This is a genomic window from Micromonospora sp. NPDC000207 (genome assembly GCF_040300925.1).
Classification (GTDB): domain Bacteria; phylum Actinomycetota; class Actinomycetes; order Mycobacteriales; family Micromonosporaceae; genus Micromonospora.
On record NZ_JBEPEQ010000026.1, the window covers coordinates 1 to 56,777 of the forward strand.

The 56,777-nt window shown below is 71.9% G+C and carries 54 protein-coding genes, 2 tRNA genes and 3 pseudogenes (1 of these 59 running past the window's edge); 22 read left to right on the top strand and 37 right to left on the bottom strand.

Going from position 1 to position 56,777, the window contains the following annotated elements; genetic code table 11:
* Both smc and ABT336_RS09050 read right to left on the bottom strand, forming a co-directional pair.
* The coding region (gene smc / locus ABT336_RS09045; protein WP_350895979.1) for a chromosome segregation protein SMC at positions 1-2,488 on the bottom strand (2,488 nt) is incomplete at its 3' end.
* A 274-nt stretch (positions 2,489-2,762) separates the two neighbouring features.
* Positions 2,763-2,957 (bottom strand): hypothetical protein, encoded by a 195-nt coding sequence (locus ABT336_RS09050; protein WP_350895980.1) that lies wholly within the window; start codon positions 2,955-2,957, stop codon positions 2,763-2,765.
* Between the two features lie 368 nt (positions 2,958-3,325).
* On the opposite strand from ABT336_RS09050, the gene ABT336_RS09055 reads away from it, so the two are divergent.
* Positions 3,326-4,402 carry a CAP domain-containing protein gene (locus tag ABT336_RS09055; protein ID WP_350895981.1) on the top strand — a complete coding sequence of 359 codons (1,077 nt, stop codon included), beginning with the start codon at positions 3,326-3,328 and terminating at the stop codon, positions 4,400-4,402.
* Between the two features lie 128 nt (positions 4,403-4,530).
* Positions 4,531-5,361 carry an endo alpha-1,4 polygalactosaminidase gene (locus tag ABT336_RS09060; RefSeq protein ID WP_350895982.1) on the top strand — a complete coding sequence of 277 codons (831 nt, stop codon included), beginning with the start codon at positions 4,531-4,533 and terminating at the stop codon, positions 5,359-5,361.
* Between the two features lie 51 nt (positions 5,362-5,412).
* On the opposite strand, the gene mutM is transcribed toward ABT336_RS09060, so the two are convergent.
* The 8 genes and pseudogenes from mutM to rsmD all read right to left on the bottom strand — a co-directional run bounded on the left by mutM (position 5,413) and on the right by rsmD (position 10,881).
* Positions 5,413-6,273 carry a bifunctional DNA-formamidopyrimidine glycosylase/DNA-(apurinic or apyrimidinic site) lyase gene (gene mutM / locus ABT336_RS09065; protein WP_350895983.1) on the bottom strand — a complete coding sequence of 287 codons (861 nt, stop codon included), beginning with the start codon at positions 6,271-6,273 and terminating at the stop codon, positions 5,413-5,415.
* A 187-nt stretch (positions 6,274-6,460) separates the two neighbouring features.
* Positions 6,461-7,213: pseudogene (rnc, locus tag ABT336_RS09070) on the bottom strand (ribonuclease III); the annotation flags it as partial.
* Complete coding sequence (locus ABT336_RS09075; RefSeq protein WP_350896030.1) at positions 7,210-8,196, bottom strand: phosphate acyltransferase PlsX; 987 nt, start codon at positions 8,194-8,196, stop codon at positions 7,210-7,212. The pseudogene rnc and the gene ABT336_RS09075, both read right to left, overlap by 4 nt.
* Before the next feature lie 114 nt (positions 8,197-8,310).
* Positions 8,311-8,484, bottom strand: a complete 174-nt coding sequence (gene rpmF, locus ABT336_RS09080) for a 50S ribosomal protein L32 (protein ID WP_350895984.1) — start codon at positions 8,482-8,484, stop codon at positions 8,311-8,313.
* Between the two features lie 5 nt (positions 8,485-8,489).
* Positions 8,490-9,053, bottom strand: coding sequence for a YceD family protein (locus ABT336_RS09085; protein ID WP_350895985.1), 564 nt, complete (start codon positions 9,051-9,053; stop codon positions 8,490-8,492).
* Positions 9,054-9,163: 110 nt separating this feature from the next.
* Complete coding sequence (locus tag ABT336_RS09090) at positions 9,164-9,661, bottom strand: SPFH domain-containing protein (RefSeq protein ID WP_350895986.1); 498 nt, start codon at positions 9,659-9,661, stop codon at positions 9,164-9,166.
* A gap of 171 nt (positions 9,662-9,832) precedes the next feature.
* On the bottom strand, positions 9,833-10,321 hold the full coding sequence (coaD, locus tag ABT336_RS09095) for a pantetheine-phosphate adenylyltransferase (RefSeq protein ID WP_350895987.1): 489 nt from the start codon (positions 10,319-10,321) through the stop codon (positions 9,833-9,835).
* The gene (rsmD, locus tag ABT336_RS09100; RefSeq protein WP_350895988.1) at positions 10,318-10,881 is read right to left on the bottom strand and encodes a 16S rRNA (guanine(966)-N(2))-methyltransferase RsmD; all 564 of its coding nucleotides are present in this window, start codon (positions 10,879-10,881) and stop codon (positions 10,318-10,320) included. The genes coaD and rsmD overlap by 4 nt, the downstream gene beginning before the upstream one ends.
* 343 nt (positions 10,882-11,224) lie before the next feature.
* Here rsmD and ABT336_RS09105 point away from each other — a divergent pair, with 343 nt between their 5' ends.
* Positions 11,225-12,499, top strand: coding sequence for a hypothetical protein (locus ABT336_RS09105; RefSeq protein WP_350895989.1), 1,275 nt, complete (start codon positions 11,225-11,227; stop codon positions 12,497-12,499).
* Positions 12,500-12,938: 439 nt separating this feature from the next.
* On the top strand, positions 12,939-13,973 hold the full coding sequence (locus tag ABT336_RS09110) for a cell wall anchor protein (protein WP_350895990.1): 1,035 nt from the start codon (positions 12,939-12,941) through the stop codon (positions 13,971-13,973).
* A 241-nt stretch (positions 13,974-14,214) separates the two neighbouring features.
* On the opposite strand, the gene recG is transcribed toward ABT336_RS09110, so the two are convergent.
* Together recG and ABT336_RS09120 are read right to left on the bottom strand one after the other, a co-directional pair.
* A complete protein-coding gene (gene recG, locus ABT336_RS09115; RefSeq protein ID WP_350895991.1) occupies positions 14,215-16,419 on the bottom strand; it encodes an ATP-dependent DNA helicase RecG in 2,205 nt (734 codons plus the stop codon).
* The gene (locus tag ABT336_RS09120; RefSeq protein ID WP_350895992.1) at positions 16,416-18,131 is read right to left on the bottom strand and encodes a DAK2 domain-containing protein; all 1,716 of its coding nucleotides are present in this window, start codon (positions 18,129-18,131) and stop codon (positions 16,416-16,418) included. Before ABT336_RS09120 ends, recG begins: the two co-directional genes overlap by 4 nt.
* A gap of 193 nt (positions 18,132-18,324) precedes the next feature.
* Between ABT336_RS09120 and rpmB the strand changes: the two genes are divergently transcribed.
* Positions 18,325-18,516, top strand: a complete 192-nt coding sequence (gene rpmB / locus ABT336_RS09125; protein WP_350895993.1) for a 50S ribosomal protein L28 — start codon at positions 18,325-18,327, stop codon at positions 18,514-18,516.
* 170 nt (positions 18,517-18,686) lie between these two features.
* On the opposite strand, the gene ABT336_RS09130 is transcribed toward rpmB, so the two are convergent.
* On the bottom strand, positions 18,687-18,887 hold the full coding sequence (locus ABT336_RS09130) for a DUF397 domain-containing protein (RefSeq protein WP_350895994.1): 201 nt from the start codon (positions 18,885-18,887) through the stop codon (positions 18,687-18,689).
* Positions 18,878-19,183, bottom strand: a pseudogene (locus tag ABT336_RS09135) (Scr1 family TA system antitoxin-like transcriptional regulator); the annotation flags it as partial. The gene ABT336_RS09130 and the pseudogene ABT336_RS09135, both read right to left, overlap by 10 nt.
* A gap of 188 nt (positions 19,184-19,371) precedes the next feature.
* On the opposite strand from ABT336_RS09135, the gene ABT336_RS09140 reads away from it, so the two are divergent.
* On the top strand, positions 19,372-19,860 hold the full coding sequence (locus ABT336_RS09140) for a glycine-rich domain-containing protein (protein WP_350895995.1): 489 nt from the start codon (positions 19,372-19,374) through the stop codon (positions 19,858-19,860).
* A gap of 15 nt (positions 19,861-19,875) precedes the next feature.
* Positions 19,876-20,652: a phosphotransferase gene (locus ABT336_RS09145; RefSeq protein ID WP_350895996.1), complete on the top strand. Its 777-nt coding sequence runs from the start codon at positions 19,876-19,878 to the stop codon at positions 20,650-20,652.
* 12 nt (positions 20,653-20,664) lie between these two features.
* Here the strand turns inward: ABT336_RS09145 and ABT336_RS09150 are convergent, their stop codons facing one another.
* Both ABT336_RS09150 and ABT336_RS09155 read right to left on the bottom strand, forming a co-directional pair.
* Positions 20,665-21,132 (bottom strand): GNAT family N-acetyltransferase, encoded by a 468-nt coding sequence (locus ABT336_RS09150; protein WP_350895997.1) that lies wholly within the window; start codon positions 21,130-21,132, stop codon positions 20,665-20,667.
* 20 nt (positions 21,133-21,152) lie between these two features.
* Positions 21,153-22,091, bottom strand: coding sequence for a thiamine-phosphate kinase (locus ABT336_RS09155; protein WP_350895998.1), 939 nt, complete (start codon positions 22,089-22,091; stop codon positions 21,153-21,155).
* A 127-nt stretch (positions 22,092-22,218) separates the two neighbouring features.
* On the opposite strand from ABT336_RS09155, the gene ABT336_RS09160 reads away from it, so the two are divergent.
* Together ABT336_RS09160 and ABT336_RS09165 are read left to right on the top strand one after the other, a co-directional pair.
* The gene (locus tag ABT336_RS09160; RefSeq protein WP_350895999.1) at positions 22,219-22,452 is read left to right on the top strand and encodes an Lrp/AsnC ligand binding domain-containing protein; all 234 of its coding nucleotides are present in this window, start codon (positions 22,219-22,221) and stop codon (positions 22,450-22,452) included.
* A complete protein-coding gene (locus ABT336_RS09165) occupies positions 22,453-23,058 on the top strand; it encodes a DUF3515 domain-containing protein (protein ID WP_350896000.1) in 606 nt (201 codons plus the stop codon).
* A gap of 48 nt (positions 23,059-23,106) precedes the next feature.
* On the opposite strand, the gene ABT336_RS09170 is transcribed toward ABT336_RS09165, so the two are convergent.
* A complete protein-coding gene (locus tag ABT336_RS09170; protein WP_350896001.1) occupies positions 23,107-24,213 on the bottom strand; it encodes a D-alanine--D-alanine ligase family protein in 1,107 nt (368 codons plus the stop codon).
* A 229-nt stretch (positions 24,214-24,442) separates the two neighbouring features.
* Here ABT336_RS09170 and ABT336_RS09175 point away from each other — a divergent pair, with 229 nt between their 5' ends.
* The gene (locus ABT336_RS09175; protein ID WP_350896003.1) at positions 24,443-25,759 is read left to right on the top strand and encodes an ATP-binding protein; all 1,317 of its coding nucleotides are present in this window, start codon (positions 24,443-24,445) and stop codon (positions 25,757-25,759) included.
* Between the two features lie 8 nt (positions 25,760-25,767).
* On the opposite strand, the gene ABT336_RS09180 is transcribed toward ABT336_RS09175, so the two are convergent.
* Entirely contained in the window at positions 25,768-26,028 is a 261-nt protein-coding gene (locus ABT336_RS09180) for a hypothetical protein (RefSeq protein WP_350896004.1), read from the bottom strand.
* A 467-nt stretch (positions 26,029-26,495) separates the two neighbouring features.
* Between ABT336_RS09180 and ABT336_RS09185 the strand changes: the two genes are divergently transcribed.
* Entirely contained in the window at positions 26,496-27,350 is an 855-nt protein-coding gene (locus tag ABT336_RS09185) for a helix-turn-helix domain-containing protein (RefSeq protein WP_350896005.1), read from the top strand.
* The gene (locus tag ABT336_RS09190; RefSeq protein ID WP_350896006.1) at positions 27,347-27,559 is read left to right on the top strand and encodes a DUF397 domain-containing protein; all 213 of its coding nucleotides are present in this window, start codon (positions 27,347-27,349) and stop codon (positions 27,557-27,559) included. Before ABT336_RS09185 ends, ABT336_RS09190 begins: the two co-directional genes overlap by 4 nt.
* 90 nt (positions 27,560-27,649) lie before the next feature.
* On the opposite strand, the gene ABT336_RS09195 is transcribed toward ABT336_RS09190, so the two are convergent.
* The 4 genes from ABT336_RS09195 to ABT336_RS09210 all read right to left on the bottom strand — a co-directional run bounded on the left by ABT336_RS09195 (position 27,650) and on the right by ABT336_RS09210 (position 31,476).
* Positions 27,650-28,429 carry a putative protein N(5)-glutamine methyltransferase gene (locus ABT336_RS09195; protein WP_350896007.1) on the bottom strand — a complete coding sequence of 260 codons (780 nt, stop codon included), beginning with the start codon at positions 28,427-28,429 and terminating at the stop codon, positions 27,650-27,652.
* A gap of 25 nt (positions 28,430-28,454) precedes the next feature.
* Positions 28,455-29,591, bottom strand: coding sequence for a cystathionine gamma-lyase (locus tag ABT336_RS09200; protein WP_350896008.1), 1,137 nt, complete (start codon positions 29,589-29,591; stop codon positions 28,455-28,457).
* Positions 29,592-29,597: 6 nt separating this feature from the next.
* On the bottom strand, positions 29,598-30,602 hold the full coding sequence (locus ABT336_RS09205) for an NAD(P)H-dependent glycerol-3-phosphate dehydrogenase (protein ID WP_350896009.1): 1,005 nt from the start codon (positions 30,600-30,602) through the stop codon (positions 29,598-29,600).
* A gap of 133 nt (positions 30,603-30,735) precedes the next feature.
* Entirely contained in the window at positions 30,736-31,476 is a 741-nt protein-coding gene (locus tag ABT336_RS09210) for a lysophospholipid acyltransferase family protein (protein ID WP_350896010.1), read from the bottom strand.
* Between the two features lie 125 nt (positions 31,477-31,601).
* Here ABT336_RS09210 and cofC point away from each other — a divergent pair.
* From cofC to ABT336_RS09235, 4 genes and pseudogenes are all read left to right on the top strand, one after another.
* A pseudogene (gene cofC, locus ABT336_RS09215) lies at positions 31,602-32,219 on the top strand (2-phospho-L-lactate guanylyltransferase); the annotation flags it as partial.
* 268 nt (positions 32,220-32,487) lie between these two features.
* A complete protein-coding gene (locus ABT336_RS09225) occupies positions 32,488-34,920 on the top strand; it encodes an RNA degradosome polyphosphate kinase (protein WP_502891142.1) in 2,433 nt (810 codons plus the stop codon).
* Positions 34,921-34,947: 27 nt separating this feature from the next.
* Positions 34,948-36,510 carry a CYTH and CHAD domain-containing protein gene (locus ABT336_RS09230; protein ID WP_350896011.1) on the top strand — a complete coding sequence of 521 codons (1,563 nt, stop codon included), beginning with the start codon at positions 34,948-34,950 and terminating at the stop codon, positions 36,508-36,510.
* Entirely contained in the window at positions 36,507-37,376 is an 870-nt protein-coding gene (locus tag ABT336_RS09235; protein ID WP_350896012.1) for an NUDIX domain-containing protein, read from the top strand. Before ABT336_RS09230 ends, ABT336_RS09235 begins: the two co-directional genes overlap by 4 nt.
* A 217-nt stretch (positions 37,377-37,593) precedes the next feature.
* Here the strand turns inward: ABT336_RS09235 and ABT336_RS09240 are convergent, their stop codons facing one another.
* The 3 genes from ABT336_RS09240 to leuC form a co-directional block, all read right to left on the bottom strand.
* Positions 37,594-38,235 (bottom strand): HU family DNA-binding protein, encoded by a 642-nt coding sequence (locus ABT336_RS09240; protein WP_350896013.1) that lies wholly within the window; start codon positions 38,233-38,235, stop codon positions 37,594-37,596.
* 173 nt (positions 38,236-38,408) lie between these two features.
* Positions 38,409-38,996: a 3-isopropylmalate dehydratase small subunit gene (gene leuD, locus ABT336_RS09245; protein WP_350896014.1), complete on the bottom strand. Its 588-nt coding sequence runs from the start codon at positions 38,994-38,996 to the stop codon at positions 38,409-38,411.
* A gap of 16 nt (positions 38,997-39,012) precedes the next feature.
* Positions 39,013-40,455, bottom strand: a complete 1,443-nt coding sequence (gene leuC, locus ABT336_RS09250; protein ID WP_350896015.1) for a 3-isopropylmalate dehydratase large subunit — start codon at positions 40,453-40,455, stop codon at positions 39,013-39,015.
* 49 nt (positions 40,456-40,504) lie between these two features.
* Between leuC and ABT336_RS09255 the strand changes: the two genes are divergently transcribed.
* Complete coding sequence (locus ABT336_RS09255) at positions 40,505-41,191, top strand: IclR family transcriptional regulator (RefSeq protein WP_350896016.1); 687 nt, start codon at positions 40,505-40,507, stop codon at positions 41,189-41,191.
* A 188-nt stretch (positions 41,192-41,379) separates the two neighbouring features.
* Here the strand turns inward: ABT336_RS09255 and ABT336_RS09260 are convergent.
* The 3 genes from ABT336_RS09260 to ABT336_RS09270 form a co-directional block, all read right to left on the bottom strand.
* Positions 41,380-41,452, bottom strand: a tRNA-Glu gene (locus ABT336_RS09260).
* Positions 41,453-41,591: 139 nt separating this feature from the next.
* Positions 41,592-41,663, bottom strand: a tRNA-Gln gene (locus tag ABT336_RS09265).
* A 107-nt stretch (positions 41,664-41,770) separates the two neighbouring features.
* Positions 41,771-42,574, bottom strand: coding sequence for a fumarylacetoacetate hydrolase family protein (locus ABT336_RS09270; RefSeq protein ID WP_350896017.1), 804 nt, complete (start codon positions 42,572-42,574; stop codon positions 41,771-41,773).
* A gap of 157 nt (positions 42,575-42,731) precedes the next feature.
* On the opposite strand from ABT336_RS09270, the gene ABT336_RS09275 reads away from it, so the two are divergent.
* Positions 42,732-44,219, top strand: a complete 1,488-nt coding sequence (locus ABT336_RS09275; protein ID WP_350896018.1) for a hypothetical protein — start codon at positions 42,732-42,734, stop codon at positions 44,217-44,219.
* 36 nt (positions 44,220-44,255) lie between these two features.
* Positions 44,256-45,182, top strand: coding sequence for a 3-methyladenine DNA glycosylase (locus ABT336_RS09280; protein WP_350896019.1), 927 nt, complete (start codon positions 44,256-44,258; stop codon positions 45,180-45,182).
* 33 nt (positions 45,183-45,215) lie between these two features.
* Here the strand turns inward: ABT336_RS09280 and arfB are convergent, their stop codons facing one another.
* From arfB to cimA, 7 genes are all read right to left on the bottom strand, one after another.
* Positions 45,216-45,641: an alternative ribosome rescue aminoacyl-tRNA hydrolase ArfB gene (gene arfB, locus ABT336_RS09285; protein WP_350896020.1), complete on the bottom strand. Its 426-nt coding sequence runs from the start codon at positions 45,639-45,641 to the stop codon at positions 45,216-45,218.
* A 100-nt stretch (positions 45,642-45,741) separates the two neighbouring features.
* Positions 45,742-46,599, bottom strand: a complete 858-nt coding sequence (locus ABT336_RS09290; protein WP_350896021.1) for a S1C family serine protease — start codon at positions 46,597-46,599, stop codon at positions 45,742-45,744.
* A gap of 94 nt (positions 46,600-46,693) precedes the next feature.
* Positions 46,694-47,653 (bottom strand): VWA domain-containing protein, encoded by a 960-nt coding sequence (locus tag ABT336_RS09295; protein WP_350896022.1) that lies wholly within the window; start codon positions 47,651-47,653, stop codon positions 46,694-46,696.
* Complete coding sequence (locus ABT336_RS09300) at positions 47,650-48,774, bottom strand: DUF58 domain-containing protein (protein WP_502891143.1); 1,125 nt, start codon at positions 48,772-48,774, stop codon at positions 47,650-47,652. The genes ABT336_RS09295 and ABT336_RS09300 overlap by 4 nt, the downstream gene beginning before the upstream one ends.
* A gap of 50 nt (positions 48,775-48,824) precedes the next feature.
* Positions 48,825-49,904, bottom strand: a complete 1,080-nt coding sequence (locus tag ABT336_RS09305; protein ID WP_350896024.1) for an AAA family ATPase — start codon at positions 49,902-49,904, stop codon at positions 48,825-48,827.
* 183 nt (positions 49,905-50,087) lie between these two features.
* The gene (locus ABT336_RS09310; RefSeq protein ID WP_350896025.1) at positions 50,088-50,621 is read right to left on the bottom strand and encodes a hypothetical protein; all 534 of its coding nucleotides are present in this window, start codon (positions 50,619-50,621) and stop codon (positions 50,088-50,090) included.
* 533 nt (positions 50,622-51,154) lie between these two features.
* Positions 51,155-52,738, bottom strand: a complete 1,584-nt coding sequence (gene cimA, locus ABT336_RS09315) for a citramalate synthase (protein WP_350896026.1) — start codon at positions 52,736-52,738, stop codon at positions 51,155-51,157.
* A 346-nt stretch (positions 52,739-53,084) separates the two neighbouring features.
* Here cimA and ABT336_RS09320 point away from each other — a divergent pair, with 346 nt between their 5' ends.
* The 3 genes from ABT336_RS09320 (at position 53,085) to ABT336_RS09330 (ending at position 54,951) form a co-directional block, all read left to right on the top strand.
* Positions 53,085-53,645 (top strand): peroxiredoxin, encoded by a 561-nt coding sequence (locus ABT336_RS09320; protein ID WP_350896027.1) that lies wholly within the window; start codon positions 53,085-53,087, stop codon positions 53,643-53,645.
* 1 nt (position 53,646) lies between these two features.
* On the top strand, positions 53,647-54,177 hold the full coding sequence (ahpD, locus tag ABT336_RS09325) for an alkylhydroperoxidase, AhpD family (RefSeq protein WP_350896028.1): 531 nt from the start codon (positions 53,647-53,649) through the stop codon (positions 54,175-54,177).
* A gap of 231 nt (positions 54,178-54,408) precedes the next feature.
* Complete coding sequence (locus tag ABT336_RS09330; RefSeq protein ID WP_502891144.1) at positions 54,409-54,951, top strand: PRC-barrel domain-containing protein; 543 nt, start codon at positions 54,409-54,411, stop codon at positions 54,949-54,951.
* Between the two features lie 125 nt (positions 54,952-55,076).
* On the opposite strand, the gene ABT336_RS09335 is transcribed toward ABT336_RS09330, so the two are convergent.
* Together ABT336_RS09335 and ABT336_RS09340 are read right to left on the bottom strand one after the other, a co-directional pair.
* A complete protein-coding gene (locus ABT336_RS09335; protein ID WP_350896029.1) occupies positions 55,077-56,174 on the bottom strand; it encodes a branched-chain amino acid aminotransferase in 1,098 nt (365 codons plus the stop codon).
* 264 nt (positions 56,175-56,438) lie between these two features.
* Positions 56,439-56,777 carry the final stretch of a 3-isopropylmalate dehydrogenase gene (locus tag ABT336_RS09340; protein WP_350896034.1) on the bottom strand. It continues 693 nt past the right edge of the window, so only the last 339 of its 1,032 coding nucleotides appear in the window; its start codon lies off the right edge, out of view — the gene reads right to left on this strand; its stop codon occupies positions 56,439-56,441.

Below are 56,777 nucleotides of genomic sequence, written 5' to 3' on the forward strand. Positions count from 1 at the left end.
CCCGTTCGGCGGTGGCCTGCCGACGCAGCGAGTCGGCCCGACCGGCGATCGACGAGACCCGCTCCTCGGCGGTCCGGACCGCCAGCCGGACCTCCATCTCGTTCTGTCGGGCCTGCGGCACCAGGGCGGCGAGCTGGTCACGCTCCGCACTGGACGGCTCGGCGTCGAACGGGGTGGCCTCGGCCAGGCGCAGCCGCTCCACCAGCTCGGCCAGGGCGGTGAGGTCCCGTTCCCGGGCGGCCTCGGCACGGGACCGGGACTCACCGAGCCGGTCCGTCTCCGCCTTCGCCGACCTGGCCGCCGCCCCCAACTCGGCCAACCGCCTGGCGGCGGCGTTGCGGTGACTCTCCGCCTCCCGACGGGCGGCGGCGGCGTGCTGCACCGCCTCCTTGGCCACCGCCACCTCGGCCCGTGCCTCGACCAGTCGCTCCCGCAGCCCGGTGGCGGTCTCCTCGGCGGCGAGCCGGTTCGTCCGGGCCTCCTCAACGGCGGCTGTCACCTCGATGAAGCTGGGGGCCTTGGCCGACCCGCCGGCCGCCGCGTACGCCCCGACCACGTCCCCCTCGGGGGTGACGGCCCGCAGCTCCGGCTCGGCGGCGACCAGGTCGGCGGCGGCGGCGAGGTCGTCGACGACCACCACGTCACGCAGCGCCCGGTGCACCGCCGCGCGCACCTCGTCACCACACTCGACGAGGTCGGGAGCCCAGCGGGCGTGTGCGGGCAGGGTCGGACGCAGGGCGTCGGCCGACCCCTGCATTCCCGGTCCGGGCGGGCTGCCCACCAGCAGACCGGCCCGGCCCGCGTCGGAGATCTTCAGCAGGCGCATCGCCTCGACAGCCTCGTCCACCCCGCTGACAGCCACCGCGTCGGCCAGGCCGCCGAGCGCGGCGGCGAGCGCCGCCTCGTGACCGGGTGTGACTGTCAGCAGGTCGGAGAGGCTGCCGAGCAGGCCGGGCACCTTCTCGGCGCGGGTCAACAGCGCCCCGGCACCGTCCTTGCGGCGCAGCCCGATGGCGAGCGCCTCCTCCCTGGCCTGCCAGGTGGCAGCGTCCTTCTCCGCGGCGCGTTCGGCGTCGACGAGGGAACGGACGGCGGCCTGCGCCGCCTCCTGCCCGGTGACCGCCTCGGCGTGCCGGGCGTCGAGGTCGGCGTTGTCCCGGTCGGCCTCGGTGGACTGTTCGGCCACCGCGTCCACCTCGGCCTGGGCGAGCTCGGCGCGGGCCATCGCGTCGGCGTGCGCGGCGGCGAGCCGTTCGATCTCCTCCCCGGCGCTGGTGGAGCGGGCCCGAGCCGAGTTGACCTGCCCGGTCAGCTTGGCCAACCCCTCCCGCCGGTCGGCGATCGCCTTGGCAGCGGCGACCAGTTCCCGTTCGGCGGCGGCGAGCTGCCGTTCCAACTCCTGCCGGTGCTCCACCGCTTCGGCGAGCCGGATCTGGTCGTCGGTGAGCGCCGCCCGCAGCTCCTCCTCCTGCTCACCGACCCGGTCGGCCTCGGCCTCCAACTGGTCGGGGTCGCGGCCGGGCCGCTCGTCGTCGCCGGTGGCGCTGAGGTGGCGCAGCCGTTCCAACGCCAACTGCTCGATGGATCGGAACCGTTCGGCTAGCGCGGAGAGCTTGTACCAGGTGTCCTGCGCGGCGGCGAGCAGCGGGGCGTCCTCGGCGAGGACCGCCTCCAACTCACCGAGCCGCCCCTGCACCTGCGCGTGTTCGGCCTCCACCTCGTGGCGCCGTTCCCGGACCGCCGTCTCGTCGGCGATCTCGCGGTCCAGGGTGTTACGGAGGGTGAACAGGTCGTCGGCGAGGAGCCGGAGCCGGGAGTCCCGAAGGTTCGCCTGGATCGCGGCGGCCCGCCGGGCCACCTCGGCCTGCCGTCCCAACGGCTTGAGCTGGCGACGGAGTTCGGTGGTGAGGTCGGTCAGCCGGTTGAGGTTGGTCTGCATCGCGTCGAGCTTGCGCAGCGCCTTCTCCTTGCGCTTGCGATGCTTGAGGACCCCGGCGGCCTCCTCGATGAACGCCCGCCGATCCTCCGGCTTGGCGTGCAGCATGCCGTCGAGCCGGCCCTGCCCGACGATGATGTGCATCTCCCGGCCGATGCCGGAGTCACTGAGCAGCTCCTGGATGTCGAGCAGCCGGCACGAGTCGCCGTTGATCTCGTACTCGCTCTCGCCGGAGCGGTACATCCGACGGGTGATCGACACCTCGGTGTACTCGATGGGCAGGGCCCCGTCGGTGTTGTCGATGGTCAGGGTGACCTCGGCCCGCCCGAGCGGCGCCCGTCCGGCGGTGCCGGCGAAGATGACGTCCTCCATCTTGCCGCCGCGCAGCGCCTTGGCGCCCTGCTCACCCAGCACCCAGGCGATGGCGTCGACGACGTTCGACTTGCCGGAACCGTTCGGGCCCACCACGCAGGTGATCCCGGGTTCCAGCTTGAACGTCGTCGCGGAGGCGAAGGACTTGAACCCCTTCACCGTCAGGCTCTTGAGATGCACCTTCTCGATCCTCGTCCGGTGGCCGCCGTACCGCCGCTGGCTGCGCGGACCTGGTGAACCCGCAGACTAACCCGCCGGGACGGGCGTCGGAGCACGCGACCCGCCCCGGTCACCGAGGCGGCCTCGGGAAGGACCGGGAACTGCGGCACGTAACGGCGAGAGTGACCACGGCCACAAGATCAGGAAATGCGGGTGCACAAAAGGCTGCGCGCCGGAACAGAAGTGTCCGGCGCGCTTTTTCGTGTTCAGCGATTCAGTTTTCCGGCCCTGAAGATCAGGTCAACGCCGGTTCGGCCAGCCGAAGGAGGTCGTCCGCCTCCGACGCAGCCGCCGCGAGCCGATCGTTCTCGGCGCGCAGGCGCGTGATCTCGAACTCCATTGCCTGAACCCTGGCACGCAAACGGGTGACCTCGTCGAGCAGGCGCCGATCGGGCGCTGCACCTACGTGGCCGTAGAGGGCCTTCGCCATGCTGACTCCTTGATATGCGCTGCCGGAAAGGCCGGCCAACGCGCGCCCACGTGTTCGCGACTACCATCCCCTGCGATAAGCGGGCACGGCCGGGCGCGACTGGCGACCCCTACATATTGAGCCGAAACCGCGTCCTCGTCAAGTTCTCGCAGGCCGTAGATCATCTCCACGTCGACCGGGCCACTCGCCGAGGGCTGCCACAAGGCTCGGACACGCTCTGTCCGGACACATTTACTGTACGCCATAGTTCCGGAACGGAGTACGCGCGGAAGCGAGTTCGTCTTAACTCTTTCTTAGCCACATTGCTCCCCCAGACCCCCTCACGTAGCGTCACCACCGCCCGGAACCGAACCCTGGAGGCAGACGGCGTGTACGGCTGGACCGACCCGATGGACCCGGACCCCTCCCCGCGGCGTGAGGACACGCCGACCGGCGAACCGGCCTGGCTGACCGACCGGCCCGAGCCCCGATCGAGTTACCTGTTCGGCGACGAGTCCGAGGAGCCGACCCGGTACGAACGCCCGGCCGCCACCGCCGGCACGACCGGTCGGTTGCCTGTCGTACCGGCGGGGGACCCTGCCGAACCGGTGGTCGAGCGGGCCGCACCCCACCCCGCCCCGCAGGACCGCACGACGGACCGGCCGCCGGTCCGAGGCGAGGGACGTCACCGTCCGCCCCGCCGACTGCCGCGTCCGGTCCTGATCGGCGGTACGGCCGCCGCCGCCACCCTCGCGGTGAGCCTGGGCGTAGGCGCCCTGCTGCTGCCCGGAGACGACACCCCGGCCGCCTTCACCGGCGCCACCGACGAACCCAGTGCCGTCGCCCCGCTGGTGGACGAGACGCTCGACGCCGCCGCCCCGAGCAGCACCCCGTCGGCCTCACCCACCCCGTCGACCTCCCCGTCGCCGACGGCCTCCCCCTCCCCGTCCCGGGCGACGCCGTCACCGAGCCGTACCACCAGCTCGCCGACCCCGGACCCGCAGCGGAACACCTCCGCCCCGTCCCGGCGGATCGAGCGCAGCAGCTCCCCGACCCAGGCCGCCCCCCAGGTCGCCGGAACCACAGGCAGTCAGGCCCAGCAGGTGGTGAACATCGTCAACGCCGAACGGGCCAAGGCCGGGTGCGGCGCGGTGCAGATCGACGACAAGCTGACCACCGCGGCCCAGCGGCACAGCCAGGACCAGGCCGACACCCAGAACATGTCGCACACCGGCAGTGACGGCAGCAACGTCGGCGAACGGCTCGACCGGGTCGGCTACGTGTGGCGCACCTACGGCGAGAACGTCGCGTGGAACCAGCGGACGCCGGAAGCGGTGATGGACGCCTGGATGAACAGCCCCGGACACCGGGCGAACATCCTCAACTGCGCGTTCACCGAGATCGGCGTCGGCATCGCCACCGGCAACGGGCCGTACTGGACGCAGAAGTTCGCCGCTCCCCGCTGAGCGGACCGCTCGGTGCCCCACCGGGCACGTCGTACCCGTGCCGTCGGTCGTTCCACCTGATGAGGTGAGCCGGCGGCACGGCGTACCCCGGTCGTCGACGCCGCCACGGCACGGACCGGGAGCTGCCGATGCGCGACGGGGCCGGACCATCCGCAGGTCGCCGGGGACGTCGGGGACTGCCGGTCGTCGTCGTGCTCCTGCTCCTGGCCGGGTGCCAGTCCGCACCCCAGCGCCCGCCGCCGACCAGCCCCTGGCCTCCCGGGGTGACCCGGCACTGGCAGTGGCAGTGGCAGCTCACCGGCCCCCTCGACCTGACAGTCGAGGCGCAGGTCTTCCTGCTTGACCCGGTGCGGACCACCGCCGCCGAGACCGCCCGGCTCCGGGACCTGGGCCGCCGACTGGTCTGTCAGGTGAGCGTCGGTTCGTACGTCACCACCGACCCCGACGAGGGCCGGTTCCCGATCGAGGTACGCGGACGCCCGGGGGTACGCCCCGACACCTACTGGTTGGACGTCCGCAGGTGGGACGAGCTGCGGCCGGTCCTGGCCGACAGGTTCCGGCTCTGCCGGGGCAAGGGCTTCACCGCCGTACTGCTCACCGACGCCGACGGTTACACCCGCTACACGGGCTTCCCGGTCAGCTTCGACGACCAGCTGCTGTTCAACCGGCGCGTCGCCGACCTGGCCCGCTCGCTGGGCCTCTCCCCCGGGCTGCGGGGCAGCCTCCCGCAGGTGGCGGCGCTGGCCCCGGACTTCGACTTCGCCGTCGACGAGGAGTGTGTCAGGCTGCGCCAGTGCGACAGGTTGCTGCCGTTCACCGACGCCGGCAAGCCGGTCTTCCACGTCGAGTACGCGGGCAGCACCACCGACTTCTGCGTGACGAGCGTCGGCTACGGCTTCACCTCGATGCGCAAGGAACGGGTGCTCGACGCCTGGCGGGTCCCCTGCCCGGTCGCCTGAACCCTTACCCGTCCCCGGCGTCGGCCTCGTGATCGGTCGACCGGGACCCGGTCAGCGGGTGGTGAGCAGTGCCCGGGGACGCGGCTGGCACCGGGGGCAGCTGTACGACGACCGGTTCATGAACGCCTCCCGGCGGATCGGCGTACCGCACCTGTCGCACGGCTCGCCCTCCCGGCCGTAGACGTGCAACGCCCTGTCGAAGTAGCCGCTCTCCCCGTTGACGTTGACGTACAGCGCGTCGAAGCTGGTCCCCCCGGCTGCGATCGCCTCGCCGAGGACGTCCCGGACGTGACCGAGCAGCCGGGACACCGCCGGCCCGGACAGGGCGTCGGTGGGCCGGACCCCGTGCAGCTTCGCCCGCCAGAGCGCCTCGTCGGCATAGATGTTGCCGACCCCGGAGATCAGGGTCTGGTCCAGCAGTGCCCGCTTCACCTCGGTCCGCCGCCGACGCAGCGCCGTGGCGAACCCGGCGGCGGAGAAATCCGGGTCCATCGGATCCCGGGCGATGTGCGCGATCTCCTTCGGAAGTTCCGCGCCACCTGCGGAGACCGCCAGCCCGCCGAAGGTCCGCTGGTCGACGAAGCGGAGCTGCGCCCCGTCGTCGGCGAAACGGAACCGGACCCGCAGGTGCGGCTCGTCGGCGGCCTCCGCCGGTTGCAGCAGCAGCTGACCGGACATCCCCAGGTGTCCGACGATCGCGTCACCGCTGTCCAGCGGCAGCCAGAGGTACTTCCCGCGTCGCCGGACGTCGAGCACCGTCCGGCCGACCAGGACCTCCGCGAAGTGCCCCCCACCTGGCAGGTGTCGACGCACCGCCCGAGGGTGGCGTACCTCGACGGCGGCGATCCGACGGCCTGTCACCCACCGGTCCAGCCCCTGCCGGACCGTCTCGACCTCGGGCAGCTCAGGCACGTCGCTCCCCGGCGACCTGCGGGTCCGTCCCGAGGCCACCGTCGGTCAGAGCCGCGGAGTCGCCCACCTGGGCGGAGTCGCCCACCTGGGCGGGCTCGGACGCCTGGGCGGAGTCGACCCGAGCTGCGGAGTCGGATTCCCCCTCGGAGCCGGACGCCTGGGCGGAGTCGGACCCCTCGACGGGCCCGGACGCCTGGGCGGAGTCGGACTCCTCCGCCTGGCGGGCCGCCTCGGCCTGCTCGTCGAGGATCCGCCAGGCCGACTCGGCGGCCCGCTGCTCGGCCTCCTTCTTGCTCCGCCCCTCGGCACCCCCGTACCGGTTCCCGGCCACCACCACCCAGGCGGTGAACGTCTTCAGGTGGTCAGGGCCGGTGCCCTCGATCCGGTACTCCGGAACCCCGAGCCCGAGCGCCGCCGTCAACTCCTGGAGGCTGGTCTTCCAGTCCAGGGCCGCGCCCCGGCCTGCCGACTCGGCCATCAACGGGTCGAAGAGCCGGTGGATCGCGATCGCCGCCGTGTCCAGGCCGTACTGGAGGTAGATCGCCCCCAGCAGCGCCTCCAGGGTGTCGGCGAGGATGCTCGCCTTGTCCCGGCCGCCGGTGGTCTCCTCGCCCTTGCCGAGCAGCAGGTAGGCGCCGAGGCCGTCCGGCCCGAGCCCCCGGGCCACCTCGGCCAGCGCCCGCATGTTGACCACGCTGGCCCGCAGCTTCGCCAACTGCCCCTCTGGCAGGTCCGGGTGGTTGTGGAACAGGGCGGTGGTGATGACCACCCCGAGCACCGAGTCACCGAGGAACTCCAGTCGCTCGTTGGTCGGCAACCCGCCGTTCTCGTAGGCGTACGACCTGTGGGTCAGCGCACGCTCAAGCAGGTCGGGGTCGAGGGCGACGCCGAACGCGGCTTCCAGATGGCCGACGGAAGCCCGTCGCTTGTCCTTGGTCATGATGCGGTTACCTCGGTGTCGGTGGTGCGGTCGGTACGGTCGTCCGGCTCGCCACCGGTGAGCAGCGCGGAGACCCTTTCGATGGCGCGACGGCGCCACAGGTGGACGGCGAGGGCGAGGCCGGAGGCGACGTCGGCGGCCTGTGCGGCACCGTGGCAGACCACCACCGTGCCGGAGACGCCGAGCAGGGCGGCCGCCCGGGGCGCGCCGACGCCGGCCGGTGCCCCGCCGGCCATCGCGTACGCGCCCTCGATCGCCTTGAGCAGGACGTTACCGGTGAAGCCGTCGGTGACCACGACGTCGGCGCGGGCGCCGAGCGTCACGTCGTACCCCTCGACGAGACCGACGTACCGGGCATCGCAGGGCAGTGGACCGACGGAGAGCAGTGGGTCGGCGGCTCGACGGGCCCGGTCGCCCTTGCCGGCCTCGGTGCCGACCGAGAGCAGTCCGATCCGGGGAGCGACGATCCCGTGCGCCACCGCCGCGAAGGCGGCCCCGAGCACCGCGTGTCGGGACAGGGTGGCCGGGTGCGCCTCCAGGGCTCCGCCGACGTCGAGCAGGACCACCGGTCCCGCCACCGCCGGCAGGGTCGCCACCAGCGCGGGCTGGCGTACCCCGGGCCACCGGCCGAGGCCGAGCGCTGCGGCGGTGACCGTCGCCCCGGTGGAGCCGGCGGAGACCATCGCGTCGGCGTAGCCGTTCCGCACGGCCGCCACGGCCGCACGGATGGTGCTGTGACCACGGGCCCGGACCGGGTGCTCGGACATCGCGACGACGTCGCGGACCGGCCGAACCGTGATCCGGGAACTCTGGACCGGGTCGAGGGCACCCAGCAGGTCGGCCGCGGTCTCAGCCGGGCCGACGAGAAGCAGGTGCAGGTCAGGGTCGGCACGCATGGCCAGCAGAGCGCCGTCAACCACGACGTCGGGAGCGTCGTCCCCGCCGAGGAGGTCAACGGCGATCCGCACGGTGCCCGGTGTCACCGGATCACTGGCCGGAGCGGGCCGGTCAGTGTCGGCGGACACCGGGTCACCGGGCGATCGCCAGGTTGCACGCGCCACCCGACCACGGGTCGGGGGCGTCACGCGGCGTCCGGGTCAGACGTCGATGACCTGGCGGCCGTTGTAGGTGCCACAGACGGAGCAGGCAGTGTGCGGCAGCTTCGCCGACTTGCACTGCGGGCAAGCCACGGTCGCCACCGCGACAGCCTTCCAGTTCGCCCGACGGGAGCGGGTGTTGCTGCGCGACATCTTGCGCTTCGGGACGGCCACGGTTCTTACTCCTCTTTACGGGTCAGTTGCGACAGGCCCGCCCAACGCGGGTCGATCTGCTGGTGACTGTGGTCGGCCGGCAACTCGTCCAGGGGCGTCCCGCAGTCGGGGCACAGCCCAGGGCAGTCCTGGCGGCAGGTCGGGTTGGTCGGCAGGGTGAGCACCAACGCGTCCCGAACCACCGGCTCCAGGTCGATCAGGTCTCCCTGCAACCGACCCACCTCATCCTCTTCGGTCGTGGCGTCCGTGGTGCTGTCCTCGTACGCGTACAGCTCCTGGACGGTCACGGTCACCGTGTCGTCGATCTCGCGCAGGCAACGACCGCACTCGCCCCGGACGGGACCGCTGACGGTCCCGGTGACGAGCACGCCCTCCGAGACGGACGTCATCCTCAGGTCGAGGTCGAGGTCCGCGCCCTCCGGCACGCTGATCAGCTCCACACCGAGGTCCGCCGGTGCCGGGGCGACCCGTTCGACCGTACGCGACACGCCAGGCCGACGTGGCAGGTCCCTCGTGTCGAGGACCAGCGGCGACCTGGGATCGAGTGTGTTCGACGAGTGCTTGGGCATAGTTAGACTCCGACCGGTGAGAGGCCGACAAATGAGGTTACCTGGGCGACCGGCCGACAGTCGAACCGGGGGCCGGGACCGAGGGTCGGTCCGCAGGTCGCCGACCCTGCTCAGAACGAGAGGGGACGCTCGGTCTCCTCTCCCCCGAAGGTGCCGATCTCGCGCAGCGCGTGCATCTTGTCCCGGCCCCGCTCGATCGAGGCGAGGGCCCGGGTGAGGAACTGCTCGAAGTTGGCCAGGGCGGTGTCGACGTAGTCGTCCACCTCCTGGCGCAGGCGTTGCGCCTCGGCCCGGGACTCGGCGACGATCCGGGCCCCCTCGTGCTCGGCGGAGACGGTGATCTCGTTGACCGACACGAGCCGGGCGTGTTCCGCCTCACCCTCGCTGATGATCCGGTCCGCCTCGCGCTTGCCCGCCTCCATGATCTTGTCCCGCTCCTCCAGCAGGGCGGCGGCGCGACGCAGGTCGGCGGGGAGTTCGACACGCAGCTCGTCGAGCGCGGCGATCATCTCACCCCGGTCCACCATGCAGTTGTTCCGGGACATGGGGACGGACCGTGCCGTCTCCACCAGGGCGATCAGTTCGTCGATGCGGTCGAGCGGGTCCACCGGTACCTCACTCCTGTCGTTCGTCGGCCGACCTACATGATGCGGGCTGCGGCCGTCCTCCCGCTGCACCATGATGTCGCGCACCGGCCACTCGCGTCCGTTCCCCCCGGCCCGGCGCGTCGCGTCGCGGGCCGGTTCGTCGCGGGACGGCCGGACCCCGCCCGTAGGACGTCAGTCGCGGACGGAGGGGTCCAGGCGGGAGCGCAGCGCCTCCCGGACCACGTCGGGTACGTGCGAGGTGACGTCCCCGCCCCACTTGGCCACGTCCTTGACCAGGCTGGAGGAGAGGAACGAGTAGAGGGGGTTCGTCGGCATGAAGAGGGTCTCCACCCCGGCCAGACCGATGTTCATGTGGGCCATCTGCAACTCGTAGTCGAAGTCGCTGATCGCCCGCAGCCCCTTGACCAGGACACTCGCCTGCTGGGCCCGGCAGAAGTCGACGAGCAGCCCCCGGAACGACTCGACCCGGACGTTGTCGTACGACGAGGTCACCTGGCGGAGCATGTCGATGCGTTCCTCGACGGTGAACAGCGAGGTCTTCGACTGGTTGATGGTGACCACCACGATCACCTCGTCGAAGAGTCGACTGGCCCGCCCGACGATGTCGAGGTGCCCGTTGGTGACCGGGTCGAAAGAGCCGGGGCATACCGCACGTCTCATGATCGGCGACCGTACCAAAGTGTGGTCTCGCCGTAGCGGCGACTGCGGGTGCAGGTGACACCTTCCACCCAGGTGAAGGGGGCGGATCGGCTCGACCGCTCGACCACCACGAGGGCGTCGGCGGTCAACCAGTCCCCCTCGACCAGGGCGGCCAGCATCGCCGTCACCTCCTCCTCCGACACGGCGTACGGCGGGTCGGCGAAGACCACGTCGTAGGGGCCGCCGTCGGGACCCGCCGCCAGGACGGTGGCGACCCGACCGGTGACCAGCCGGGCGGCGGGGGCGGCCCGCAGGGTGGCGATGTTCTCCCGGACGACCCGGGCGGCGCGCGGGTCGGACTCGACAAGCAGCACGTGCTCGGCCCCCCGGGAGAGCGCCTCCAGGCCGACCGCGCCGGAGCCGGCGAAGAGGTCGGCGAAGCGGGCCCCGACCAGGTCCACTTCGGCCTGGACGGCACTGAACAGGGCTTCGCGCACCCGATCCGAGGTGGGGCGGGTTCCCCCACCGGGGGGCGCGGCGATCCGCCGCCCGCCGAGCGTTCCGGCCACGATCCGGGTCACCGACACCTCCTGCGTACCGCCGTCGTCACGTCCGTCGCACCGACGCTCTCACAGTCAGCGACGGTACGCCGACAGCCACCCCCTCGACCCGCACGGTCCGTATCCATTATCTCGACAATGTCTCACTTTCCGTATATCAATGATCTCAGATCGATAACATGACGCTTGTCAGTGTCAGTGGGCTGTTTCGTACCGGTTGCCCCGACTAGGGTCCTGACCGGTGCCGGCGGTGGTTCGCCGGCCCGGCGCCGGGGAGGCATCACTGCGGACCGCGCCGACGTTCGGCCGCGACTCCCGCCGCCCCGCGCTGCACCCCTGCTCGCCCCTCACCCCGGGAGTACGTGTGATCCGTCCCCCGCTGTCGCTGCGACGGTCGCTTGCCGTCGTCGCCGCCTCGATGCTCGGCTTCACGGCCGTCATGGGCGCCTCGCCCGCCAGCGCCGAAACTCCGACGCCGGTACCGCCGTCGCCGTCGGTGAGCCCGTCCGGCGAGACCACCCCGCCCCCGGGACCTCAGTGCGTCAGCGCCGAGGATGCCCGCTACACCCACGAGTTCGACGGACCGAAGGGTGAAGCCTCGATCACCCTGACCAACGGCCCGCTCTGCGAGGGTCAGGAGCAGGCCGTCGCTCTGGTGTCCTACCTGGCTCCGTCGGCGCGCTTCGCCACCCCGCAGTACCTGTTCGACAAGTCGGTCAAGGCGTTCGCCGGCATCGGCGAGGGCAAGCTCCAGCAGGCCAAGCTGGAGTTCAAGGTCGAGGTTCCCGCCTGCTTCACCCAGGTCGACTTCGTCTTCGGCGACGAGATCATCGACCCGCTGACCGAGAAGAGCGCCCGCTACGGCGACCGCAAGATCGGCAGCAAGTCCGGCGTCGGCGCGAAGTCGAAGGGCCCGTCGGCCTGGTACAACGGCGGCAAGGACACCTGCGTCGCTGCTCCCGCCGTCGAGCCCACCTTCGACTGCGAGGGCAGCGTCACCCTGACCCTGGCCAACCGGGGCAACATCAAGACCACGTTCACCATCACCGCCAGCGGCGAGTACCGCGAGGAGGTGTCCGTGCCCGCCGGTGAGCTGGTCAAGCACAAGCTCGACGCGGCGAACTCGCGCGACATCACCGTCGAGGCCAAGGGCATGGAGCCCTTCAAGGGCGGCCACGAGCAGCCGGAGGACTGCAAGAAGCCGGAGGTCGGGATCCCCGACGGCAGCTACCACTCCACCTGCGACGAGATGATCTTCGAGATCAAGAACCCGGCCGACGGCAAGACCCTGAACTCGACCTTCACCCCGAGCAAGGGCGAGGCCAAGACCGTGACGGTCGAGCCGGGCAAGACCAAGAAGGTCACCTTCGAGGCCGGCAAGGGCTTCACCGTCACCGTCACCGGTGACCTCGACTCCGGCGGCCCGCTCAAGTGGAGCGAGCCGAAGGAGTGCGACAAGGGCAAGGACAAGGACGAGCCGAAGGACGAGGAAGGCGGCTCCGGCGGCGGCGAGGAAGAGGGCCTGCCGGTGACCGGTGCGGCTGCCGGCGGCATCGCCGCGGGTGCGGTCGCGCTGCTCGGCCTGGGCGCGGTGCTCTTCGTCATGGCCCGACGTCGTCGGGTGCACTTCACGGCCTGATAGATCCGTACGTCAGCGAAGAACCCGAGGGCGAGTCGACCGACCGGTCGACTCGCCCTCGGCGTCTCTCCGTCCGGTCGCCACCGGGCGCCCGCATCGACCTCGACACCGTCCGGTCAGGACACCACCCCGACCGAACGCGCGGTGAACTGGAAGAACCCTGAAGATCCATCGCCGACGGGACCGCCGGGATGACCCACTGGTGACCGCCGGGTCACCACAGGTTCGACCAAGATCACGGATAGGTCACAGATTCCTTAGCCCAGCCTGAAGATGTAGCGCGTTCGCGATCGATCGGTACAGTCACGTCCTGCGTCCGATCTTGCCGGATGCGCTGGCGTCGGAGGACGCCACAGTGAGCCCGCGCCCGTCCGGGGCGTGCCGGCTCCCGTCCCCCCGCCGCACGTATCAGGACCAACCCCCTCGTCAGGAGCAGACGTTGATCCGTCTCAATTCCCCGCTGCGGCGCGTCGTGGCGGTCACCGCCGGCGCGCTCCTGGGTTTCGCCGGGGCTGCGACCATCGCCGCCACCCCGGCCAGCGCCCACCACCCCATCATCGACGGCACCGGCTGCAAGCTGAAGGACGGCAGCGTCCGGGTCACGTGGACCGTTCGTAACAGCGAGCGGCAGTGGGACGCCGCTGTGGTCGGCGTCTGGAGCCCCTCGGCCACCGAGGTGACCAACCTCGTCCCCGGCGCCCTCGTTCCGAAGGCGGGCCAGGGCGAACTGGTCGGCGAGCAGACCGTCCCCCGTCGAAAGGCCGCCGAGCTGTCCGTCCGGCTGGAGTGGGACAAGGGCCGGTCGAAGCTCTTCGCCACCCGCACCGGCAAGGCCAAGGTGACCGGCAACTGCCAGGAGGAGCAGCCGCCCTCGCCGACCCCGAGCGAGGAGCAGCCGAGCCCGGAGCCGAGCCCGAGCGAGGAGCAGCCGCCGAGCGAGGAGCAGTCGCCGAGCCCGGAGCCTTCGCCGAGCGAGGAGCCGACCCCCAGCCCGGAGCCCAGCCCGAGCGAGGAGCCGAGCCCGACCCCGAGCACCCCGGTCTCGCCGACCCCGAGCCAGCCGCCGGTCCTCCCCGAGCCGGGTGAGCCCACCTTCGACCTGGAGGAGACCTGCGACCAGCTCACCTTCCTGATCGACAACCCGGCCGACGGCGTCGAGTTCAGCGTCACCCTCACCTCCGAGAAGGGCGAGGTCAAGACCCTCGACGGAGTGCCCGGCCAGAAGACCTCGGTCTCCTTCGACGCCTACGAGGGCCTGAAGGTCACCCCGAGCATCGGTGACGTCAAGGACGAGGTCGTCGTCTGGGAGCAGCCGAAGGACTGCGAGAAGGACGAGGAGGGTGGCTCCGGTGGTGGCCTGCCGGTGACCGGTGCCGCCGCCGGTGGCATCGCCGCGGGTGCAATCCTGCTGCTCGGTGCCGGCGCGGTCCTGTTCGTGGTGGCCCGTCGTCGCAAGCTGCGCTTCACCGCCTGATCGAACCGGAGGGGCGAGACCCCACCGGACCCGGGACGACACGCTGACAGTGCCGAACCCGTTCGCACGTGACGCGACGAGGGCGCGTCGACCAGATCTGGTCGACGCGCCCTCGGTCGTTTCCGGACAGCGGCGGGAGGACCCCGCCGACACCCGACGGCGGAAGACCACCGCCCACCCACGGCTGTGGAAGACCACCACCCGACGACGGTGGGAGGCCCCACCGGCCACAGCTGCGGGATCAGCCCTTCTCCAGGTACTCCGCCCGGTCGGCGTCGACGAGCGCGGTGACCGAGGCCGCCAGCGCCGGATGCCGGGTCAGCTCCGGGTCCTCCTCGACCAGGCCGATCGCCTCGGTACGGGCGTCACGGATCAGCTCGGCGTCCCGCAGCAGGGAGAGCAGCCGCAGGTGGGAGCGGCGACCCGACTGGGTGGCCCCCAGCACGTCACCCTCCCGACGCTGCTCCAGATCCAGTTCGGCGAGCTTGAACCCGTCGGTGGTGGACGCGACCGCGTCCAGCCGTTCCCGGGCCGAGGAACCCTCGACCGCCTCGGTGACCAACAGGCAGAGTCCGGCCGCCGCACCCCGTCCGACCCGGCCCCGTAACTGGTGCAGTTGGGACACTCCGAACCGGTCGGCGTCCAGCACGATCATCACCGTCGCGTTGGGGACGTTGACGCCGACCTCGACGACGGTGGTGGCGACCAGGACGTCGACCTCCCCGGCGGCGAAGGACCGCATCACCGCGTCCTTCTCGTCGGCCGGGAGCCGGCCGTGCAGCACGCCGATGCGCAGCCCGTGCAGCGGCCCCTCGGCGAGCAACGGGGCGACCTCGGTCACCGCCACCGGGGGACGTCGACCGTTGTCGTCCTCCCGGGGCGGCTCCTCCTCCGCGCCTGCCGGACCCTCCCCGATCCGGGGACAGACCACATAGGCCTGGTGCCCGGCGGCCACCTCCTCGCGCACCCGCCGCCACGCCCGGTCCAGGAAGGCGGGCTTCTCGGCGGCCGGTACGACGTGCGAGGTGATCGGTGAACGCCCCTGCGGCAGTTCGGCGAGGGTGGAGACCTCCAGGTCGCCGTAGACGGTCATGGCGACGGTCCGGGGGATCGGGGTCGCCGTCATCACCAGGACGTGTGGCGGCTGGTCGGCCTTGGCACGCAACGCGTCGCGCTGCTCCACGCCGAACCGGTGCTGCTCGTCGACCACCACCAGCCCCAGGTCGGCGAAGTCGACACCCTCGTAGAGGAGGGCGTGGGTGCCGAGGACGATCCCGGCCCGGCCCTGGGCCACCTCGGCCAGCGCCCGACGTCGGGCCGCCGCACCGAGCGAACCGGTGACCAGCTCGACCCGGGTGGCGTCCTCGGCCCCGCCCAGTTCACCGGCCTGAGCCAACGGACCCAGCAGGTCGAGCATCCCCCGGTGGTGCTGGGCGGCGAGCACCTCGGTCGGCGCGAGCAGGGCGGCCTGGCCGCCCGCGTCGACGACCTGGAGCATCGCCCGCAACGCCACCACCGTCTTGCCGGACCCGACCTCCCCCTGCAACAGCCGGTGCATCGGGTGCCCGGTGGCCAGGTCCGCAGTCACCTCCGCGCCGACCCGGCGCTGCCCCGGAGTCAGCTCGTACGGCAGCCGCGCGTCGAAGGCGTCCAACAGCCCACCGGTACGCCGGGGGCGGGCCTGGGCGGGTCGGTCGGCGGCCCGGCGCTTGCGCTGCACCAGTGTCACCTGGACGGCGAACGCCTCGTCCCACTTGAGTCGACGGCGGGCCCGGTACAGCTCCTCCTTGCTCGACGGGCGATGGATCTCCCGCAGCGCGGCACCGATCCCGACCAGGTTGCGGCCGACCCGTACGGCAGTCGGCAGCGGGTCGTCGGGCGGGGTGAAGGTGTCCAGCACCACCCGTACGCATCGGGCGATCACCCAGGTCGGCACCGCCGCCGCAGCGGGGTAGACCGGGATCAGCGCACCGGCGAACTCCTCGACCTCCTCGTTGGCCGCCGCCTCCCCGTCGGTGGAGTCGCCGAGCAGGACGTACTCCGGGCCGTTGAGCTGACGCCGCCCCCGGAACTCGGTGACCTTCCCGGCGAACATCCCCCACCGGCCGGGACGAAGCTCCCGTTCCCGCCATGCCTGGTTACCGAAGAAGGTCAGTGTCAGCGTCCCGCCGGAGTCGTCACCGACGGTCACCTCCAGCAGGTTGCCCCGACGTTGGCGCATCGGGCGTACCGCCGTACGGTGCACCTGGGCCAGGACGGTGACCTGCTCGCCGACGTCCAGGCTACGGATGTCGGTGTGCTCGCCCCGCTCGTCGTACCGGCGCGGGAAGTGATAGATCAGGTCACCGGCGGTGTGCAGGTCTAGGTGACCGGCGAGCGCCTTCGCGGTCTTCGCCCCGACCAGCTTCGACAGCGGTGTGTCCACCTGAGACGTGTCTGACGTCATTCGACCCCCACCAGGAGCGGATGGTGCGGCTGCCCACCCGGGTACGCCTGCACCTGCACGAACGGCCACCGGAGCCCGACGTGGTCGCGGACCGCCTCGGCGACCCCGGCGGGGGCCTGCGCCCCGCAGAGCAGGGTGACCAGCTCGCCCCCACCCCCGAGCATCCGGTCCACCACCTGCTTGCAGGTGTCCACCAGATCGGTGCCGATCAGGTGGACCTCCCCCTCGATCAGTGCCACGACGTCCCCGGCGCGGCACGGCCCGGCCACCGTCAGCGCCGCCTCGGCGGCGTACCGGACCTCGGCGTACCGGCAGGCCCCGGCCGCCTCGGCCATCGCGATCACGTCGTCGGCGAAGGGCCGCCCCGGGTCGCGTACGGCGAGGGCGGCCAGCGCCTGCACAGGTGAACGGGTCGGCACCACGCTCACCCGGACCCCGGCCCGGTGCGCCTCCCGCGCGACAGGCCCGGCGACCGCCTGCGTGGCGGCGTCCCCGGGCAGCACCACCACCTCGGCCGCGCCGGTGGAGCGGACGGTGTCCAGCAACAGCTCGGCCGAGGGTCCCGGCGCCACCACCACCGCCCCCTCCCCGGTGAGCAGTTCGGTGAGGCCCGTCCCGGTGGCCGCCACCACCGCCGTCCGGCCGGTCCGGTCGGCGGGGCCGGGCGGTGCCGGAGCACCGGCGGGCGGCGGGTCGGCGAAGCGGGTCACCGAGATCCGGTACGGCCGCCCGGCCACCACCCCCGCCTCGATCGCCGCCCCGACGTCGTCGACGTGCACGTGCACGTTCCAGGTCCGGTCCCCGCCGACCACGACGAGGGAGTCACCGAGCCCGGCCAGCGCCTCCCGCATCCGCCCCACCGCCTCCGGCTCGGCGTCGAGCAGGAACTGCACCTCGTAGGCGTACTCGGTGGAGCTGCCCTCCCGGACCGTCACCGGCGGCCCGTCGGCACCGTCCCCCGCCGGCGGCCGTGGGGTCACCGGCGGCCCGTCGACACCGGCCTCGGCCGGGGGTCGTGGTCCGGCCGCCGGTGGCTCCTCCGGGGCGGGACGGGACGGTCCGGGGTCAGGATCGCCTGGGTGTTCGCCGGTGACCGCCGCCACCAGGGCGTCGAGCAGCAGACAGAGCCCCCGCCCACCGGCGTCGACCACACCGGCACCGGCCAGCGCCGGCAACTGGGTCGGGGTGCGGTCCAGCGCGAGCGCCGCCCCGTCGGCCGCCGCCCGGGCCACGGTGGGCAGGTCGTCGCTGTCGGTGGCACGGGCAGCCTCGGCCGCCGAGGCGATCACGCTGAGCACAGTGCCCTCCACCGGGGCGGTCACCGCGTCGTACGCGGCCGTGGTGGCGTGGGCCAGGGCGGCGGCCAGCGCCCGGCCGCGTACCGCCGGAAGGGCTGCGACCGCGTCGGCGAGCCCGCGCAGGATCTGGGCGAGGATCACCCCCGAGTTGCCCCGGGCCCCCATCAGCGCCCCCTGGGCCATCAGCCGCAGCGCGTGCCCGTGCCCGGTCGCCCCGTCGTCGGGGAGGGTCTCCAGGTCCAGCGCCAACGCCTGCCGGGCCGAGGCCAGGGTGAGCACCAGGTTGGTTCCGGTGTCGCCGTCGGGCACCGGGTAGACGTTCAGCTCGTCGATCTCGCCCTGGTGCCGGCGGAGCACTGCCAGCCCACCGTCGCACCAGCGGCGTACCGTGGCGGCGTCGAGGGTGTCCAGCACGGCGAGAAGCCTACTGGCGCTCACCGACACCCGCCGGGGTCGGCGCGATTCACCCGGGCAACGTCGGCGTCGCAGCGGGGTCGAGCAGGGCCGGTTCGCCAGGTCGGCGGGGCATCGGGTAACCTGGCCAGGTTGCCCGGGCAGCACCCTGCCTGGTGGCGACCTCATGACGTTTCAATCTCAGGAGTATCCCGTGGCTAGCGTGTGCGACGTCTGCGGCAAGGGGCCGGGCTTCGGCCACAACGTGCCGTGGTCGAAGAAGAAGACCAACCGCCGCTGGAACCCGAACATCCAGTCGGTGCGTACCCCGGCCGGTGGCGGCACGACCAAGAAGCTCAAGGTCTGCACCTCGTGCATCAAGGCCGGGAAGGTCGCCCGCGCCTGACGCGGTAACGCCAGCACCAGCTCTGCCATTGCCGGCGGACCGGAACCGGTCCGCCGGCTCTGTCGTGTCCGCCCGATGGTCCAGCCAGATAGCCACGGGCCGACTACTCCGGCTGACGCGTCCACAGGAAAAAGGCCCCCGGATAAACCGGGGGCCTTCCCGCATTGAGGTCAGCCGACGGGACCGATCACCTTCGCGAATCCGACGAAGCCCGCCCAGGAAGCCGGCGAGAACGCAAGGGTGCCGCCCTCACGGTCCTTCGTGTCCCGCACGAGGACGATGTCCGCCAGGTTATCGGCGATCTCGACACACGATCCACCGTTGTTTCCGCTCTTGGTGCTCTTGCGCCACTGCGCGCCGGTCATGTCCATGTGCCTGCCGCTTCCCTGATCAAGTCCAGCGAGAGAGGACGGTTAAGCGCCTCGCTTCGGATACGCTCCCACCTAATATTCAGGGTAGCAAGGTCGGCGGCTTCGGTGACTATCTGTGCTCGCGCTTGGCTGTCGACGTGTGCGACATGCTCACCCGAAGGCAATTCGGCCAGGATGAACCCCCCACCGAGCCCCGGATACATCCCCACAGCGGCGGGCACAACCAACACCTGCACGTGCGGCAACTGCGCACACTCGGCAAGGCGCTCCAGTTGCTCACGCATCAGATTCCTGTCGCGCCGAACGGATCCGGCAGGAGACAGATGGATCGTCGCGGCGTGTGCGAGGCCCTCCCGGAGTGCTGCCTTCACACCAACCGCCCGCCCGGCCAGTTGGCAGCCTGGTCGCCCCACGCGTCCGAAGGTGAAACCCGATCCCTGGCACAAAAACAACACCACGCTGACCACAAATCAGAGGAGGAGCCTTGACCATCACCGCAGACAGGTCAATCACGACCGTCGCAGACCCCCGAACCCTCGTCTCGGTCGAAGTGTTCGACCAGATCGTCCACTACTTCGCCGCAAGGCAGGAGGTCACCCAGACTTACGCCGAGCGTGCGGTCGGACAGTTCCTCGTCTTTCTCAAGGCGTACGCCAACGCGCAGGAAAAGCCCGATTTCGGGATGCTGCTGCCGTCCGGTGAATCCTACCGAGTCGTCCCAACCCATCCGGTTGACGCCGTTTGGCACGCCGCGCTCCAGATCAGCGAGCCCTACACCGCCGCCTGCGAGGAGATCGCGGGTCACTACGTGCACCACCGCCCGATCCTGACCGAGGCAATGCGAGACGGCACCGCCATCACGTACACGCTCGCGGCGCTGCAGGACACCGGCTACCGGGTCGACATGGAATTCTGGACCGGCGAGGCTGAGTCCTGCTGTCCGCCGAACCCGCCTCAGCCCGGAAAGGCATAACGGAGGAGATGGCCCATGCGCCGTGACTGGACTGCTCTGCCGGAGAGCGTCACGACAGAGATCGCCGGACGGATGGGTGGAGCCTTCGACGTCCTCCCCGCTTCGAGTGGAGACCATGCGGAGATCGCCTCCACCGTCGTCGGGCCGACCGGCAACGTCTTCGTGAAGGCGGCCTCGACAGAGCTGAGCGTTCGGTCACTGCGTTACGAGCTGGCGGCGACCAGCACCGTCGACTGGTACCCGCCCGCAGTTCGGTGGCACTTCGAGTCCGCCGGCTGGCTGGTGGTGGGGACCGAGCATCTAGCCGGTCCCCACCCCGACCTGTCCCCCGGCAGTCCGGATCTCGATGTGTTCGCGGTGACGCTGAAAGGGCTTCAGGAGACTCCCGCTCTGGGCGAGACGTGGTTCACTCCGGCAGCCCGGCTCGGGTTCGCCGACCCGGCGATGACCGGCGGGACGCTCGTGCACTCCGACCTGAACCCCACCAATCTGATCGTGACCACGGACGGCCTACGGATCGTCGACTGGGCCTACGCGACGAAGGCGGCACCGTGGGTCGAACTCGCGTTGCTCGCTCAATGGCTGATCGGTAGCGGCCACACCCCCGATCAGGCCGAGGAGTGGTTGGCCCGGTTCCCCGCGTGGACGGCGACCCGGCGCGCGGTCCTGGACGACTTCGCGTCGAGGAACGCCGCGAAGTGGCGGGTCAAGTCCCGGCAGAGCACCGCGAAGTGGATACAGGATCTCGCGGTCTGGACCGGTACGTGGGCGGATCACCGGTCTCGACGCTGATGGGTCCGGGGGTCAGAGGTCTCGGCCGAAGGAGAGGCAGCCGGGGGCGTCCCGGTAGTAGCCGAAGTTGGGGATGCGCTCGTAGCCGAGCGAGGAGTACAGGGCGATCGCCTCGGGTTGCCGGTCGCCGCACTCCAGGATGAGGCGGGTCCGGCCGTGGTCCCGGGCGGACCGCTCCACCGCCGCGAGGACCCTCCGGGCCACGCCCCGGCCCCGCAGGGTCCCGACCGTGTACATCCGCTTCAGCTCGGCGACCTTCCCCGAGTCGCCGTGACTGCGCCAGCCCGCGCACCCCACGGCCGTCCCGTCGAGGTAGCCGACGAGGAAGGCCCCGGCGGGCGGGGCGAACTCGGCGGGGTCGACAGGGGTGTCGTCACCGGTGCCGCCGTACCGGGCGCCCAGCTCCGTCATCGCCGCACCGATCAACGGCCCGGCGACGGGCGAGTCGAAGGGCACCACCCTGATCTCCAGCTCACTCACTGTGTGAAGGGTACGACCCGTCACCGGAAGTGGTCCCAGCCGGCCGGGCCCTCGTGGTCGGCGTCGTCGACGGTGACCCCGGATCCCGCAGTGACCCGGCCGATCGGCCGCCAGGTCTCCGGCAGCGCCACCCCGGGCGGGAAGGTCGCGGCCAGGGCGTGGTCGTCACCACCTGTCAACAGCCAGGCGTACGGGTCCATGCCGAGCGCCTGCGCGGCGTCGCGCATCTGCCGGGGCACCTCGAAGGCGTCGGAGCGTACGTCGATCCGGACCCCGCTGGCCTTTGCCACGTGCCCGAGATCGGCGAGCAGACCGTCCGACACGTCGATCATGGCGGTGGCGCCCAGCCGGGCGGCGAGGGGGCCGGCCGGGTACGGCACCTCCGGCCGCCGATACGCCTCGACCAGCACCTTCGGGGTCCGGAAGCCCCGGGACATGACGGTGTAGCCCGCCGCCGCGTACCCGGTCCGGCCCGCCAACGCGAGCACGTCGCCGGGGCGGGCACCCGAGCGCACCACCGGGGCCCGGCCGCCGAGGTCACCGAGGGCGGTCACCGCCACTGTCAGCGTCGGGCTGGCCGACATGTCCCCGCCGACCACGCTCGCCCCGACCTTGGCCGCCTCGGCGGTCAGCCCGTCGGCCAGTTCCTCGGCCCAGCCGGGCTCGACGTCGGGCGGCAGACAGAGCGCCACCAGCAGGGCTGTGGGGGTGGCCCCCATCGCCACGATGTCGGCAAGGTTCGCCGCGGCGGCCCGGTGCCCGGTGTCGACCCCGCTGCCCCAGTCCCGGCGGAAGTGCCGCCCGTCGACGAGCACGTCGGTGGAGGCCACCACCCGGCTGTCCGGGGCGCGCACCACAGCGGCGTCGTCCCCGGGGCCGAGCAGACAGGCCGATCCGTGCCCCAGTCGGGCGGTCACCCGGTCGATCAACCCGAACTCTCCGACGTCCGCGACGCTCACGCCCACCCACCCTGCTCGCTCACCGCTTCTCCTTGACCACCGATAGGGATCACGCCTGCTCCGTAGGGTAGTTTCACCCTTCGGGCCGCCGCCTCGACGGCGACGGGCGGAGGACGGAGGGCGAGTCGTGGTTCAGGCGTACATCCTCATCCAGACAGAAGTCGGCCGGGCGCGCGAGGTGGCCGGTCTCATCGCGGGGCTCGATGGCGTGGTCCGGGTCGACGCCGTCACCGGGCCGTACGACGTGGTCGTCCTCACCGAGGCCAACACCGTCGACGAGCTCGGCAAACTCATTGTCAGCAAGGTGCAGATGGTGCCCGGCATCACCCGCACCCTCACGTGTTCGGTGGTGCGCCTGTAAGTGGACGAGAGCACTGAGACGTCATCCGGCGAGACGACGCCGGACCGTACCAATCGCAACGCCGCATGGCTGGCCACGGCCGTGGCGGTGCCGGTGACCCTGCTGGTCGCCGGGTTGGCCTTCGCCCAGCTCCGCCCGGACGATCAGGCCGGGAGCGCAGCGTCCCCGTCGCCCACCTCCGCCCGCCCGCAGTCGAGCACACCTGTCGATCTGCCGGCCCCGGAACTGGCCGAACGACCCACAGTGGTCTGCCGCGCCCTGCTGTCCCAACTTCCGCCCACAGTCGGCGGGCTGGCCCAGCGTCCGGTCACCGCCGGGCCCGAGCAGAACGCCGCGTACGGCGATCCCGCCCTGACCGTGACCTGCGGCGGCCCGGCCGCCACCCTCGACGAGACCGACGAGGTGTGGACCGTCAACCGGGTCTGCTGGCACGGGGCCGACGAGGCCGACGCCACGGTGTTCACCACCGTCGACCGGGAGGTCCCGGTCCAGGTCACGGTCCCGAAGGAGTACGACCAGCCGTTGCAGTGGCTGCCTGCGGTCTCGGACACGGTGGTGGAGTCGGTCCGCTCCGGCGGCACTCCGCCGTCGGGCTGCGGCGGCTGACCGGGAGTCGGCCCGCCCCCTCGTCGGGACGGGCCGGCTCCGGTGGGATCAGTGCCGGTCGGTGCCCCGGCGCAGGGCGGTGCGGATCAGACGGTCGACGAGCTTCGGGTACTCCAGGCCGGCCGCCGCCCACATCCGGGGGAACATCGACGTCGGGGTGAACCCCGGCATCGTGTTGATCTCGCTGAGGTAGACCTGCTCGTCCGGGGTGACGAAGAAGTCGACCCGGGCCAGGCCGGCGCAGTCGAGGGCGGTGAAGGCCCGCCCGGCGTACTCCTGGACCTTGCGGGTGACCTGGTCGGGCAACTGTGCCGGGATGTCGTACTCGCAGGCCCGCTCCGAGTTGATGTACTTGGCCTCGAAGTCGTAGAAGTCGTGGTCGCCGACGACCCGCACCTCGGAGAGCAGGGACGTCTCGGGGGCGCCCCCGACCTCGCTCTCTAGGACGCCGCACTCGACCTCCCGGCCGACGACGGCCGCCTCGACGAGCACCTTCGAGTCGAACCGCCGGGCGGTGGCGACCGCCTCGTCCAGCCGGTCCCAGTCGGCGACCTTGGTGATCCCGAAGGACGAACCGGCCCGGGACGGCTTGACGAAGACCGGCAGGCCGAGGCGCTGCTTGTCCTCTTCGCTCAGGGTCATCCCGCTGCGCAGCACCGCGTACGGGCCGACGGGGATGCCCTCGGCGACGCAGAGCTTCCTGGTGAACTCCTTGTCCATCGCGGCGGCCGAGGCGAAGACGCCGGCTCCCACGTACGGGAGACCGGCCATCTCGAACATGCCCTGGATGGTGCCGTCCTCGCCGTACGCGCCGTGCAGCACCGGGAAGACGACGTCCATGTCGGCCAGGATGCGGGGGCCCTCGCCCGGTTCGAGCACCATCAGTCCGCCGCCGGTGGGGTCGGCCCGCAGTACCAGTTCGGCACCGGAGTCCGGGGTGATCTCCGGTAGTTGCCGGCCCTGGATCGCCAGGTCGGCGGCGGCACCGTCGGCGAGAACCCACTGGCCGGCGCGGGTGATGCCGATGGGCACCACCTCGAACTCGTCCGGGTCGAGCGCGTCGAGCACGCTGCCGGCGCTGACACAGGAGATGCCGTGTTCCGGGCTACGGCCGCCGAAGACGATCGCCACGCGGGTCTTGCCTGGGGTGGTCACTGGGTCACCTCTTCGGTCCCGATTGTGAAGTTCGCTGTGACGCCGACGGCGGTCACGCGGTCGACCTTACTGTGCGTGGCGAATGGGCGGTGCCGATACCCGGGGAACACGGGGGTCCGACGCAATCGGTCAACAAGCCATATACGTATCGTAACCGTCCACTTTCGGTGACAGCTGTCGGTCGAGCCCCGCGAGGCCCCGACGACCCCTTCGTTACGCTGCTGATCCTATGAGCCCCGACCCGCTGCTCGTGAGCCTGGCGGCCGCCCTCGAAGCCCGTCCGGACGACCTTCCGCTGCGCCTGCACCTGGCCGGTCTGCTGGTGGAGCGCGGACGCGGCGGGGAGGCGATCGCCCACCTCGGTCAGGTGCTCGCCAGGGACCCGGGCAACGTCGAGGCGCAGACGCTCATGCAGCAGGCCCTCGCCCCGCCCGCCCCCGACCCGTCGTCGGCCCCCGGCGGGCCGCCGTCGGCGGCTTCCGGACCGTCGTCGACGCCCGGCGGGCCGCCGTCGGCCACCACGCCCGCCTCCGCCGCGACTCCTGTCGCCGACGACGACGCGGGTGACCCGCTCGCCGCGTACGAGCGGGAACTGGCCGACATCGTGCCGCCCCGCTTCGTCAGGGCCGGGGACGAGCCCGACCCGGTCTCCGGTGACGCCGACCGGGTGTTCGACGTGGAGTCGTCGACAGTCCGGCTGGCCGACGTCGGGGGGATGGCAGCGGTCAAGGAGCGGCTGGAGATGGCCTTCCTGGGACCGCTGCGCAACCCGGAGCTGCGCCGGATGTACGGCAAGAGCCTGCGCGGCGGCCTGATGCTGTACGGCCCGCCGGGCTGCGGCAAGACCTTCCTGGCCCGGGCCGTGGCCGGGGAGATGGGGGCCCGTTTCCTGTCCCTGTCGATAGTGGACGTGCTCGACATGTGGGTCGGCAACTCGGAGCGCAACCTGCACCAGTTGTTCCAGGCCGCCCGCCGCAACGCCCCGTGCGTGCTCTTCCTCGACGAGATCGACGCGCTCGGTCACAAGCGTTCGCAGACCTCCTCCAGCGCGCTGCGCACCCTGGGCAACCAGTTGCTTGCCGAACTGGACGGTATGGAGGGCGACAACGAGGGGGTGTTCGTGTTGGCCGCCACCAACACGCCGTGGGACGTCGATCCGGCGTTGCGCCGCCCGGGCCGGCTGGACCGGATGGTGCTGGTCCTGCCGCCGGACGCCGACGCCCGCCGGGCGATCCTGGAGTACCACCTGCGCGGTCGGCCGATCGCCGGGGTCGACCTGGGTCGGGTCGTCGCCGCCACCGAGGACTTCTCCGGGGCCGACCTGGCACACCTCTGCGAGACCGCCGCCGAGTTCGCGATGGCCGACTCGGTACGCCGGGGCGAGGTACGGATGATCGGGCAGCCGGACCTGGACCGGGCGTTGAAGGAGGTCCGTCCGTCGACCCGGCCGTGGCTCGCCACGGCCCGCAACGTGGCGATGTTCGCCAACGAGGGTGGGGTCTACGACGAGCTGGTGGCATACCTGCGACATCGTCGGATGCTCTGAGCCGTAGGTCAGCACGCCCGTTCGGCGCGACTGTCCGACATCACCCGGGCCACCTCGCCGGCCAGGCGGCGGCCCACGACGAGGACCTTCACCCGTTGTCGGCCGGCTCGGACCATGCCCAGTGCCATGAAGGCACCGGCGATCCGGTCGGCGGCCTCCCTGTTGCTCGCACCGACCACCTGGCGACGGCGCTCCGGGGTGGTCCGCTCGTTGCGTCCCCCCTCGTCCAGTGGCCGTACGTCGGTGAGCACGACAAGGAAACGCGTCATCGCCGTCCCTCCGAACAGGACGGCGCGGTCTCAGGACACACGTCCGGCCCCTTCCGGCTCGGCCGTGGTGGCCGCCAGCCCGCCTCCCGAGTCGCGGCAGACGTAGCTCAGACCGCCGCCGGAGACGCGACAGACGTAGGCGAGATCGGCGTGGATCCAGGCGCCTTCGTTGTCGCGTAACACCGGCCGGGCGCACCACCGACACCGCGAGACGCGAGGCCAACATCCGGCTGTCGTCATCCGACTTCCCTCCCGCTGGCTGGTCGGTGGCACGCGGCGATCGGGTACGGGGGAGAAAAACCCGATCGCCGCGCGCCCCTTCCCCTCCGGTCGCTCACCGCCACCGTCGCCACGACAACCGGCGGTGAGGACTCCGTCACAGGTTGACACCTCCATGGGGATGAATGCAACTCTCATCGCCAAACTCTCATGCACGATTTCCCGGAGAGGTGTGCGACCATCGATGCATGGCCCCGAAGACCGCCCGCGCCCGGCGACTGGGCATCGCCCTGCGCCATCACCGAGAAGCCGCCGGCCTGACCCTGGAGGCGGCCGCCGACGAGATCAGCAGCACCCGCAGCACCCTGTCGCGCTACGAGAACGCCCAGACGCTGGTCAATCCGGCCACCGTACGGGCCCTGCTCACCCTCTACGGGGTCGCCGCCGACGAGGTCGCCGACGCCGTGCAACTGGCCAAGGACGCTCGCAAGAAGGGCTGGTGGGTGGAGTACTCGTACCTGTTGGACAAGCGGACCATCGACTTCATCGCGCTGGAGGCGGAGGCCACCGGGATCGCCAACTTCGAGCCGTCGGTGGTCCCCGGTCTCCTCCAGACCGCCGACTACATCCGGGCCGTCATGCTCGGCGGTCCGCACACCCTCACCGACGACGCACTCGAACAGCGGGTCCACGTCCGACTGGACAGGCAACAGCGGATGACCAGCGCCGAGCAGCCCATCCTGGACTTCATCATCGACGAGGGCGCGCTGCTACGCCCGGTCGGCGGACGGGCTGTCATGGAGACCCAGCTCCACCAACTGATCAAACTCGGTGAACTACCGAACGTCACGGTGCAGGTGATCCCGCTGAACGCCGGTTACCACCGGGGGACCCGGGGCTCCCTGCACATCCTCGAGTTCGCCGACCCGGAGGACCCCATGATCGCCTCCGTGGAGACGGTGGCCGGGCAGATGATCCTCGACCGCCCCGGTGAACTGCGCACCTGCACCAAGATCATGGAACACCTGCGGACCGTCGCTCTCAGCCCGGCGGCGAGCCGTGACGAGCTCTTCCGAATCCTGAAGGGACACCACCGACAATGACCCCCACACTCAGCGAGGCGCTCGAACGCGCCGGTTGGCGCAAGAGCACCCACAGTGGCGACGAGGGTGCCTGCGTGGAGATGGCCACCGTCCCCGGCGTGGTCGGCGTACGCGACTCCAAGGACCAGGGTGGCCCCGCCCTGAACTTCTCCCCCGCCGCCTGGGCCGCCTTCACCGCCGCCCCACCCCGGCGGAACGCCCACCGCTGACCGGCCCGACCGCCTGCGCCACCCCGCCCGACGACAGAGCCCCGGGGGCTCCGGCGAGAGCCGGTCGGGCGGGGATCCGCGCCACCGCCGTCAGGGCCGACGACCGGCCACGACGGCGGTGGCGTCCCGGTCCACGTCGTGACGGACGGCCGGGTCGAGCCCGTACCCCCGCAGCACCGTGCAGAGCGGACCGGCCTGGTCGGCGGCGACCTCCACCACCAGGTGGCCGCCGGGAGCCAGCCACCGCGCCGCGTCGGCGGCGACCCGACGCAGCACCGACAGCCCGTCCGGTCCGCCGTCGAGAGCCAACCGGGCCTCGTGCAACCGGGCCTCGGGCGACAGGGTGGCCACCGCCGCCGTCGGCACGTACGGAGCGTTCGCCACCACCAGGTCGAGCCGCCCCCGCCACGCCTGCGGCAGCGGGGCGAACAGGTCACCGACCAGGACGGGTACGCCCCACCCGGCCAGATTCCGGCGGGCGCAGGCCACTGCCGCCGGGTCCAGGTCGACGGCGGCCAGCCACCGGGGCGCCAACCGTTCGGCGAGCACCACCGTCGTCGCACCCGATCCACAGCAGAGGTCCGCCACCGCCGACGCCGGGCCGGTCACCGCCACCGCCGTCTCCACCACCCAGGCGGTACGGGCCCTCGGGACGAACACCCCCCGGTCCACCAGCACCCGGCGTCCACAGAACTCGGCCCAGCCGAGCACGTGTTCCAGCGGCTCACCGGCGATCCGGCGCTCGGTCAGAGCGGCCACCGCCTCCGGTTCCCCGGCGGCGGCCAGGAGCAGGTCCGCCTCCTCCTCGGCAAAAACGCAACCGGCAGTACGCAGCCGCTCGACGAGGGTCGACCGGTGGACCGGGCTCACCCCCGTACGCCCCGGCGGGCCGCGATCACGGTGACGAACCGTCGGTGCCGGCGGCGTCGAGCGCGGCGACCACGTCGGCCACCAGGTCGACGGTGTCCTCCACCCCACAGGAGAGCCGGACGAACCCCGGCGCGGTGTCGTCGCCCCACTGGGCACGGCGGTCGGCTGTGGTGTGCAGTCCCCCGAAGGAGGTGGCGGCCGCCACCAGCCGGGCGGCGCAGACGAACCGGGCGACCCGGTCGGCGTCACCGAGGTCGAAGGAGAGCACCCCGGGCATCCGCCGCATCTGCCGCGCCGCCACCGGGTGGGCCGGGTCGGTCGGCAGACCCGGCCAGCGCAACCCGGCCACGTCGGGTCGGGCGGCCAGGGCCCGGGCCACCGCCTCGGCGTTCGCCGACTGCCGGGCCAGGCGCAGGTCCAGGGTGGCCAGGGACCGGTGGGCCAGCCAGGCGTCGAACGCCCCGGGAACGGCCCCGGTGGTGGTACGCCAGCCGGTGACCTGCTCCAGCAGGGGCGCGGACCGGGTGGCGACGTACCCGAGCAGCAGGTCGGAGTGGCCGGTGAGGGCCTTGGTGCCGGAAGCCACCACCACGTCCGCCCCGAGGTCGAGGGGGCGTTGCCCGAGGGGAGTGGCTGTGGTGTTGTCCACCGCCAGCAGCGCCCCGGCGGCGTGCGCCGCCTCGGCCACCGCCGGGATGTCGGCCACGTCCAGGCCGGGGTTCGCCGGGGACTCCAGCAGCACCATCCGGACCCCGTCGAAGGACGGGTACGGCCCGGCGGTCGCGGCGTAGTGGACCCGTACCCCGAGGGTCTCCAGGGTGTCGGCGGCGAAGGAACGGACCGGGAAGTATCCGTCGGCGGGGAGCACGACGGTGTCCCCGGGCCGCAGGACCGCCAGCAGCAGCCCGGTGATGGCGGCCTGGCCGCTGGCGAAGACCCGGCAGTCCCCGCCCTCCAACTCGCCGACGGCGGTCTCCAGCAGACGGCGGGTCGGGTTGTCGGGTCGGCCGTAGCCGTTCGGCGCGGCCGACGGCCCCTCCCGGGGATCGACGTGGTACGGCGCGGCGAACACCGGACCGGGCAGGAACGGCGCACCCGGCACCGGGTCGGGCAGACCGGCGTGTACGCACCGGGTGCCGTCGTGCCAGTTCTGGTCAGTCATCGCTGCTCACTCGTAGGACTCGGGTTTCGCGGTACGGCTCATCAGCACGTCCACGGCGATGCGCGGGTCCAGGCCCTCGTGGCAGACCCGTTCGACCTGCTCGGTGATCGGCATCTCCACCCCGTGGGCGCGGGCCAGGTCCCGGACGGCCAGGGCGCTCTTGACCCCCTCGGCGGTCTGCCGGGTGGCCACCCGCGCCTCGTCCAGGGTCGCACCCCGACCCAGGTGCTCGCCGAAGGTTCGGTTACGAGCCAGCGGCGAGGAACAGCTCGCCACCAGGTCGCCCATGCCGGCCAGCCCGGCGAAGGTGATCGGGTCGGCGCCCAGGGCCACCCCCAGGCGGGCCGTCTCGGCCAGCCCCCGGGTCATCAGCATCGACCGGGTGTTGTCGCCGAACCCCATGGCGGTGGCGATGCCGTACGCCAACGCGATGACGTTCTTGACCGCCCCGCCCAGCTCACAACCGATCACGTCGTCGTTGGTGTACGGCCGGAAGTACGGGGTCCGGATGCAGGACTGCACCAGGGCGGTCCGGTCGGCGTCGGTGCCGGCCACCACGGTGGCGGCCGGCTGCTCGGCCGCGATCTCCGGGGCGAGGTTGGGCCCGGAGACCACCACCACCCGGTCCGGGGTGACCCGGGCGGTCTCCACGATCACCTCGCTCATCCGTTTCGTGGTGCCCAGCTCGATCCCCTTCATCAGGGAGACCAGTGTGGCGTCCGGATGCAGGTCGGCGGCCCACTCGGCAAGGTTTCCGCGCAGCGTCTGCGAGGGGACGGCGAGCACCACCAGTTCGGCGCCGGTGATCGCCTCGACGGCGTCCCCGGTCGCGGTGACCCGGGCGGGGAGCCGCACCCCGGGCAGGTAGTCGGGGTTGTGCCGCCCGCGGATCGCCTCGACGACCGCCGGTCGACGTGCCCAGACCGTCACCTCCCGCCCCGCGTCAGCAACGATCTTGGCGAAGGCGGTCCCCCACGATCCGCCGCCCAGCACCGCGACCTGCCCGTTCACGCCGCCACCTCGCTCCGCTGGACGCGATCCGCACCGCGCCACCCGATCCGTACGCTGCCGCCGGTGATCACCGTCGCGGCCCCTCCGCTCCGTCTGCTCCCCCGGGTGCGGTCACCGGGGACCCCGCCGCCTGTCACTCGGGGCCTCCCGGCCGCTGGTCGCCGGCGCGGTCCGAGGCCGCCGGGCGTGTCCACAGCGGCGGTGGTGTCTCCTCGCGCAGCTCTGCGAGGAGGTCCCGCAGGCTCAGCATGATCTGGTCGGTCATCTCCTCCAGGACCACCCGGGTCGGTGCGGCCCCCTGCCAACGCGCCAGATCGATCGGGGGTCCCGCCGCCACGGTCACCGGGATGCGCGGTCGGGGGTCGAACCGTCCGGTGCGGGGGTCGAACATCCGCTGGGGACCCCACATCGCCACCGGGACCACCGGAGCACCGGTGGCCAGGGCCAGCCGGGCGGCACCGGTCTTGCCCCGCATCGGCCACAGCTGCGGATGCCGGGTGGTGGTCCCCTCCGGGTAGATCACCACCGCGCCGCCCTCGTCGATGGCGGCGACCAGGGCTTCCAGCGACTTGGCCGCCTCGGTCGTACCCCGCTCCACAGGGATCTGCCGGCACCGGTGCAGGAGCCCGCCGACCAGCGGAACCCGGAAGACGCTCGCCTTGCCGAGGAACCGGGGCCACCGGTCGGCGTCGTAGACGAAGTGGGCCAGGACCATCGGGTCGGCGTGCGAGAGGTGGTTGGCCACGATGATCGTGCCGCCGTCGCGGCGCAGGTGCGCCTCGCCCCGCCAGGTCCGCCGGGTCCAGATCGTCATCACCGGTTTGGCCAGCACCACGGCGAACCGTTGCCAGAACCCCAGCTTCCGGCGCCCCACCCTGCCTCCTCGTTGCCAGCCCCGCACGCCCCACGAACCCCCGCGCGCACCCGCAGCGAAATCATGCCTGCTCGCCCCGGGTCCGGCCAGTGAGGGTACCGGTGTGGGACTGGCAGGATGGTGCGGTGGCTCAGACCTGGACGGTGGTGGTGCCTGTGAAACGCCTCGGCGCGGCCAAGAGCCGGCTGCGGGGCGCCCTGCCGACGGTCCCACACGAGACCCTGGCCCTGGCCCTGGCGACGGACACCGTCCGGGCGGTGGCCGACTGCCGCCAGGTCCGCGAGGTGGTGGTGGTCACCGACGATCCACTGGTGGCGGCGTCGACAGCCGACCCGGGGCGGGTACGGGTGGTGCCGGACGTGCCCGACGCCGGGCTGAACGCCGCCCTGGCGTACGCCTCGGCCCTGGTCACCGGGGGGCCGGTGGCCGCACTCACAGCGGACCTGCCGGCGTTGCGTCCGACCGAACTCGCCGCCGCCCTGGCCGCTGCCGCCTCCCCACCGGTACGCCGGTTCGTCGCCGACGCCCCCGGCGACGGCACGGTGCTGCTCGCGGCACCGGCCGGGACGCCACTGGCCCCCCGGTTCGGTAGGGGTTCCGCCGCCGCGCACCGGGCCGGCGGGGCGGTGCCGTTGACAGGTGACTGGCCGAGCCTGCGTCGGGACGTGGACACCCCCGACGACCTGGCCGAGGCCGTCCGACTGGGACTGGGCCCCCGGACGGCCGCGCTCGTCGCCCCGGCCCCGGTGTACGGTGACGGCATGCAGGCAACGGTGGCCAGCTACGACGCGGCGACCCGCAGCGGGGTCCTCCTGCTCGACGACGGCACCGAGCTCACCTTCCCGGCCCGGGCCTTCGACGCCTCCGGTCTGCGGCTGCTCCGCCTCGGGCAACGGCTGCGGGTGGAGACCGACGCCGCCGGCGAGGTCGTCCGGGTGACCTTCCCGACGATGGCGTGATCCACCGGCGAAGTTCATTTTCCGTTCACCCGCATCAGGTGATTATGAGCAGGTGAGCACCCCTCGCAGGCACCCCAGCAACCGTGACTCCGCCGCGTCCGGCCCGTCCCGCGACGGTTCCCGCCCCCGCGGCGCCGACGGCCGTTTCCGCCCCACCGACCAGCCCGCCGCAGACCAGCCCTCCGTCGACCAGCCCTCTCTTGACGCCGAGCCCTGCGTCGAGGCCGCGCCGACGCCCTCCCCGGCCGAGGCCGAGGCCGAGGCGGAGGAGCTGCCCCGCCCGGAGCCGCTGAGCGCCGAGCCGCGCCCCCGCGACGCGGACAGGCTCGACGCCGCGTCGGCCTCGGCCGGGCTGGAGGAGGTTCTCGACGAAGGCCCGTACGCCGAGGACCGCGAACCGGATCAGCCCATCGCCGACCCACCCCTGCCGGAGGACCGTTTCCTCAACCGGGAACTCTCCTGGCTCGACTTCAACGCCCGGGTCCTGGCACTGGCCGAGGATCCGCGCACCCCCCTGCTGGAGCGGATGAAGTTCCTGGCCATCTTCGCCAGCAACCTCGACGAGTTCTTCATGGTGCGGATCGCCGGGCTCAAACGCCGGTTGCAGGCCGGACTCCCGGTCCGGGGTGGTGACGGGCTGCCGCTGCGGACCCAGCTGGAGTTGATCTCCGAGAAGACCGCGAAGCTGGCCGCCCGGCAGGCCGGCTGCTTCGTCGACGAGGTGCTGCCGAAGCTGGCCGCCGAGAACATCCGGATCCTGCGCTGGGGTGACCTCGACGACGCCGAACGGGAGCGGCTGCGGACGTACTTCCGGGAGCAGATCTTCCCGGTGCTCACCCCGCTCGCCGTCGACCCGGCACACCCGTTCCCGTACATCTCCGGCCGGTCGTTGAACCTGGCCGTCTCGGTGCGGGACCCCGACGGGGGCTCGGAGCTGTTCGCCCGGGTCAAGGTGCCGAACAACGTACCCCGCTTCGTCCGGGTGGGCCGGGACCTGCCCGGGGTGCGGTTCCTGCCGGTCGAGGACCTCATCGCGGTGCACCTGGGGCAGCTCTTCTCCGGGATGCGGGTCGTGGAGTGCCACCTGTTCCGGGTCACCCGCAACGCCGAGGTGGAGGTCGACGAGGACCGCGACGAGGACCTCCTCCAGGCCCTGGAGCGGGAACTGGCCCGGCGACGCTTCGGCCCGCCGGTCCGCCTGGAGGTGGCAGCGAACATCTCCGACCACATGCTGGAGCTGCTCGTCCGGGAGCTGGACATGGACGCCCAGGACGTGCTGCGGGTCCGGGGGCTGCTGGAGTTGTCAGCCCTCTGGCAGGTGTACGGCGAGGCCGACCGCCCCGACCTGAAGGACCCGCCGTTCGTGCCGGCCACCCACCCCCGGCTCACCGAGGGGGAGGTGCCCCGCAGCGTCTTCGCCACCCTGCGCGACGGGGACGTCCTGGTGCACCACCCGTACCACTCCTTCGCCACCAGCGTGCAGCGCTTCATCGAGCAGGCCGCCGCCGACCCGCACGTCCTGGCCATCAAGCAGACCCTCTACCGCACCAGCGGCGACTCCCCGATCGTGGACGCCCTGGTCGAGGCCGCCGACGCGGGCAAGCAGGTGGTGGTGCTGGTGGAGTTGAAGGCGCGCTTCGACGAGGTGGCCAACATCGGCTGGGCCCGGACGCTGGAACGGGCCGGCTGCCACGTGGTGTACGGCCTGGTCGGGTTGAAGACACACTGCAAGACGGCCCTCGTGGTCAGGCAGGAGGGCAACCAGATCCGCCGGTACTGCCACATCGGGACCGGCAACTACCACCCCAAGACCGCCCGGTTGTACGAGGACTTCGGCGTCCTCACCGCCGACCCGGAGATCGGGGCCGACCTGACCGACCTGTTCAACGTGCTCACCGGTTACAGCCGGCAGACCACCTTCCGCAGGTTGCTGGTGGCCCCGCAGGGGATAAGGCGTGGGCTGGTGGAACGGATCGAACGGGAGATCTCCCACGTCCGGCTCGGCATGCCGGGGCTGGTGCAGTTCAAGGTGAACTCGCTCGTCGACGAGAAGATCGTCGACGCCCTCTACCGGGCCTCCCAAGCCGGGGTGCACGTGGACCTGCTGATCCGGGGGATGTGCACGCTGCGTCCGGGGGTCCCGGGGCTGTCGGAGAACATCCGGGTCCGCTCGATCCTGGGCCGGTTCCTGGAACACTCCCGGATCTTCCGGTTCGGCAACAACGGCGACGCCGAGTTCTGGCTCGGCTCGGCCGACCTGATGCACCGCAACCTGGACCGCCGGATCGAGGCTCTGGTGCAGGTCAGCGACCCGGTGGCCCGGGCCGAACTGGACGCCGTGCTGGCCACCGCGTTCAGCGACGACGTCGAGGCGTTCGAGCTGGCCGGTGACGGCACCTGGAGTCGGCGTACCGGTCCGCAGGAGGCACCGGTGGACCACCTCCAGGATCTGTTGCTCCGTCGGGTCGGTGGCAGGTCCGGATGATCCGGCGGCAGGCATAGGGTGGCGGCGATGCTGGAAGAGGAACGCAAGTACGAGGTGCCTGACGACTTCGAGGTGCCTGACCTGTCCCCTGTCGCCCCGACCGGTGCCCGGGTGGAGTCCCGCTCCCCGGTGCGGCTGGTGGCGACCTACTTCGACACCGCCGACCTGCGGCTGGCCCGATCCGGGGTGTCGCTTCGGCACCGCCGGGGCGAGCCGGAGCCGTGGACAGTCAAGCTGCCGACCGACACCGTCGGCGTACGCCACGAGGTGTCCCGGCCCGGCCCACGCCGCGCCGGGGTCCCCGCCGACCTGGTGGAGCTGGTCACCGTCTTCGCCCGGGGTGCCGACCTGGCCCCGGTGGCCACCATCAGGACCAGTCGACGTCGCCACCAGGTGCGCGCCGCCGACGGTGCGCTGCTGGCCGAGGTGGCCGACGACCGGGTGACGGTCCTCGACGAGGCAGGTCGGGCAGCCGGGAAGTTCCGTGAGGTGGAGGTGGAACGGCGGGGCGGTGACGCCGACCTGCTGGAACAGCTCGACGGGCTGCTCACCGCCGCCGGGGCGGAGTCGGGCTCCTTCCTGCCCAAGCACGTCCGGGCCCTGCGGTTCGTCGTACCGGAGCAGGTCGGGGCACTCGGCACGGATCCCGAGGGGGAGCCCGACCTGGTCGCCCCGGCCGGGTTGCCGGACGACCCGGCCGCCGGGGACGTGGTGACCGAGGCGGTCCGCCGGGCCGTGTTCCGGCTCCTGACCCACGACCCGCTGGTCCGGTTGCGGGTACCGGTCCCGGGCAGCCACCGCAGTGCCCTGCAACAGATGCGGGTGGGGTGCCGACGACTCCGCAGCGACCTGCGTACCTTCGCGCCGCTCGTGGTGCCCGAGTGGTCCCGGCCGCTGCGGGAGGAGCTGCGCTGGCTCGCCGGGGTGCTCGGCGCGGCCCGGGACGTGGAGGTCCTGCGGGCGCGGTTGCGGCGCACCGCCGAGGCCGATCCGCTCGGCCCGTTGGACGCGGGGGCGGTGGACCGGCTGGACGCGGCGTTGGCGGCCCGGCAGGAGACGGCCCTGGCCGAGGTGGACGAGGCGCTGCGTTCGCCCCGCTACGTGGCGCTGACCGACGCCCTGGTGTTGGCCGCCCGGGCACCACGGCTGCGCCCCCGGGCCGCCGCACCGGCGGCCGAGAAGCTGCCCCGGCTGGTCCGGCGGCCGTGGCGGAAACTGACCGCCTCGGTCGGTGCGGACGCCGCCGGCCTCGACCCCCTCGGGCCCGACGACCACTGGCACGAGGTACGCAAGGAGGCCAAACGCGCCCGGTACGCGGTCAACGCCGTCGCCGGGGTGGTCGGCAAGGACGCCCGGAAGCTGGCCGAGGCGCTTGCCGACGTGCAGCGTCTGCTCGGGGAGCACCAGGATGCGGCGGTCGCCGCCGACACCTGGATCGAACTCGCCACCGCCTCGGGCGATCCGGGGGCGGCGCTGGTCGCCGGACGGCTGGTGGAGCGGGAACGCGCGACGGTCCGTCGGGTACGGGCCGACTTCCCCTCGGCGTGGGTGCGGGCTGACCGTGGCCGCCGTACGGGGTGGCTGCGGTGACCGAGGAGATCCGCGCCGCAGGTGGGGTGGTGTGGCGGCGTACCGCCGAGCGGGTCGAGGTGTGCCTGGTGCACCGACCCCGGTACGGCGACTGGTCGCTGCCGAAGGGCCGGTTGGAGCCGGACGAGGCACCACTGGTGGCGGCGGTACGGGAGGTGGCCGAGGAGAGCGACGTCCGGGCCGTGCCCCAGGTGCGCCTGCCCACCGTCCGGTACCTCGTCGACGGGCGACCGAAGCGTGTCGACTACTGGTCGATGGAGGCGGTGGGGACCGGTGGGTTCCAGCCGGGCACCGAGGTCGACGAGGTGGGCTGGTTCGACGTCGACGAGGCGGTCCGGCGGACCAGCTACCCGCACGACGCGGAGGTGCTCGCCGCGTTCGCGGCCCTGCCGACGGTCACCGGCACCGTGCTGCTGGTCCGACACGCCCGGGCGGGACGGCGGGCCACCTGGTCCGGTCCGGACACCGCGCGCCCGTTGGTAGCCACCGGACTGGCGCAGGCGGCGGCCCTGGCCCCCCTGGTCGAGGTGGTTCGCCCACACCGACTCCTGTCGGCCTCGGTTCGCCGGTGCGTCCAGACCCTCGGCCCGGCGGCCGAGTCGACAGGTCTGCCGATCGAGGTGGTCGGCGACCTGGACGAGCCGGCCCCCGGCCAGCAGCCGGAGGAACGGGTCCTGGCGGCTGCCGCCTGCCTGACGGAACTCGCCGTCGCTGGTGGACGCCTCGCGGCGTGCAGCCAGGGCAAGGTGATCCCGGGTGTCCTGGAGCGGCTGATCGGGCGGCCCGGCGACTATTCGACGCCCAAGGGCGGCGGGTGGTTGCTCGCCTTCGCCGCCGGACGGCTGCTCGCCACCGACCCGGTCTAGGAGGTCCCAGCACACCAGCATCCGCCCCTGGTGACCGCCGCCTGTCCGCCCTCATGACCGCCGCCCGTCTCCGCCCCTGGTGACCGCCCACCCCTGGTGACCGTCGGCGGGCGCCGGGGTGCGGCCGGGACGATGCCGTTCCCCTCGGCGGGCGCGGATCCGGCGGAGACGACGAAGGGCGTCCACAGCGACGGTGGACGCCCTTCGTGCAGGTGGCTCAGCGGCGGGAAGCCGCCTTCTTGGCCGGGGCCTTCTTGGCCGGCGACTTCTTCGCCGCCGTGGTCTTCTTGGCCGCCGTGGTCTTCTTCGCCGCCGTGGTCTTCTTCGCGGCCGTCGACTTGGCCGTGGTGGCGCTCTTCTTCGCCGGGGCGGCCTTCTTGGTGGTGGTGGCCTTGGTGGCGGTGGTCTTGGCCGCCTTCGCCGCGGTGGTCTTCTTGGCCGCCGCGGTGGCCGTCTTGCGCGCCCCGGTCGCCTTGGCGGTGGTCGCCCTGGCGGTCGCGGTCTTCGTGCCGGTCGCCTTGGCACCGGTGGTCCTGGCGGTGGACGTGACGCTCTTCTTCGCCGCCGCCGTGGCCTTCGGCACCTTGCCGCTGGCCACCATCTCCTTGAAACCGGCACCGGGACGGAAGGTCGGGACGGATGTCTTCTTGACCTTCACCGCCTCACCGGTGCGCGGGTTGCGCGCTGTTCGCGCCCCCCGGACACGCTTCTCGAACGCTCCGAATCCGGTGATGGCCACTTTCTCGCCTCTGGTGACCGCCCCCTGGACCTCAGCGAGGACTGCGTCGAGCGCCGCCGTCGCCGTCTTCCGGTCTCCCAGACGAGCGGCGAGGGCCTCGATGAGCTCGGCCTTGTTCACGACTTCCTCCCGATTGTGCAACTGACTCGACGCGAGCCATTCTGCGCGCACGGTATGCCCTGTGCTGCCCGGACACAAACATTCGGGGGAAAAAAGCCCTTGTGTCGTAACGGATTCCCCCCGCCGGGTCGTCCCGACGGGGGGTGGAAAGCGAGTAACGGTCGGGCGTAGGGCTATGCGACCGAGGGCAGGAACTGCGGGCGGGTCGCCTCGAAAGCGCCGATCGCGGACTCGTTGCGGAGGGTTAGTCCAATGTCATCCAAGCCCTCCATCAGCCGCCACCGGCTGAAGTCGTCGAGCGGGAACGACCACGTCGAGCCCCCGGCCCGGACCTCGCGGGCAACCAGGTCGACGGTTACCTCGGCAGTCGGGTCGGCCTCGACCAGAGCCCAGATCTGCTCGACCGCAGACTGTTCCAACTCCACCGGGAGCAACCCCTCCTTGAGGGAGTTGCCGCGGAAGATGTCGCCGAAGCGGGGTGAGACGACAGCCCGGAAACCCCAGTCCCGCAATGCCCAGACGGCGTGCTCCCGGGAGGATCCGGTACCGAACTCCGGACCGGCCACGAGAATCGATGCGCCGGCCCGTACGGGATCGTTCATCACGAATGCCGGGTCCTCCCGCCACGCACTGAACAATCCGTCGGCGAAGCCGGTCCGGGTCACCCGCTTGAGGTACACGGCGGGGATGATCTGATCGGTGTCCACATTCGACCGACGCAGTGGTACGGCCGTACCGGTGTGGGTGGTGAAGCTCTCCATCAGCTGACTGCCCTTCTCACAGATCGGCGGGGGCGGCCAGCCGACCGACCACGGCGGTGGCGGCGGCGACCGGCGGCGACACCAGGTGCGTACGCCCACCCCGCCCCTGACGGCCCTCGAAGTTGCGGTTGGAGGTGGAGGCGGAACGCTCCCCCGGCTTGAGCGTGTCCGGGTTCATGCCCAGGCACATCGAGCAGCCGGCGAACCGCCACTCCGCACCGGCGTCGGTGAAGACCTTGTCCAGCCCCTCGACCTCGGCCGCCTCACGGACCGCTGCGGAGCCGGGCACGACGAGCATCCGTACGCCGTCGGAGACCCGGCGACCCCGGATCACGTCGGCGGCGGCCCGGAGGTCCTCCAGTCGGCCGTTGGTGCAGGAGCCGACGAAGACCACGTCCACGGCCAGGTCCCGCAGCGGGGTCCCCGGGGTCAGGTCCATGTACTCCAACGCGCGGTGCGCGGCGGCCCGCTCGGGCTCGGTACCGAAGGAGTCCGGCTCCGGCACGGCGCTGCCCAGCGGCGCGCCCTGGCCCGGATTGGTGCCCCAGGTGACGAACGGGGTGACCTGCGAGGCGTCCAGGGTGACCTCGGCGTCGAAGACCGCTCCATCGTCGGTGGGCAGGCTCCGCCAGTGCTCCAGCGCGGCGTCCCAGTCGGCCCCCTGCGGCGCGTTCGGCCGCCCCTTGAGGTACGCGAAGGTCGTCTCGTCCGGCGCGATCATGCCGGCCTTGGCGCCCCACTCGATGGACATGTTGGCGATGGTCATCCGCCCCTCCATCGACAGGGCCCGGATCACCTCGCCCCGGTACTCCACGATGTGACCCCGGCCACCGCCGGTGCCCACCTGGGTGATCAGCGCCAGGACCAGGTCCTTTGCGGTGACGCCCGGGCCCAGCTCGCCGACCACGTTCACCGCCATCGTCTTCGGGCGGGCCTGCGGGAGGGTCTGGGTGGCCAGGACGTGCTCCACCTCACTGGTGCCGATGCCGAAGGCGAGCGCCCCGAACGCCCCGTGGGTGGCGGTGTGCGAGTCGCCACAGACGATCGTCATGCCCGGCTGGGTGACCCCCAGCTGCGGGCCGATGACGTGGACGATGCCCTGGTTCTCGTCACCGAGGGGGTGCAGCCGTACGCCGAACTCGGCGCAGTTGCGGCGCAGCGTCTCGATCTGGGTCCGGGAGGTGGGGTCCTCGATCGTGAGCAGGTCGCCCCGGCGCAACCGGAACGCCGGGTCGGCGTAGCCCGTCGGGGTGTTGTGGTCCTCCGTGGCGAGCGTCAGGTCGGTGCGGCGGACCCGGCGACCGGCCATCCGGAGCCCGTCGAAGGCCTGCGGGCTGGTCACCTCGTGGAGCAGGTGCAGGTCGATGTAGAGCAGGTCCGGCTCGCCCTCGGCGGACCGTACGACGTGTGCGTCCCAGACCTTCTCGGCCAGGGTCCTTGGTTGAGTGTCTCCCACCATCTGGACATCCTAAATTCTGGGAGGTAAATTTCGGCTTGTGGGACACAGTATGAGCGGTGTCGGCGTTCTCGACAAGGCGGTGGTCATCCTGGCCGCCTGTGTCGACGGCGCCAGCCTGGCCGAACTCGTTGACCGTACGAAGCTCCCCCGCGCCACCGCACATCGGCTGGCCCAGGCGTTGGAGATCCACCGGATGCTGGTCCGGGACACCCAGGGACGGTGGCGACCCGGCCCCCGACTGGGTGAGCTCGCCAACGCCGCACCCGACGTCCTGCTGACCGCAGCCGAGCCGCTACTGGCCGCACTCCGGGACGCCACCGGCGAAAGCGCCCAGCTCTATCTGCGCCGCGCCGACGAACGCATCTGCGTGGCCGCCGCCGAACGGGCCAGCGGACTGCGGGACACGGTGCCGGTCGGTTCGGTGCTGCCGATGACCGCCGGCTCGGCCGCGCAGATCCTGCTCGCCTGGGAGCCGCCCGAGGCGGTGATGCCGCTGCTCCCCCGCGCCAAGTTCACCGGCCGGACCCTCGCCGAGGTACGCCGCCGGGGCTGGGCGCAGAGCATCGCCGAACGGGAGCCCGGTGTGGCCAGCGTCTCCGCCCCGATCCGGGACCGGACCGGCCGCGTGATCGCCTCGATCAGCATCTCCGGCCCGATCGAACGCCTCGGCCGCCGCCCCGGCGAACGCCACGCCATGGCAGTCGTCCGCGCCGGCCAACGCCTCTCCGGCCTCTAACCCCACCCCCGCACCGCCCCCACCCTCCGCACTGCCCTGTTGATCAAGGGGTTTGCGTCACCGTTGGAGATCATCCAGACGCAAACCCCTTGATCAACAGGGCGATCCGGGGGGAGAGGGGGCGGTGGTGGGGGTGGTGGGGGGGAACAGGGAAGGCCCGTCTCGCTGGGCGAGACGGGCCTGTGCTGTAGCCCCGACCGGATTCGAACCGGCGCTACCGCCTTGAGAGGGCGGCGTCCTGGGCCGCTAGACGACGGGGCCAGAACTTTCTTCTTTCTCACCGCCCTTCCGGGCGGCTCCGCTGTACTCTATCAGAGATCTTTTCCTGCCCCCCTCGCGGGGAGCCGGAGTGGAACTCCATCACAAGCCAGCGACCGACGTTCGCTGGGAACGTCGGTTGCTGGGGTACCAGGACTCGAACCTAGACTAACTGAACCAGAATCAGTTGGGCTGCCAATTACCCCATACCCCATCGGCACCATCTGGCACCGGGGAGAAACTTTACCCTCCCCGGGCCGAGTGGCCAAATCCGACCCCCCAAACCGCCCTTGAGCTGCGGTTTCACCCATCGGACCACTGTCAGACCGGGACCACCGGATTGGTCAGGTCACCGATGCCCTCGATCCGTACGGTGACCGTATCCCCGTCCGTGAGGGGACTAACCCCCGCCGGGGTGCCGGTCAGCACCACGTCTCCGGGGAGCAGCGTCATCACGTGTGAGATGTAGGACACCAGCGCCGGTACGTCGAAGACCATGTCCCGGGTCCGGCCGAGCTGACGTACCTCCATGGTCTCGTCGGAGTCGCGCCCCACCTCGCACCGGATCTCCAGGTCCCGGACGTCAAGCCCGGTGGTGATCCACGGGCCGATCGGGCAGAACGAGTCGAAGCCCTTGGCCCGGGTCCACTGGCTGTCGGTGTTCTGCAGGTCCCGCGCGGTGACGTCGTTGGCGCAGGTGTAGCCGAAGATGGCCTTCTCCGCGGCAGCCCGGTCCGCCCGCCGGGCTCCGGGCGCCCCGATCACCACTGCCAGTTCCGCCTCGTGCTCGACCTGCTTGGAGAAGATCGGCAGCCGGATCGCGTCCCGGGGGCCGATCACCGAGGTGGAGGGCTTGAGGAACAGCAGCGGCTCGGTCGGCACCTCGTTACCCAACTCGCTTGCGTGTTCGGCGTAGTTGCGTCCCACGCAGACCACCTTGCTGGGCAGGATCGGCGAGAGCAGCCGGACGTCCGACAGCGCCCAGCGGGACCCGGTGAAGGTCAACTCACCGAACGGGTGCCCCTGGATCTCGGCGACGGTCAGCCCCTGGGGGCCGGCCTCCGGCTCGCCCTCGACGGCTCCGAACGACATTCCCTTGGCATGAGCAAAACGAGCGATACGCACCCCGCCAATCTAGCCGCCCGACCAGGAGAAGGGGCTGCCCGCGCACCCGCACGGCGCGGCAGCGTACGTCACCGGCCGGTCGGCGGGGCGGAGTTCGGCGCTTCGTACCCGCACGACGTCACCGCGCCCCTACCGTCGGCGACGGAGGTTCGTTGGTATGCCTGCATCGAGACGACACCACAGAGCCATCGCGGTGCTCGCGCACTGCCTCGGCGCCCTCGCCGCTCTTCCGGCCCTGGCCCCGCAGCCGGGGGCCCCGCCACCGACCACACCACCGGCACCGGCCCAGTCACCGGCGACCACGCCGACACGGGCGGCGGTCGCCCCGACACCGGCAGGGGTCACACCGACACCGGCGGCCGTCGCACCGGTGCTCGGGGCCGGTCACGCCCTGCCGGTGGCGGCGGCCACCGTCGGGCCGAGCGTCACGTCCACCACCATGCCGTCGGCCCCACCGGCGGTACCGACCCCGGACCGGGCGCCGCTACGGGCGTCGACCCCGACCGTCACGGTGGCGGTCACCTCGGCCGGCACCCCGGCACCGGGCTACCGGATCCAGGTCCGCAACGCCGGTGACCGGGCGGTCGACACCACGGTCCGGCAGGAACTGCCCGCCGGGGCGTCGCTCAGCAACGTCACCGGCGGTGGCCGGTCGAGTCACGCGGCCGGGCGGCCCGACGAGGTGACCTGGCAGCTCAAGCTGCCACCGAAGGGCACCACCACGTTGCAGACCACGCTGCACACCGACAACCCGAACCGGCCCCTTGCCGCACCCGCCTGCGCGTACCGCGACGACGGGCGGCGGCCGTACGACTGCTCCACGGCGATCTGGAGCAACGTCGCGCAGACTGCCGACGAACCGGCCGGGGGCGGCTGGCTGCGCCTGCCGATCCTGCTCGGGGTGCTGGCGCTGCTGCTCGTCCTGGGCGGGTTCGGCCTGTGGTGGTGGCAGCGTCGTCGCCGGACCCGGGCGTACGCCGCCGCTTCGGCAGGGCCACCGACCGACCCGCAACGGCCCGCGTCGGTGGGGGGCGCCCCGGAGTACGCCGCCCTGGGGCGTCGGTCCGGCGCACCCGGGACGGTCTACCCGAAGCCGGGGGCTCCACGGGCACCACAGCGCCGCCGTACTCCACCGGTCTGGCTCCTGGTGGGCGCCGCCGTCCTCGTCCTGGTCGGCGTGGTGGGGGTGGCGGGGTGGACCGGGACCCGTCAGGTCACCGCCATGAACGCCGGCCAGCAGCCGACGAGTGGGGCCTGGGTGGGGCGAGGCGTGTCCGGGCCGGTCGGCGTGCCGCTGCGGGAGACGGCGTTCGAGTTCACCGTCTACCGGGTCGACTGCGGTGCCGCCGACACCGACGGTCGCCGGTGCGACGCCACGGTGGGGGTACGCAACGTCACCCCGGACCAGCAGGCCTGGCACGGTCAGCTCCAGCGGGCGTACCTGCCGGCCGGGCGCTGGGTGGGCGTCGACGAGTCGGCCACCCGGGCGATGAACCAGGGGCGGGACGTCTTCGCCGACCCGGTGGCCGCCGGGACCCGGCTGGTCCTGCCGCTGGTGTTCACCGTCGCCGACGGGGAGACGCCCGAGCAGCTGGAGCTGCGCAGCGGGGTCTTCTCCGCCGGGGTACGGGTGGACGTTCCCTGAGCGGGGCGGCCGGGGTGGCGGTCGTACCCTTGCCTGGTGACCGCCGCCCCCGACTCCCTCGTCGTGCTCGCCCCGACCGACTGGCGGGCGCGGCGGCAGGCCCACGAGGAGCGGGTGGACGCCTGGCTCGCGCCGCACCTGGCCCGACGACGTCGGGGTGAGAAGCACCCAGTCGAGGACTTCCTCTTCACCTACTACTCGCACCGTCCGGCCCAGCTGCGCCGGTGGCATCCCGGTGCCGGGGTGGTCCTGGCAGACGCCGAGCCGGACGAGTTCGGGCGGGACTACCGCGCCACCGCCGCCGGGGTCACCCTCGACACCCCGGGGGTACGCGACCGGCGGGCCGAGTCGGTCGAGTGGATCGGCACCCTGCTCGCCGCCACCGCCGGGCGCTCGGCCCACCTGGGCTGCTTCGGGATGCACGAGTGGGCGATGGTCTACCGGCAGACCCAGGAGGAGGTACGCCACAACGCGTGGCCGTTGCGGTTGTCCCCGGAGCGGACCGCCACCGTGGTCGAGGAGCGGGGGGTCCGGTGCTCCCACTTCGACGCGTACCGGTTCTTCACCGCTGCGGCCCGCCCGTTGAACGTGCTCACCCCCCGTCGGGAGACCCAGCACGCCAACGAGCAGCCTGGTTGTCTGCACGCCAACATGGATCTGTACAAGTGGGCGTACAAACTGTCGCCGCTGGTGCCGAGCGAACTTGTCGCCGACGCCTTCGCCCTGGCCCGGGAGATCCGGACGCTGGACATGCGGGCCAGCCCGTACGACCTGGCCGCCCTGGGGTATCCCCCGGTCCTGGTGGAGACCGCGGAGGGTCGGGCCGAGTACGCGGCCACCCAGCGGACCTTCGCCGACCGGGCCGCCGCCCTGCGGCACCGCCTCCTCTCCGCCCTCGGGGTGAGGACGGGCCCCCTGTCAACGCCGGGGGCAGCGAAGGGCTCCCTTCCACAACGACAGTGAGCAGTACGAACGCGTCGGGTCCCCGCAGGACGGTCAGTCGTCGTCGGCCCGTCGGTCCCGCTTCCGTTGTGACCGACGCTTCTTCTCGGCCAGCCGGCGTTCCTTGGCGCCCCGGGAGGGGCGGGTGGGCCGACGGGGCGGCGGTGGCGGGGCGACGGCTTCCCGCAGCAGCGCGGCCATCCGGTCCCGGGCCGCCGCCCGGTTGGCGAGCTGCGCCCGGTGCTCGCTGGCCACGACGGTCAGCACCCCGTCGACGAGCCGACCGGCGAGCCGGTGCAGCGCCCGGGTTCGCAGCGACTCGGGCAGGCTCGGCGAACCGGCCAGGTCGAAGCTCAGCTCGACCCGCGAGTCGGTGGTGTTCACCCCCTGGCCTCCGGGGCCGGACGAGCGGGAGAACCGCTCCCGCAGCTCGGCACCGGGCACCGAGAACCGATCGGTGACCCGCAGTCCGTCGTCCATGCCCCGAGGCTAACGGTCCCCGGGTTCGTCCTGGTTCTTCGGTCCGGTTCTTCGGTCCGGCGGTCGAGGCCGTGGTGGATCATGCACTCTCCGCGCGGGCTCAGCCGCCCTTTCCGATGATCGTGTCGGCACTCTGCTGAACCTGCTCGATGGGGATGGCGAAACCGATCCCGATCGACCCGTTGCCGTCGATGGTGGCGATCGCGGTGTTCACCCCGACGACCTCACCCCGGGCGTTGACAAGGGGTCCCCCCGAGTTGCCGGGGTTGATGGAGGCGTCGGTCTGAACGGCGGTGTGCCGGTTCGACCCGAGGCGTACCTGCCGGTCCAGGGCGCTGACGATGCCGGCGGTGACGGTACCGGCGAGTCCCAGCGGCGAACCGACGGCGAGCACCGGCTCTCCGACCCGGGTCGCCCCCGGCTTGGCCAGTGGCAGCGGGGTCAGCCCGGCGTCCGGTGGAACCCGCAGTACCGCCAGGTCGCTGCCCGGCTCCCGACCGACCACCTCGGCGGGGAACCGCCGACCGTTCGGCGTCTCGACCGTCACTCCCCCGCCGACGCCCCTGGCGAGGATGTGGTCGTTGGTGATGATGTGCTGCTCGCCGTCGATGGCGAACCCGGATCCGGTGGCGGACCGACCTCCCGCCCCGGCCACCAGCACCGACACCACCCCCGGGACGGTCTTCCCGGCGGCGGTCACCAGTTCCGCCGGGACGGCCGCCGCCGTCGCGGCGGTCTCGGGCTCCCCGGCCTGGCCGGCGACCCAGCCACCGGCCGCCGCCCCGGAGAGGGTGGAAAGGGCCACCACCGTCAGCCCGGCCAGCAACCGGCCCGGCCGCCGCCGTCCCGGGTCCAGACCCGTTCCCGGTACGCCCCACCCGCCGTGCCCGTCCGGGCCGAGGTCCGGGGAGACGAACCACGGGCCACGGGGCTCACCCAGTCCGGTCTGTGTTGCCATACGTCGCTCCTCGAAGGTCGGGGCGGGCGGGTCAGGGGCGGGTCGGTGAACCGGTCCCAGGGCGGGTGGCCGAAGGCCGGGGCGGGCGGACGGGTCAGGGCAGGCGGGAGAACCATCGGAGGGAACCGGCCGCCGCCGCCATGGCGAACACCAGACCGAATCCGATGAACCGGGCCGAGATGTCCTGCCGCTGGGTGCGGTAGCCGACCGAGGTGCCGATGTCCTCGTAGACAGCGCGCAGCTCCTCGGTGGTGGTGGCCTCGTGGAAGCCCCCGCCGGTGGCCTCGGCGACCGCCCGCAGCGTCTGCCCGTCCACAGGTACCTGGATCGGGCGGCCGCCCCGGTCGACGAACCCGGACGGGGTGCCGAACGAGATGGCGTGCACCGGCACCTCGACCGCCACCGCCTCCGCCGCCGACTCCATCGGGTCCATTCCGGACGTGTTCGCCCCGTCGGAGAGCAGGATGATCCGGGCCGGTGGGGGTTTCGTCGCCGCCTCGTGGTCCAGTGCCCGGATCGTGCCGAGGGAGGCGCTGATCGCCTCCCCGATCGCTGTGCCCTGAACCCCGGTGATGCCCTCGGCGAGCCGGTCGATGCCGTCGTGCAGCGCCTCCCGGTCGGTGTCCGGCGGCACCATCACCGCCGCACTCCCGGCGAACGCCACCAGACCGACGTTGAACTCCTGCGGCAGTCCGTCGATGAACCGACGGGCCGCCGACTTGGCCGCGTCGAGCCGGTCCGGGTCGACGTCGGTGGCGAGCATCGAGGTGGAGACGTCCACGGCGACCACCACTGTGGCCCGTTCCCGGGGCACCCGGACCTCGGCGGCGGGCCTGGCGAACCCGGTCACCAGCAGCGCCAACATGGTCAGGAACAATCCGGCCGGTACGTGTCGCCGCCAGGCCGGACGCTCCGGTGCCACCCGGTCCAGCAGCCGCAGGTTCGTGAAGCGGACGGCGTACCGGCTCTGTCGACGCTGGACCAGCAGGTAGCCGACAGCGAGCGCGGCGACCCCGAGCAGCAGCCAGAGCCGTACCGGTGACTGCCAGATCATGTGGCACCTCGCCGGGCCGAGGCGGGTACGGCGGCCAGTCGGCGCTGGGTGTGGACGTGCCGGACGACGTCGAGGGTCCAGTCCCGGTCGGTCCGCAGTGGGAGGTGGGTCGCCGCACACCGGCGGATCGCCTGACGCACCTGGTCGCGTTGGGCGGCGGCGGCGAGCGCGTACCGGCGGCGCAGCCCGGGGTCGGAGGTGCAGACCTCCCGGCGGCGACCGGTCTCCGGGTCGACCAGGGTGATCAGGCCGACGTCCGGCAGTTCCAGTTCCCGGGGGTCGGTGATCTCGACGGCGAGGACCTGGTGTCGGACGGCGAGCCGGCGCAGCACCGGCTCCCAGGGTGCGGGGCGGTCCGGGTCGTCGGGGAGGCCGTCGAGGAAGTCGGAGACGACGACGACCAGGCCCCGCCGGGTGGCGACCCGGTGTGCGGCGGCCAGCGCGTCGACGAGGGTGGGTGGGCTCGGCGTCGCCGGGACCCCGGACCGTCGGGGGTCGCCGGAGCGTCCGGTGACACCGGCGTCGGGTCCACCCGTCCGAGGCGCGGTCAGCAGGGTCCGGAGCAGACCGAGCAGGTGGGTACGCCCGGACCGGGCGGGGAACCGGCGGACCGCAGTGGCGTCGAGGACGTGGGCGCCGAGGCGGTTGCCCGCCCCGGCGGTGAGGAACCCGACGGCGGCCACCGCAGCGACGGAGAGTTCCCGTTTGTCCAGCTCGGCGGTGCCGAACTCCATGCTGGGGCTGGCGTCCACCACCAGCCAGGTGGTCAGCTCCCGGTCCGCGTCGACCTCCCGGACGTGGGCGACCGCGGTGCGGGCGGTCACCGCCCAGTCCATCCGCCGTACCTCGTCCTCGCCGGGGCGGTACTCCCGGCTTCCGGCGGCCTCGCTGCCGGGACCGCGCAACAGGCCCCGGTACTGCCCGTGCAGCAGGCCGTCGAGGCGTCGGGTGACTGTGAGTTCCAGCCGCCGCAGCCTTCGGTGTCCGGTGAGATCGGTCAGGTCCGGGTCCGACGGCCCGGCCCACCCCCCGCTACCGGCGGACCGCCCGGGTGCACCGGTGGCGACCGCCACCGACCCGGCCCGGGTCGGGGTGGCCGAGGAGGGGGTGGGTGGGGCCATCCCGAGCCAACTGGCGGCGGGCCGGACGGCGGCGAACAGGTCACGCGGGCTCATGCCACGGTCCGGTCGATGCCGGCGGGTACGTCGACGCCGAAGGCCACCGGCCGTTCGTCGCGGCCGGGGGCGATCCTCGGCGGGGGCACCACCTCCAGGAGCCGCCGGACCACCGACTCGGCGGCGACCCCGTCGGCCACCGCGTCGAACGAGAGCACCAGCCGGTGGGCCAGCACGTCCACCGCCAACTCCCGGACGTCCTCGGGCAGCACGTACTCCCGGCCCCGCAGCAGCGCCTGGGCGCGGGCTGCGGCGACCAGGCCGAGGGTGGCCCGGGGGCTGGCCCCGTACGCCAGCATCGGGGCGATCTCCGGCACCCCGAACCGGGCCGGGTCGCGGGTCGCGAGGACGAGCCGGACGACGTACTCGGCCAGGGCGTGGTGGACGAAGACCCGACCGGCCCGGCGTTGCAGGTCGCGCAGTCGCAGTGGGTCGAGGACCTGCCGGGGTCGGGGCCGGTCGCTGCTCATCCGGTAGAGGATGGCCAGTTCGTCGGCGTCGCCGGGGTAGTCGACGACGATCCGCATCAGGAACCTGTCCCGTTGGGCCTCCGGCAGCTGGTAGACCCCCTCGGACTCGATGGGGTTCTGGGTGGCCAGCACCAGGAACGGCTCCGGTACGGGGTAGGTCCGGCCGCCGATCGACACCTGCCGTTCGGCCATCGCCTCCAGCAGTGCGGACTGCACCTTGGCCGGAGCCCGGTTGATCTCGTCGGCGAGGAGCAGGTTGGCCATCACCGGACCGAGTTCGACGTCGAAGTCCTCGGTCGAGGCCCGGTAGATGCGGGTACCGACGATGTCCGAGGGGACCAGGTCGGGGGTGAACTGGATGCGGGAGAACCTGCCCCCGACGACTGTGGCGAGGGTCTGGGCGGCCAACGTCTTGGCCACTCCGGGTACGCCCTCCAGCAGGCAGTGTCCGTCGGCGACCAGTGCGGTGAAGAGGCGGTCGACGAGCCGGTCCTGCCCGACGATCACCCGTTTGACCTCGAAGAGGGTCTGTTCCAGCTCGGAGCCGCTCGCGTCGGGATCGACAGTGGTGGGCAGGCTGGCCAGGGTGTCCGAGATGTCCGTCACGGTGCTTGCTTCCCGAGCGGGTGCCCCGACAAACGTCGGACTTGGCGGGCCAAGGACCACCGATGACCCCTCAACCGGGCAATCCCGACACGTCCCCCCACCCGCGCCGGTCGGGACGGATCACCTTCGACACAGACGGTGCCGGCCACCCCGACGGGGCGACCGGCACCGGTCCGGTACGGATCAGCGGGTGAAGACCGCCAGGTGGAACGGCCGGTCACTGGGGACCCCGGCCGAGCTGTAGGTCTGGACGAAGACCGCGTTGGGCGTGATCAGCCGCGGCGCCACCGAGATCTCCCCGGCCGGGGGAACGCAGCAGTCCTGCCCGTCCCCGACGCTCGCCACGTAGCCACCCTTGGTCAGGTTGCGGTTGAACACCACCTGGTACTGCCCGGGGCCGTACCTGGTGGCCGAGACCGCGTCGTGTCCCCGGACGAGGACCCCGGCGGCGCTGACCACAGCGAAGGAGGTGGAGCCGGCGACCGCGTTGGTGCCGACCCCCTTCTTCAGGGCGGCCTTGGCGTCCCGGGCCTCCTGCGCCGTGACCGGCGGCTGCCCGCCGACGGCACCGGCGCGCAGACCGGGCTGGGAGGAGTCGAGGGGGGACTTGGCGACGGTGGTGGGCTGGGCGGCAGCGGCGATGCCGCCACCGGCCAGGGTCAGCGCCAGCACGCTGAACGCCACCGCCGCCGACCTGCGCGAGAAGAACTTGGCCATGACAGTTTGCTCCCTTGATTGACCGGAGGTAATACGGGCCGACTCGCCAGAGACGAGTCGAAAACTGCTGCGCGCAACAAACCGGAGGGAACTCGATCGCTCCGCTTCGGACGATGGTCGACCAGCTGCTCGGGGCCCCGCTTCAGCGAGCCCCTTCACCCACCCTGAGCAGGTAATACTGTCAAAAATTCCGACGTCGAAACCAAGTGGAAACTAGCATCGACAAATCACTTGAGTCAACATTTGATCATGGCATGTCACATCCTTGTCAGGCAATTAAATAATTGCGAAACGCGAAGCCTTCCAGGCTCACAAAAAATGCGGACGACAAATCGAAGGCAAACGCGACGGACCGACTATCGGGTCCGGGTACCCTCGCTCACCGCGCCGCCGTCGACTCCCCTGGGCGGGCGCTTCGGCACCGTCGCCTGTTGGCTCCTCGTCGCGCCGGCGGCGGCCCGGGGTGGACGGGGCGGGGCCGACCCCACCGCCCCCTCCTGGGTCGTCCCGGACCGGAGCCGGCAGCGGTGGCGCTACCCGGTCGTCCGGGCGAGGCCGAAGGTGAGGGCGTCGACCAGGGCGTGCCAGCTCGCCTCGACCACGTTCGGGTGCACACCGACTGTGGTCCAGTCCCCGCCCGCCCCGTCGGCGGTCTCCACCAGCACCCGGGTCACCGCACCGGTGCCGACGGTGCCCTCCAGGATCCGGACCTTGTAGTCGGCCAGCTCGAACTGGCGCAGCTGCGGGTAGTGCCGGGTCAGGCCGACCCGCAGCGCCTCGTCGAGGGCGTTGACCGGGCCGTTGCCCTCGGCGGTGGCGATCACCCGCTCACCGCCCACCCGGATCTTGACGGTGGCTTCGGAGACCACCGCTCCGTCCTCGCGGTGCTCGACGAGCACCCGGTACGACTCCAGGGCGAACGGACGGGGTGGGGCGGCGTCCGGCAGCTCCGAGCGGACCAGCAGCTCGAACGACGCGTCGGCGGCCTCGAACGACCAGCCACCCGCCTCCAGTTCCTTGACCCGCTTCGTCACCCGGGTCAGGGTCTCCGGATGGCCGGCCAGGTCCAGACCGAGTTCACGACTCTTGAGCTCGATGCTGGCCCGACCGGCCATCTCGGTGACCAGGATCCGCATGTCGTTGCCGACCACAGCCGGGTCGACGTGGTTGTAGAGCAGCGGATCCACCTTGATCGCGCTCGCGTGCAGCCCCGCCTTGTGGGCGAAGGCCGCGGCCCCGACATAGGCCTGGTGGGTGTCGGGGGCGATGTTGGCGATCTCACTGATGGCGTGCGAGACGCGCACCATCTGTTCCAGGCAGCCCTCCGGTAGGACGGGCAGCCCGAGCTTGAGTTGGAGATTGGCGACCAGGGCGAAGATGTCGGCGTTGCCGGGGCGCTCGCCGTACCCGTTGGCGGTGCCCTGGAAGTGCTCCACCCCGGCCTCGACGGCGGCGATGGTGTTGGCCACCGCGCAGGAGGTGTCGTTCTGGCAGTGGATGCCGAGCAGTTCGGGGGCGACCCCGGTACGCGTGGTGAGGTCGACGATGGCGGCCGTCACCTGGGAGGGAAGCATGCCCCCGTTGGTGTCGCAGAGGACGAACCGCTCGGCCCCGGCCGCCAGCGCGGTCTGCACCACCGAGGCGGTGTACTCCGGGTCGTACCGGTAGCCGTCGAAGAAGTGCTCACCGTCGACGAAGACCCGCCGCCCCCGGGCGACGAGGTGCGTCACGGTGTCCCGGACCATCGCCAGGTTCTCCTCGCCGGTGGTACGCAGCGCCCGCTCCACGTGCCGGATGTCGGCCTTGGCGACGAGTGCGACGGCGGGGGTCTCGGCGTCGAGCAGTCCCTGGACCTGGGGGTCGTCGGCGACCGCGACACCGGCCTTGCGGGTGGCACCGAAGGCGACCAGGACGGCGTGCTTGAGGTCGAGTTCGGTACGGGCCCGGCGGAAGAACTCGGTGTCCTTGGGGACCGCGCCCGGCCAGCCGCCCTCAATGAAACCGACGCCCAGTTCGTCGAGGAGGCGGGCCACCGCGAGCTTGTCGACGACCGAGTACGTGAGCCCTTCGCGCTGGGCACCGTCGCGCAACGTCGTGTCGTACACCTGGAACGTCATCGGGGGCCTTTCTGGGAGCTTCCGGGAGCAACAAAAAGACCCCCCGCGGATGCGGGAGGTCTGCGCGTCGGCGAAGGAAGGCCGGCGCGCTAGGTGGCGATAATCAGGACGGACCTGGTCACGTTCCGTACTCTGCCACCCGCGAGGCGGTTCCGGGGCGCGAAACCCACATGTCGGGACGGTGACGGTGGGTGGCGATACCTCATCCCTGCCCAGTGTCGGGCACGACAGGCCGCCGGTGATCGACTTCACAAGTAGCCCGGCCGCCACCAGCAGGAAACACCGTTACGGCAGTATCTGGAACCGATCCAGTTACCGGCCTCGCGCCGTAGTCAAGGAGGACCCCGTGCTCACTGTCGGTGACCAGTTCCCCGAGTACGAACTGACCGCCTGCGTCTCGCTCGACGCGGAGAAGGCGTTCGACACGATCAACCACAAGACCCACCAGGGTCAGTGGCGCGTGGTGTTCTTCTGGCCGAAGGACTTCACCTTCATCTGTCCCACCGAGATCGCCGAGTTCGGGCGGCTCAACGGCGACTTCGCCGACCGTGACGCCCAGGTCCTCGGGGTGTCGGTGGACAACGAGTTCGTCCACTACGCCTGGCGCAAGGACCACCCGGACCTGCGCGACCTGCCGTTCCCGATGCTCAGCGACATCAAGCGGGAGCTGACCGAGGCCTGCGGGATCCTCGGCTCGGACGGCGTGGCCCAGCGGGCGACCTTCATCGTCGACCCGGACAACGAGATCCAGTTCGCGATGGTCACCGCCGGCTCGGTCGGCCGGAACGTCTCCGAGGTGCTGCGGGTGCTCGACGCCCTCCAGACCGACGAGCTGTGCCCGTGCAACTGGAACAAGGGCGGCGACACCCTGGACGCCACCCAGCTGCTCGCCGGCGCCGGAGCCTGACATGGGGCTCGACGCGGTCAAGGCGGTCCTGCCGGAGTACGCCAAGGACATCCGGCTCAACCTCGGCTCCACCATCGGCACCTCCACCCTCAAGCCGGAGCAGGCCTGGGGCACCGCCCTGGCCTGTGCGGTGGCCGGGCGCAACGCGGTGCTGCTCAAGGAGGTCGCCGAGGAGGCGTCGAACCACCTGACCCCGGAGGCGGTCGAGGCGGCCAAGGGTGCCGCCACGATCATGGCGATGAACAACGTCTACTACCGGGCCAAGCACCTCATCGGTGACGAGCAGTACGCCTCGATCCCGGCCCGGCTGCGGATGCAGATCATCGCCCGGCCGGGGGTGGACAAGGGCGACTTCGAGCTGTGGTGCCTCGCCGTCTCGGCGATCACCGGCTGCGGGGTCTGCCTGGAGTCACACGAGAAGACCCTGCGTGCCTCCGGGTTCTCCCGGGAGCAGATCCACGAGGGACTGCGTATCGCCGCGGTGGTGCACGCCGCCGCCGTGGCGCTGGACGCTCAGGCCGCGCTCGCCTGAGTACGCACTCAGCCGACAGGTCGAGGGCCGACACTTTCCGAGAGAACTCCTCGGGGGTGCCGGCCCTCGCGCGTCTGCCGGATTCGGGGTGGAAAACACCCGGCAGATCGGGTGTGTAGCAGCGGACCGCGCGGGTAGGAGTTTCGGGGACAGCACATCTGCACCTCCCAGGCGGCCGACACGGCCGGGTCAGGAGCATCCCTCATGGAGCGCATCGACACGCACACGCCGATGGACACCCACACCCCCGAGGCCACCGGGCAGAGCTTCGGCGCCACGCCCACGCCGGGCCACGCGACGCCGAGCCACGGAACCGGGGCGGGGCTTCCTGCCGACGGGCAGGCCACCGCACCGATCGACCCGCAGGGCGCCGTCGCCGGTGGTGCCCCGGCCGGTGGCTTCGACCCGTGGCGCTACCGGGACGAGTCCGGCGTCACCGACGCGGACCTGACCGGCTACAAGGTCGAGGCGCTCGACGGCAGCATCGGCAAGATCGACAAGGCGAGCCACTCCGTGGACGACAGCTACCTCGTGGTGGACACCGGCCCGTGGATCTTCGGCAAGAAGGTCATGCTGCCCGCCGGGACCGTCGACCGGGTGGACCACGACGACCAGAAGGTCTACGTCGACCGGGACAAGGACCAGATCAAGGCGGCCCCGGAGTACGACGAGAGCAGCCACTCCGACCCGACGTACCGGGAGCAGCTCGGCGGCTACTACGGCGAGCGGCACTCCGCGACCCCGCCGAACAGCGCGGGCGGCGCGATCCTCTGACCGAACGGTGACGACGGCCGGTGAGACGTGGTCTCACCGGCCGTCGTCGTCTCGTTGCGTCGTCTCCGGACCGGCACCGACCGGAGTCGGTCCGGCCCCGCCCACGGGTGCCTGAGGACCCGGTGTCAGAGGAGCCGGTGGACCCAGCCGTGCGGGTCGGCGACCTTGCCCCGTTGGATGTCGACGAGCTGCTGACGCAGACCCATCGTCACCTCGCCGGGCTCACCGCCCCCGATGGTGAACTCCCCGTCGGGGAAGCGGACCTGCCCGATCGGGGTGACCACCGCCGCCGTACCGCAGGCGAAGACCTCACGGAGGCGACCACCGGCGGCGTCGGACTGCCAGTCGGCGAAGCTCACCGGCCGTTCCTCGACCCGGTGCCCGGCCTCGGCGGCCAGGGTGAGGATCGCGTCCCGGGTGATGCCCGGCAGGATCGTGCCGGTCAGCGGGGGCGTCACCACCGTGCCGTCGTCGTAGACGAAGAAGACGTTCATGCCGCCCAGCTCGTCGACGTACCGCTGCTCCACGGCGTCGAGGAAGACCACCTGGTCGCAGCCGGCCTCGATCGCCTCGGCCTGGGCCGCCAGCGAGGCGGCGTAGTTGCCGCCGCACTTGGCCGCTCCGGTGCCGCCCGGGGCGGCCCGGGTGTAGTTCGGCGACACCCAGACCGTCACCGGCTTGACCCCGCCGGAGAAGTACGCCCCGACCGGGGAGGCGATCACGCAGTAGAGGTACTCGTTCGCCGGACGGACACCGAGGAAGACCTCGCTGGCGAACATGAACGGCCGCAGGTAGAGGCTGCCGTCCTCCCCCTCGGGGATCCACTCCCTGTCGATCTCGACGAGCCGGTGCAGAGAGTCGAGGAACACCGGGGCGGGCAGCGACGGCATTGCCAGACGCTGGGCGGAGGTGTTCAGCCGGGCGGCGTTCGCCCCCGGGCGGAACAGCGTCACTCCGCCGTCGACGCTGCGGTACGCCTTCATCCCCTCGAAGACCTCCTGCGCGTAGTGCAGCACCGCGCTGGCCGGGTCCATCGGGATCGGTGCCCGCGCCTCGACGCGGGGGTCGTACCAGCCCTTGCCGTCGGCGTACCGGATGGTGACCATGTGGTCGGTGAAGACCCGACCGAATCCCGGGTCGGCCAGCAGGGTGGCCCGGTCCGCGGCGGATACCGGCGCGGGATTCGGACGGATCTCGAAGTCGAGCTTGTCACCACCGCTCATCGGACTGACCTCCCTGGGGTTCCGGCGTGCCGGTAGGACACGCCGACGGCATTGCTGAGAAACCTACCCCGAACGGTCGTTCAGCGAAAAGCGCAGTTCGGGGCAGACGACACCTGCGGTGCTGTCGACAATCGGTCGACGAGCCCCGCGCAGACGAGGGTACGGGGACCGGGGACAGCAGTCCGTCACGGGCCGGGGATCGGCGCACCGGCCGGGTCGCGGCGCAGGCCCCGGCGCACCGGCCGGGTCACGCCTCGACGCGGGTCAGGAGGTCGCGTAGCCGGCGAGCCGGTCGCCCACCTCGTCGGTGTTCAGCGGTACGCCCGCCCGCCGACCGGCCAGCTCCGTGGCGACCGCGTCGGTGACCCGCGCGGCAGCCTCCGGGTGTCCCAGCTGGTCGAGCAGGAGCGCGGCGGAGAGGACCGCCGCGACCGGGTCGGCCAGCCCCTTGCCGGCGATGTCCGGGGCCGAGCCGTGGACCGGCTCGAACATCGACGGGTAGGTGCCGTCGGGGTTGATGCAACCGCTGGCGGCGAGCCCGATCCCGCCGGTGACGGCGGCGGCGATGTCGGTGAGGATGTCACCGAAGAGGTTGTCGGTGAC

Excerpts from the sequence above, each read along its gene's own strand:
- ABT336_RS09050 (WP_350895980.1), bottom strand. The coding sequence starts at position 2,957 with ATGGCGAAGGCCCTCTACGGCCACGTAGGTGCAGCGCCCGATCGGCGC.
- ABT336_RS09060 (WP_350895982.1), top strand. The coding sequence starts at position 4,531 with ATGCGCGACGGGGCCGGACCATCCGCAGGTCGCCGGGGACGTCGGGGA.
- ABT336_RS09085 (WP_350895985.1), bottom strand. The coding sequence starts at position 9,053 with ATGCCCAAGCACTCGTCGAACACACTCGATCCCAGGTCGCCGCTGGTC.
- coaD (WP_350895987.1), bottom strand. The coding sequence starts at position 10,321 with ATGAGACGTGCGGTATGCCCCGGCTCTTTCGACCCGGTCACCAACGGG.
- recG (WP_350895991.1), bottom strand. The coding sequence starts at position 16,419 with ATGACGTCAGACACGTCTCAGGTGGACACACCGCTGTCGAAGCTGGTC.
- ABT336_RS09130 (WP_350895994.1), bottom strand. The coding sequence starts at position 18,887 with ATGGACATGACCGGCGCGCAGTGGCGCAAGAGCACCAAGAGCGGAAAC.
- ABT336_RS09145 (WP_350895996.1), top strand. The coding sequence starts at position 19,876 with ATGCGCCGTGACTGGACTGCTCTGCCGGAGAGCGTCACGACAGAGATC.
- ABT336_RS09175 (WP_350896003.1), top strand. The coding sequence starts at position 24,443 with ATGAGCCCCGACCCGCTGCTCGTGAGCCTGGCGGCCGCCCTCGAAGCC.
- ABT336_RS09180 (WP_350896004.1), bottom strand. The coding sequence starts at position 26,028 with ATGACGCGTTTCCTTGTCGTGCTCACCGACGTACGGCCACTGGACGAG.
- ABT336_RS09185 (WP_350896005.1), top strand. The coding sequence starts at position 26,496 with ATGGCCCCGAAGACCGCCCGCGCCCGGCGACTGGGCATCGCCCTGCGC.
- ABT336_RS09190 (WP_350896006.1), top strand. The coding sequence starts at position 27,347 with ATGACCCCCACACTCAGCGAGGCGCTCGAACGCGCCGGTTGGCGCAAG.
- ABT336_RS09200 (WP_350896008.1), bottom strand. The coding sequence starts at position 29,591 with ATGACTGACCAGAACTGGCACGACGGCACCCGGTGCGTACACGCCGGT.
- ABT336_RS09230 (WP_350896011.1), top strand. The coding sequence starts at position 34,948 with ATGCTGGAAGAGGAACGCAAGTACGAGGTGCCTGACGACTTCGAGGTG.
- leuD (WP_350896014.1), bottom strand. The coding sequence starts at position 38,996 with ATGGAGAGCTTCACCACCCACACCGGTACGGCCGTACCACTGCGTCGG.
- leuC (WP_350896015.1), bottom strand. The coding sequence starts at position 40,455 with ATGGTGGGAGACACTCAACCAAGGACCCTGGCCGAGAAGGTCTGGGAC.
- ABT336_RS09255 (WP_350896016.1), top strand. The coding sequence starts at position 40,505 with ATGAGCGGTGTCGGCGTTCTCGACAAGGCGGTGGTCATCCTGGCCGCC.
- ABT336_RS09275 (WP_350896018.1), top strand. The coding sequence starts at position 42,732 with ATGCCTGCATCGAGACGACACCACAGAGCCATCGCGGTGCTCGCGCAC.
- arfB (WP_350896020.1), bottom strand. The coding sequence starts at position 45,641 with ATGGACGACGGACTGCGGGTCACCGATCGGTTCTCGGTGCCCGGTGCC.
- ABT336_RS09290 (WP_350896021.1), bottom strand. The coding sequence starts at position 46,599 with ATGGCAACACAGACCGGACTGGGTGAGCCCCGTGGCCCGTGGTTCGTC.
- ABT336_RS09295 (WP_350896022.1), bottom strand. The coding sequence starts at position 47,653 with ATGATCTGGCAGTCACCGGTACGGCTCTGGCTGCTGCTCGGGGTCGCC.
- ABT336_RS09300 (WP_502891143.1), bottom strand. The coding sequence starts at position 48,774 with ATGGCCCCACCCACCCCCTCCTCGGCCACCCCGACCCGGGCCGGGTCG.
- ABT336_RS09310 (WP_350896025.1), bottom strand. The coding sequence starts at position 50,621 with ATGGCCAAGTTCTTCTCGCGCAGGTCGGCGGCGGTGGCGTTCAGCGTG.
- cimA (WP_350896026.1), bottom strand. The coding sequence starts at position 52,738 with ATGACGTTCCAGGTGTACGACACGACGTTGCGCGACGGTGCCCAGCGC.
- ahpD (WP_350896028.1), top strand. The coding sequence starts at position 53,647 with ATGGGGCTCGACGCGGTCAAGGCGGTCCTGCCGGAGTACGCCAAGGAC.
- ABT336_RS09330 (WP_502891144.1), top strand. The coding sequence starts at position 54,409 with ATGGACACCCACACCCCCGAGGCCACCGGGCAGAGCTTCGGCGCCACG.
- ABT336_RS09335 (WP_350896029.1), bottom strand. The coding sequence starts at position 56,174 with ATGAGCGGTGGTGACAAGCTCGACTTCGAGATCCGTCCGAATCCCGCG.